This window comes from Streptomyces sp. NPDC044044 (assembly GCF_056434405.1).
Map to the genome: position 1 here is coordinate 390196 of NZ_JBWKFG010000003.1, position 56675 is coordinate 446870.

At 68.9% G+C, this 56675-nt stretch carries 54 protein-coding genes (2 of these 54 only partly in view); 30 read left to right on the forward strand and 24 right to left on the reverse strand.

Features of this window, described 5'->3' with window-relative positions:
- The 9 genes from AC07AG_RS12705 to AC07AG_RS12745 form a co-directional block, all read left to right on the forward strand.
- A protein-coding gene (locus AC07AG_RS12705; protein ID WP_478754525.1) for a CpaE/TadZ family protein crosses the window boundary here: on the forward strand, window positions 1-72 show its 3' portion. The gene continues 1545 nt to the left of window position 1, outside the view; the window shows 72 of its 1617 coding nt (coding positions 1546-1617); its start codon lies beyond the left edge, outside the window; it ends in the stop codon at window positions 70-72.
- Window positions 69-554 (forward strand): TadE family protein, encoded by a 486-nt coding sequence (locus AC07AG_RS12710; protein ID WP_478754527.1) that lies wholly within the window; start codon window positions 69-71, stop codon window positions 552-554. Before AC07AG_RS12705 ends, AC07AG_RS12710 begins: the two co-directional genes overlap by 4 nt.
- Window positions 555-564: 10 nt before the next feature.
- Window positions 565-1923 (forward strand): CpaF family protein, encoded by a 1359-nt coding sequence (locus AC07AG_RS12715; RefSeq protein ID WP_478754528.1) that lies wholly within the window; start codon window positions 565-567, stop codon window positions 1921-1923.
- Window positions 1924-2029: 106 nt separating this feature from the next.
- Window positions 2030-2974 (forward strand): type II secretion system F family protein, encoded by a 945-nt coding sequence (locus tag AC07AG_RS12720; protein WP_478754529.1) that lies wholly within the window; start codon window positions 2030-2032, stop codon window positions 2972-2974.
- A 28-nt stretch (window positions 2975-3002) separates the two neighbouring features.
- The gene (locus tag AC07AG_RS12725) at window positions 3003-3893 is read left to right on the forward strand and encodes a DUF5936 domain-containing protein (protein WP_478754531.1); all 891 of its coding nucleotides are present in this window, start codon (window positions 3003-3005) and stop codon (window positions 3891-3893) included.
- 497 nt (window positions 3894-4390) lie between these two features.
- The gene (locus tag AC07AG_RS12730; protein ID WP_478755523.1) at window positions 4391-4579 is read left to right on the forward strand and encodes a hypothetical protein; all 189 of its coding nucleotides are present in this window, start codon (window positions 4391-4393) and stop codon (window positions 4577-4579) included.
- Window positions 4576-5184, forward strand: coding sequence for a pilus assembly protein TadG-related protein (locus AC07AG_RS12735; RefSeq protein ID WP_478755525.1), 609 nt, complete (start codon window positions 4576-4578; stop codon window positions 5182-5184). Before AC07AG_RS12730 ends, AC07AG_RS12735 begins: the two co-directional genes overlap by 4 nt.
- A gap of 32 nt (window positions 5185-5216) precedes the next feature.
- Window positions 5217-5825: a hypothetical protein gene (locus AC07AG_RS12740; protein WP_478754532.1), complete on the forward strand. Its 609-nt coding sequence runs from the start codon at window positions 5217-5219 to the stop codon at window positions 5823-5825.
- A gap of 3 nt (window positions 5826-5828) precedes the next feature.
- Complete coding sequence (locus tag AC07AG_RS12745) at window positions 5829-6494, forward strand: OmpA family protein (RefSeq protein WP_478754534.1); 666 nt, start codon at window positions 5829-5831, stop codon at window positions 6492-6494.
- 934 nt (window positions 6495-7428) lie between these two features.
- Here the strand turns inward: AC07AG_RS12745 and AC07AG_RS12750 are convergent.
- The 3 genes from AC07AG_RS12750 to AC07AG_RS12760 form a co-directional block, all read right to left on the reverse strand.
- Window positions 7429-7848: a hypothetical protein gene (locus AC07AG_RS12750; RefSeq protein ID WP_478754536.1), complete on the reverse strand. Its 420-nt coding sequence runs from the start codon at window positions 7846-7848 to the stop codon at window positions 7429-7431.
- A gap of 53 nt (window positions 7849-7901) precedes the next feature.
- Window positions 7902-8099 carry a hypothetical protein gene (locus AC07AG_RS12755; RefSeq protein WP_478754537.1) on the reverse strand — a complete coding sequence of 66 codons (198 nt, stop codon included), beginning with the start codon at window positions 8097-8099 and terminating at the stop codon, window positions 7902-7904.
- A gap of 204 nt (window positions 8100-8303) precedes the next feature.
- A complete protein-coding gene (locus AC07AG_RS12760; RefSeq protein ID WP_478754539.1) occupies window positions 8304-8840 on the reverse strand; it encodes a GNAT family N-acetyltransferase in 537 nt (178 codons plus the stop codon).
- 102 nt (window positions 8841-8942) lie between these two features.
- Here AC07AG_RS12760 and AC07AG_RS12765 point away from each other — a divergent pair, with 102 nt between their 5' ends.
- On the forward strand, window positions 8943-9704 hold the full coding sequence (locus tag AC07AG_RS12765; protein WP_478754541.1) for a class I SAM-dependent methyltransferase: 762 nt from the start codon (window positions 8943-8945) through the stop codon (window positions 9702-9704).
- 164 nt (window positions 9705-9868) lie between these two features.
- On the opposite strand, the gene AC07AG_RS12770 is transcribed toward AC07AG_RS12765, so the two are convergent.
- Complete coding sequence (locus AC07AG_RS12770; protein WP_478754542.1) at window positions 9869-11044, reverse strand: winged helix DNA-binding domain-containing protein; 1176 nt, start codon at window positions 11042-11044, stop codon at window positions 9869-9871.
- A 61-nt stretch (window positions 11045-11105) separates the two neighbouring features.
- Here AC07AG_RS12770 and AC07AG_RS12775 point away from each other — a divergent pair, with 61 nt between their 5' ends.
- The gene (locus tag AC07AG_RS12775; protein WP_478754544.1) at window positions 11106-11519 is read left to right on the forward strand and encodes a winged helix-turn-helix transcriptional regulator; all 414 of its coding nucleotides are present in this window, start codon (window positions 11106-11108) and stop codon (window positions 11517-11519) included.
- Between the two features lie 242 nt (window positions 11520-11761).
- Here AC07AG_RS12775 and AC07AG_RS12780 read toward each other — a convergent pair whose 3' ends face one another.
- Window positions 11762-12121, reverse strand: a complete 360-nt coding sequence (locus tag AC07AG_RS12780; RefSeq protein WP_478754546.1) for a DUF192 domain-containing protein — start codon at window positions 12119-12121, stop codon at window positions 11762-11764.
- 345 nt (window positions 12122-12466) lie between these two features.
- Between AC07AG_RS12780 and AC07AG_RS12785 the strand changes: the two genes are divergently transcribed.
- Window positions 12467-12985: a hypothetical protein gene (locus AC07AG_RS12785; RefSeq protein WP_478754548.1), complete on the forward strand. Its 519-nt coding sequence runs from the start codon at window positions 12467-12469 to the stop codon at window positions 12983-12985.
- 15 nt (window positions 12986-13000) lie between these two features.
- Here the strand turns inward: AC07AG_RS12785 and mgrA are convergent, their stop codons facing one another.
- Window positions 13001-14038, reverse strand: coding sequence for an L-glyceraldehyde 3-phosphate reductase (gene mgrA / locus AC07AG_RS12790; RefSeq protein ID WP_478754549.1), 1038 nt, complete (start codon window positions 14036-14038; stop codon window positions 13001-13003).
- Between the two features lie 129 nt (window positions 14039-14167).
- On the opposite strand from mgrA, the gene AC07AG_RS12795 reads away from it, so the two are divergent.
- From AC07AG_RS12795 to AC07AG_RS12815, 5 genes are all read left to right on the forward strand, one after another.
- A complete protein-coding gene (locus AC07AG_RS12795) occupies window positions 14168-14929 on the forward strand; it encodes an isoprenyl transferase (RefSeq protein WP_361055785.1) in 762 nt (253 codons plus the stop codon).
- A gap of 319 nt (window positions 14930-15248) precedes the next feature.
- Window positions 15249-16571 carry a PhoH family protein gene (locus tag AC07AG_RS12800; RefSeq protein ID WP_478754552.1) on the forward strand — a complete coding sequence of 441 codons (1323 nt, stop codon included), beginning with the start codon at window positions 15249-15251 and terminating at the stop codon, window positions 16569-16571.
- A 410-nt stretch (window positions 16572-16981) separates the two neighbouring features.
- Window positions 16982-17704, forward strand: a complete 723-nt coding sequence (locus AC07AG_RS12805) for an aggregation-promoting factor C-terminal-like domain-containing protein (protein ID WP_478754554.1) — start codon at window positions 16982-16984, stop codon at window positions 17702-17704.
- Between the two features lie 126 nt (window positions 17705-17830).
- Window positions 17831-19207: an AI-2E family transporter gene (locus tag AC07AG_RS12810; RefSeq protein WP_478754556.1), complete on the forward strand. Its 1377-nt coding sequence runs from the start codon at window positions 17831-17833 to the stop codon at window positions 19205-19207.
- Between the two features lie 54 nt (window positions 19208-19261).
- Window positions 19262-22654 (forward strand): outer membrane protein assembly factor BamB family protein, encoded by a 3393-nt coding sequence (locus AC07AG_RS12815; RefSeq protein WP_478754558.1) that lies wholly within the window; start codon window positions 19262-19264, stop codon window positions 22652-22654.
- Window positions 22655-22715: 61 nt separating this feature from the next.
- On the opposite strand, the gene AC07AG_RS12820 is transcribed toward AC07AG_RS12815, so the two are convergent.
- The gene (locus tag AC07AG_RS12820; RefSeq protein WP_478754560.1) at window positions 22716-23246 is read right to left on the reverse strand and encodes an alkyl hydroperoxide reductase; all 531 of its coding nucleotides are present in this window, start codon (window positions 23244-23246) and stop codon (window positions 22716-22718) included.
- A 15-nt stretch (window positions 23247-23261) separates the two neighbouring features.
- On the reverse strand, window positions 23262-23816 hold the full coding sequence (locus tag AC07AG_RS12825) for a peroxiredoxin (RefSeq protein WP_344523337.1): 555 nt from the start codon (window positions 23814-23816) through the stop codon (window positions 23262-23264).
- Window positions 23817-23976: 160 nt separating this feature from the next.
- Between AC07AG_RS12825 and AC07AG_RS12830 the strand changes: the two genes are divergently transcribed.
- On the forward strand, window positions 23977-24933 hold the full coding sequence (locus tag AC07AG_RS12830; protein WP_478754562.1) for a LysR substrate-binding domain-containing protein: 957 nt from the start codon (window positions 23977-23979) through the stop codon (window positions 24931-24933).
- Between the two features lie 36 nt (window positions 24934-24969).
- Here AC07AG_RS12830 and AC07AG_RS12835 read toward each other — a convergent pair whose 3' ends face one another.
- Genes AC07AG_RS12835 through AC07AG_RS12845 form a run of 3 tightly spaced genes read right to left on the reverse strand, consistent with a single transcriptional unit; the run spans window position 24970 to window position 28633 of the window.
- The gene (locus AC07AG_RS12835; RefSeq protein WP_478754563.1) at window positions 24970-27426 is read right to left on the reverse strand and encodes an FtsX-like permease family protein; all 2457 of its coding nucleotides are present in this window, start codon (window positions 27424-27426) and stop codon (window positions 24970-24972) included.
- Window positions 27423-28109, reverse strand: a complete 687-nt coding sequence (locus AC07AG_RS12840) for an ABC transporter ATP-binding protein (protein ID WP_478754565.1) — start codon at window positions 28107-28109, stop codon at window positions 27423-27425. Before AC07AG_RS12840 ends, AC07AG_RS12835 begins: the two co-directional genes overlap by 4 nt.
- Window positions 28106-28633 (reverse strand): PadR family transcriptional regulator, encoded by a 528-nt coding sequence (locus AC07AG_RS12845; RefSeq protein WP_160506940.1) that lies wholly within the window; start codon window positions 28631-28633, stop codon window positions 28106-28108. The genes AC07AG_RS12840 and AC07AG_RS12845 overlap by 4 nt, the downstream gene beginning before the upstream one ends.
- A 270-nt stretch (window positions 28634-28903) precedes the next feature.
- Here AC07AG_RS12845 and AC07AG_RS12850 point away from each other — a divergent pair, with 270 nt between their 5' ends.
- Entirely contained in the window at window positions 28904-31168 is a 2265-nt protein-coding gene (locus AC07AG_RS12850) for a transglycosylase domain-containing protein (protein ID WP_478754568.1), read from the forward strand.
- A gap of 124 nt (window positions 31169-31292) precedes the next feature.
- Here the strand turns inward: AC07AG_RS12850 and AC07AG_RS12855 are convergent, their stop codons facing one another.
- From AC07AG_RS12855 to AC07AG_RS12870, 4 genes are all read right to left on the reverse strand, one after another.
- On the reverse strand, window positions 31293-33368 hold the full coding sequence (locus tag AC07AG_RS12855) for a SpoIIE family protein phosphatase (protein ID WP_478754570.1): 2076 nt from the start codon (window positions 33366-33368) through the stop codon (window positions 31293-31295).
- A gap of 55 nt (window positions 33369-33423) precedes the next feature.
- Window positions 33424-34116 (reverse strand): class I SAM-dependent methyltransferase, encoded by a 693-nt coding sequence (locus tag AC07AG_RS12860; RefSeq protein ID WP_478754572.1) that lies wholly within the window; start codon window positions 34114-34116, stop codon window positions 33424-33426.
- A 127-nt stretch (window positions 34117-34243) separates the two neighbouring features.
- Window positions 34244-34930, reverse strand: coding sequence for a cytidylyl-2-hydroxypropylphosphonate hydrolase (gene fomD, locus AC07AG_RS12865; protein ID WP_478754574.1), 687 nt, complete (start codon window positions 34928-34930; stop codon window positions 34244-34246).
- A 67-nt stretch (window positions 34931-34997) separates the two neighbouring features.
- Entirely contained in the window at window positions 34998-36410 is a 1413-nt protein-coding gene (locus AC07AG_RS12870; protein WP_478754576.1) for a class II fumarate hydratase, read from the reverse strand.
- 122 nt (window positions 36411-36532) lie between these two features.
- On the opposite strand from AC07AG_RS12870, the gene AC07AG_RS12875 reads away from it, so the two are divergent.
- Window positions 36533-38074, forward strand: coding sequence for a ricin-type beta-trefoil lectin domain protein (locus tag AC07AG_RS12875; protein WP_478754578.1), 1542 nt, complete (start codon window positions 36533-36535; stop codon window positions 38072-38074).
- A gap of 73 nt (window positions 38075-38147) precedes the next feature.
- Here AC07AG_RS12875 and AC07AG_RS12880 read toward each other — a convergent pair whose 3' ends face one another.
- Window positions 38148-39815, reverse strand: coding sequence for a fumarate hydratase (locus AC07AG_RS12880; RefSeq protein WP_478754579.1), 1668 nt, complete (start codon window positions 39813-39815; stop codon window positions 38148-38150).
- 159 nt (window positions 39816-39974) lie between these two features.
- On the opposite strand from AC07AG_RS12880, the gene AC07AG_RS12885 reads away from it, so the two are divergent.
- Entirely contained in the window at window positions 39975-40655 is a 681-nt protein-coding gene (locus tag AC07AG_RS12885; protein ID WP_478754581.1) for a DUF1707 SHOCT-like domain-containing protein, read from the forward strand.
- Window positions 40656-40792: 137 nt separating this feature from the next.
- Window positions 40793-41212 carry a WhiB family transcriptional regulator gene (locus tag AC07AG_RS12890; protein WP_478754583.1) on the forward strand — a complete coding sequence of 140 codons (420 nt, stop codon included), beginning with the start codon at window positions 40793-40795 and terminating at the stop codon, window positions 41210-41212.
- A gap of 97 nt (window positions 41213-41309) precedes the next feature.
- On the opposite strand, the gene glpX is transcribed toward AC07AG_RS12890, so the two are convergent.
- Window positions 41310-42341: a class II fructose-bisphosphatase gene (gene glpX / locus AC07AG_RS12895; protein ID WP_249588033.1), complete on the reverse strand. Its 1032-nt coding sequence runs from the start codon at window positions 42339-42341 to the stop codon at window positions 41310-41312.
- Between the two features lie 162 nt (window positions 42342-42503).
- On the opposite strand from glpX, the gene AC07AG_RS12900 reads away from it, so the two are divergent.
- Window positions 42504-43022, forward strand: coding sequence for a DUF4245 domain-containing protein (locus AC07AG_RS12900; RefSeq protein WP_478754585.1), 519 nt, complete (start codon window positions 42504-42506; stop codon window positions 43020-43022).
- An 82-nt stretch (window positions 43023-43104) separates the two neighbouring features.
- On the opposite strand, the gene AC07AG_RS12905 is transcribed toward AC07AG_RS12900, so the two are convergent.
- The 4 genes from AC07AG_RS12905 to AC07AG_RS12920 form a co-directional block, all read right to left on the reverse strand.
- Entirely contained in the window at window positions 43105-43695 is a 591-nt protein-coding gene (locus AC07AG_RS12905) for a malonic semialdehyde reductase (RefSeq protein WP_249588031.1), read from the reverse strand.
- Between the two features lie 173 nt (window positions 43696-43868).
- Window positions 43869-44132, reverse strand: a complete 264-nt coding sequence (locus tag AC07AG_RS12910) for an exodeoxyribonuclease VII small subunit (RefSeq protein WP_478754588.1) — start codon at window positions 44130-44132, stop codon at window positions 43869-43871.
- 58 nt (window positions 44133-44190) lie between these two features.
- On the reverse strand, window positions 44191-45405 hold the full coding sequence (gene xseA, locus AC07AG_RS12915; protein WP_478754590.1) for an exodeoxyribonuclease VII large subunit: 1215 nt from the start codon (window positions 45403-45405) through the stop codon (window positions 44191-44193).
- Between the two features lie 137 nt (window positions 45406-45542).
- Complete coding sequence (locus tag AC07AG_RS12920) at window positions 45543-46934, reverse strand: APC family permease (RefSeq protein WP_478754592.1); 1392 nt, start codon at window positions 46932-46934, stop codon at window positions 45543-45545.
- Between the two features lie 76 nt (window positions 46935-47010).
- Here AC07AG_RS12920 and AC07AG_RS12925 point away from each other — a divergent pair, with 76 nt between their 5' ends.
- Both AC07AG_RS12925 and ppgK read left to right on the forward strand, forming a co-directional pair.
- The gene (locus AC07AG_RS12925) at window positions 47011-48003 is read left to right on the forward strand and encodes a 4-hydroxy-3-methylbut-2-enyl diphosphate reductase (RefSeq protein ID WP_478754594.1); all 993 of its coding nucleotides are present in this window, start codon (window positions 47011-47013) and stop codon (window positions 48001-48003) included.
- Window positions 48004-48038: 35 nt separating this feature from the next.
- Complete coding sequence (ppgK, locus tag AC07AG_RS12930) at window positions 48039-48785, forward strand: polyphosphate--glucose phosphotransferase (protein WP_361055721.1); 747 nt, start codon at window positions 48039-48041, stop codon at window positions 48783-48785.
- A gap of 59 nt (window positions 48786-48844) precedes the next feature.
- On the opposite strand, the gene AC07AG_RS12935 is transcribed toward ppgK, so the two are convergent.
- Window positions 48845-49471, reverse strand: a complete 627-nt coding sequence (locus AC07AG_RS12935) for a DUF6542 domain-containing protein (RefSeq protein WP_478754597.1) — start codon at window positions 49469-49471, stop codon at window positions 48845-48847.
- Between the two features lie 197 nt (window positions 49472-49668).
- On the opposite strand from AC07AG_RS12935, the gene ychF reads away from it, so the two are divergent.
- The 3 genes from ychF to AC07AG_RS12950 all read left to right on the forward strand — a co-directional run bounded on the left by ychF (window position 49669) and on the right by AC07AG_RS12950 (window position 53099).
- Complete coding sequence (gene ychF, locus AC07AG_RS12940; RefSeq protein ID WP_478754599.1) at window positions 49669-50757, forward strand: redox-regulated ATPase YchF; 1089 nt, start codon at window positions 49669-49671, stop codon at window positions 50755-50757.
- 349 nt (window positions 50758-51106) lie between these two features.
- Window positions 51107-51592, forward strand: a complete 486-nt coding sequence (locus AC07AG_RS12945) for an AbiJ-related protein (protein ID WP_478754601.1) — start codon at window positions 51107-51109, stop codon at window positions 51590-51592.
- A 145-nt stretch (window positions 51593-51737) separates the two neighbouring features.
- Complete coding sequence (locus AC07AG_RS12950) at window positions 51738-53099, forward strand: Shedu immune nuclease family protein (RefSeq protein WP_478754603.1); 1362 nt, start codon at window positions 51738-51740, stop codon at window positions 53097-53099.
- 36 nt (window positions 53100-53135) lie between these two features.
- On the opposite strand, the gene AC07AG_RS12955 is transcribed toward AC07AG_RS12950, so the two are convergent.
- Window positions 53136-53927 carry a hypothetical protein gene (locus AC07AG_RS12955; protein WP_478754605.1) on the reverse strand — a complete coding sequence of 264 codons (792 nt, stop codon included), beginning with the start codon at window positions 53925-53927 and terminating at the stop codon, window positions 53136-53138.
- Between the two features lie 634 nt (window positions 53928-54561).
- The gene (locus tag AC07AG_RS12960; protein WP_478754607.1) at window positions 54562-55494 is read right to left on the reverse strand and encodes an HNH endonuclease family protein; all 933 of its coding nucleotides are present in this window, start codon (window positions 55492-55494) and stop codon (window positions 54562-54564) included.
- Window positions 55495-55544: 50 nt separating this feature from the next.
- On the opposite strand from AC07AG_RS12960, the gene AC07AG_RS12965 reads away from it, so the two are divergent.
- Both AC07AG_RS12965 and AC07AG_RS12970 read left to right on the forward strand, forming a co-directional pair.
- Window positions 55545-56153: a chorismate transformation FkbO/Hyg5 family protein gene (locus AC07AG_RS12965; protein ID WP_478754609.1), complete on the forward strand. Its 609-nt coding sequence runs from the start codon at window positions 55545-55547 to the stop codon at window positions 56151-56153.
- Window positions 56150-56675, forward strand: partial view of an LLM class flavin-dependent oxidoreductase gene (locus AC07AG_RS12970; protein WP_478754611.1) — the 5' portion only. Its footprint extends 446 nt past the window's final position; only the first 526 of its 972 coding nucleotides appear in the window; its start codon is at window positions 56150-56152; its stop codon lies beyond the right edge, outside the window. The genes AC07AG_RS12965 and AC07AG_RS12970 overlap by 4 nt, the downstream gene beginning before the upstream one ends.

Genomic DNA, 56675 nt, shown 5'->3' on the forward strand with positions numbered 1-56675 from the left:
TTCCCCGGGATCGACGCGGGGTGGAGCGTGAGCGGGGAGGCGGGGGCGGCGAAGGAGGGGGAGGACCCGTGAGCGGGCTGACGATTCAGCCCGTCCGGCGTCCGAGGACGAACGCGGCGAAGCCGGTGATCGACGGTGCGCATCGGTTCCGGCGGAAGGACCCCCGCCGGCACGATCGCTGGAAGGACCGTTGGAACGACCGCTGGGACGACCGCGGCGTATCCATGCTCGAATTCGCCGGCTTCCTCCCCATCCTGCTCCTCATAGGCCTGGCCGCGATCCAGCTCGGCCTGGTCGGATACGCCGTCAACCAGGCCGGATCAGGCGCCCGCGCGGCAGCACGGGTCGCCTCCCAGGGCGAGGGCGGCGAGGCCGCGGGCCTGGCGGCGATGGACGGCAGCCTCGACGCGCAGGTCGCCCTCAGCGGGGGCGGCGACACGACGACCGCGGAGGTCACCGTCCAGGTCCCCACCCTCCTGCCCTTCGTGGACGCCGGCTGGTCCGTCACGAAGTCGGCCACGATGCCCAACGACGAAGACGAAGACGGGAGCTGAGAGAGAACAGATGAGCCTCCGCGACCGCATGGCGACCCCGCACGACCACGGCAAGGGCAGCGACCCCAGCCGCGACGACAGCCTCGTGGCCGTCTACCGCGCCAAGCTCCTGGAAGAGATCGACCTCGCCGAGATGTCGTCCCTGACCACGGCGGACCGCAGAGTCCGCCTGGAACGCGTCATGGGTCACATCATCAGCCGCGAGGGCCCCGTCCTGTCGACCTCGGAGCGCTCCCAGCTCATCCGCCGCGTCGTGGACGAGGCCCTGGGACTCGGCGTACTCGAACCGCTCCTCGCCGACGCCTCCATCACGGAGATCATGGTGAACGGCCCGGACTCGATCTTCGTGGAGCGAGCCGGAAGAGTGGAGCAGCTGCCCCTCCGATTCGCGTCGAACGACCAGCTCATGCAGACCATCGAACGCATCGTCTCCACGGTCAACCGCCGCGTGGACGAGTCGAACCCGATGGTGGACGCGCGCCTGCCCACCGGCGAGCGAGTGAACGTGATCATCCCGCCGCTGGCCCTCACCGGCGCGACCCTCACCATCCGCCGCTTCCCCCGTGCGTACACGCTGCACGAGCTCATCGGCCTCGGCTCGCTCGACGAGCACATGCTGCTCCTGCTCTCCGCCTTCGTGCGCGCCCGCTTCAACATCATCGTCTCGGGCGGCACGGGCTCAGGGAAGACGACCCTCCTCAACGCCCTCTCCGGCCTCCTCCCCTCCCACGAACGCATCATCACCATCGAGGACTCGGCCGAACTGCAACTGCAGCAGGACCACGTGATCCGCCTCGAATCGCGCCCACCGAACGTCGAGGGCAAGGGCCAGATCACCATCCGCGACCTGGTCCGCAACAGCCTGCGCATGCGCCCCGACCGCATCATCGTCGGCGAGGTCCGGGGCGGCGAGACGCTCGACATGCTCCAGGCGATGTCGACGGGCCACGACGGCTCGCTCGCCACGGTCCACGCGAACACGGCGGAGGACGCCCTGATGCGCCTGCAGACCCTCGGCTCGATGTCGGAGGTCCAGATCCCCTTCGAGGCCCTGAAGGACCAGATCAACTCGGCGGTGGACGTGGTCGTCCAGCTCGCCCGGCACGCGGACGGCTCCCGCAAGATCGCCGAGATCGTCCTGCTCGTCTCGCACGGCCGTGAGCAGTTCCGTATCGCTCCGGTGACCCGCTTCGTGGCGAACCGGCCGGGCAGCGGCGGCCTGGACCGCCGCGTGCACGGCTACTTCGAGCACCTGCCGCTGCCGCGCTCGGTCGCCGAGCGCCTCTACGTGGCGGGCGAGCCGGTGCCGCCGGGCTTCGGCGTGGCGCAGGCCATAGACGCACTGAACACAAGAGAGGCGATCGGATGAGCACGAGGGCGCGTACAGGGCCGGGCATCAGGCCGGGTACGAGGCCGGGCATGGGGCCGGGTACGAGGCCGGGCATCAGGCCGGGTACGAGAGAGGCCACGGCCTGATGGAGAACCAAGCCGCCCTCCTGGCCCTCGGCGCCACGATCCTGACCGGCACACTCGCCGTCGCGGGCGTCCATGCCTACGCGTCAGGCCGCGCACAGCGCCAGGCGCTGGTGGACCGCCTGTCGATCGGCCCCGGCACGGGCGACGCGGGCCACCGAGGCCGCCGCTTCTCGGCCGTCGACCGCCGCCTGCGCCGCACCCGCCTTGGCCGCTCCATCCACCTGCGCCTCTCGGCGACGGGACTCGACCTGACGGCGGGCGAGTTCTTCGTCTACGTCGTGGCGGTCGTCGCCGCGCTCTGGCTGATGGCGGCGGCGACGCTGGCGCCGTTCTTCGGCCCGATCGCGGGCATCGTGGCGGTCTGGAGCGCGGTCGTCTTCCTCAACTGGCAACGCCAGAAGCGCATCGAGGCCTTCATCAACCAACTCCCGGACGTGGCCCGCATCCTGGCGAACGCGACAGCGGCGGGACTGGCACTACGTACGTCCCTGGCGATGGCGGCAGAAGAACTGGAAGCCCCGGCGGGCGAGGAACTGTCCATGGTGGCGGACCAGTTGACGCTGGGACGCTCGATCGACGACACCTTGGGCGAACTGGCGGAGCGCCTCCCCTCCCGCGAACTGATAGTCCTCGTCACGACGTTGGTGCTCTCCAACAAGGCGGGCGGCTCGGTGGTGAACTCCCTCCGGAACCTCACCCAGACCCTGGAGGACCGCAAGGAGACCCGCAGAGAGGTCCGCACGATGCTCTCGGAGGTCCATGCGACGGCGTTCACGGTCCCGCTCCTGGGCCTTGGCTCCCTGCTCCTCATCAATTCCTCCAATGAGGGGGCGCTGGCGAGGGTGACGGGTTCACCGATGGGCCAGATGCTGATCCTGATCGCGCTGGGCCTGTACGCGGTGGGCTTCTTCGTGATCCGGCGCCTGGGCAAGATCGAAGTCTAGAAATCAACCTGAAAGGAGGGGAGTTACCGTGCTGGCACTGGCTCTGGCCGTGGTGATGGGACTGGCCGTGGCGGGCGTCTGTCAAGGAGTGCGCATGTACCGCGCGGAGGCGAAGCTCCCCTCGGACCTGGCGATCGCCCTGGAGGTCGGCGCCACCCGCGTCTCGACGGCGGGCTCGGCGGTGGACCGCGTCGGCATGCGGTTCGCGCCGCTGGTCCTGCGCCTGATGGGCCCGAAACGGGTGGACGCCAAGCGCCGCAGGATCGACATGGCGGGAAACCCGGGAGGCCTGACGATCGACCGCTATGCGGCGCGCAGGGCGGTCTACGGCATCTTCGGCCTCGTGATGGGCCTGGTCTTCCTCTCGAACGGCTCCTCGCTCTTCGGCCTGCTCACGTTCGCCTTCGGCGTGATGGCGGCGGACGCGCTGATCTGGCAGGCGATACGGGAGCGCCGCGAGGTCATCGACCGCACGCTGCCGGACTTCCTGGACGTACTCGCGGTGGTGGTGTCGGCGGGCCTCGGCTTCCGCCAGGCACTGGACCGGGTCGCGGAACGCTACGAGGGCCCGTGGGCGGACGAACTACGCATCACACTCCGCCAGATGGACATGGGGGTCAGCCGCCGCCAGGCGTTCGACGAACTGCGCCGCAGGAACGCGTCGGAGCAGGTGTCACAGTTCGTCTCGGCGCTCCAGCAGGGCGAGGAGCTGGGCTCGCCGATCGCGGACACGCTCATCCAGCTGGCGACGGACATGCGCCGCACGGACGCGCAGAACTCCCGCCGCAGGGCGGCCAAGACGATCCCCAAGGCAACGATGGTGACGCTGGTCTTCATGCTTCCGGCCACGATGATTCTGATCGCGGCGGGAATGTTCCTCGGCTCGGGTTCGGACTTCGGCTCGATCCTGGGGAAGTGAGGGTGGCGATGAACGGTGCGGTGGGCCTCGCGGCCGGAGCAGGTATCAAGCCAGTCAGCGAAAACTCTTCGCGGCTGCAACTGAATGTGGGACAGTCACCCCGAGGGCGGGAAGACGGATGGACCCCGGGGGTGGCCCCTGCCGGGGCCGATCAGCGCCGGTCACCCCAACCGGCCTTTGCAAAAGACGAGTTCACGGTATTCGCGGGAGGGGAAGTCGTGGAACGCATTGAGTCGCCACCGACCCGGTCACGCACCACTGCCGCACGCCTCCGGGGTGCGTGATGACCTCGCCGCCGGGGAAGGGAACTCGCCAACTTGCGCGTAACAAACGGCATTGGTTGCGGAGAGTGGCTGTTGGGTCACATGATCTCGCGTACGTTGCCTATGACGACAGCGGCGTCGGAATTGGTTGCGCCAGCGGTGCGTGTGCGTGTGCGTGTATCGGGTGGGAGAGAAGGGGCCGTCGTGCTGAAAGATCGCGTACTCAGAGTCTGGGTGGACTGGACCGTGACCGTGACTTCCCGGGTTCGGGGGAGGGAGCGGGATGCGGGGGCTGGGTTTGTGGAGTATGCGGGGCTCATGATTCTTATTGCGGGGATCTTCGTGCTCATCGACGGCTTGGGGCTCGACGGCCAGATCTCCGGGGCGATTCAGGACGCGGTGTCGGACGTAATCGGCGGCTGAGGCGCGGTCGACGCTTCGATGACACAGGGCAGACTCTCCCCATCTACATTTGGATGACGGGGATTCTGCTCTTTGTTGCGTTCGCGTTCTTCGCGTTCGCTCAAGCCGCATCCGCGCGGAACGGCGCCCAGTCTGCTGCTGATGCCGCGGCGCTGGCGGCTGCCCAAGACGCCAGAGAGGAACTCGTTGACGGGCTGGGGGCGTCCATCGGCGAGGGGGACGACTGGCTCGACTGGCTGGACGGCGACAAGTTCAACGGCGACGGCGCCGAAGGCGCGGCGGATGCGCTGGCTGCGGAGAACGACTCGGCTGTGAGCCAGTTCGGGGCGGCTGAAGTAAATGGCTACCCGGGATTCTCGGTGAAGATCGAGACCAACTACACCGTCGGAGACTCCATCATTCCGGGCACGGAGAGCCAGCACGCCACGGCCGAGGCCACCGCCATCATCAAGCCGCGCTGCGATGTCGCTCCTTCGGCTGACCCGGAGAAGGTCGTGGAATTCGACTGCGACGGCGGCGACTCTTTCGAGATCGACCCGGACGACTTCGAACTGGATGATCTTCCGGACGCATCCGTTCTCTTCTCTGTCCACCTGGCTGACTGATGAGTGGCCGACGAAAGAAGGAAGCTGTACCGATGAACATTCGGCGCACCATTAAGACCCGCAGGGCAATGGCCGCTGTGGCGATCACTACTGGGCTGGTCCTCACGGTCGCTGGCTGCGGTGGTGGGGGCGGCGACAGCGATGACAAGTCAGAGAAGGGCGCTTCTTCACCCGCTACGACCAAGGGTGGTGGGGGTGACGATGAGAAGAGTGAGGAGCCCCAAGCCCCAGCGACAGACAAGGTGTTGGCAGAGGTTAAGGGTGAGGAGAACATTACGCTGACGGTCTCTTCGGCCGTTCGTGACGAGGGGGGCTTCGTTACGGTTTCGGGCAAGGTGACGAACAGCGGGGGCAAGTTCTGGGCTGCTGCCAACTGGCGTGGCGAAGAGCGTGAGCTGAACAAGAACGGTTCATCGGTAGCAGGAGCCAACCTGATCGACAACGCGGGAAAGAAGAAGTACCTCGTCCTCCGCGACACCGAGGGGCGGTGCTTGTGCACCAAGTTCACAGGTGGTGTGAAGCCCGGCCAAACCGCTGACTGGTACGCCCAGTTCCCGGCGCCGCCGGAAGGTAGCGCCAAGGTTGACTTCCAGGTAGGCGCCATGCCTCCCGCCTCCATCGAGATCAGCGAGAGTGAGTGACCCATGGGCCACCCACGCTCCCGCACCCTCGCCACAGCCACGGCCACCCTCACGGCCCTGGTCCTCCTGACCGGCACCCCCGCCTTCGCCGACGACGAGGACCCCAGCGCACCCCCCGGCAGCACAACCTCCACCGCCCCCCAGGAGGTGGACTCCAACAGCCCCGGTCTGAAGCTGGCCGACGGGGCGACCCTGGCCCCCGCGAAGGTCCTGGACATCAAGTCCGTCGTCGAGGACCTCGGTGGTGAGGAGCGCCGCGAGGACACGAACACGGACGTGAAGTTCGCGCTGCAGGCGGAGGTGCTGTTCGCCAAGAACAGCCCCAAGCTGAACCCCGAGGCGAACGCACGTATCAAGGCGATCGCCGAGGAGGCGAAGGCCCAGCAGGCGACGAACGTCAGGGTGTTCGGCTTCACGGACAACCTCGGCTCGTACAGCCACGGCAAGAAGCTGTCCCGCGAACGCGCGGAGGCGGTGCACGACAAGATGGCTAGCTATCTGGGCCCCGAGGTCACGTACTCCGTACGCGGCTACAGCGAGGACTACCCGATCGCGGACAACGGCTCCGAGGAGGGCCGCAAGAAGAACCGCCGAGTCGAGGTGTCCTTCCCCCGGGGAGCCGGGGCGGACACGGGGACATCCCCCTCCGGCTCCGGGAACCAGGACTGACCTGCGGCCCTGGACGCCGGCCCCACCGGTCTTCGCTGTGCCTGTGGCCTTGCTGTGTGCCGGGGCCATCCGGTGTCCCGAGGTTGGCGGTTCCGGTCCGGGAGTCAAGGGCGCTCCGCTGCGCTACGCGTCGGCTGCGCCGATTTCGCTGCGCTCCACCCTTGACACCCGGCCCTCCACCGCGCGAGGGAAGACGACCGGACGGCCCGAGGGGCGGGACTCTCGACCACTCCCGTGGGGCCGTCGGGCTCTCACGGCCGGGTGCGGACCGGATCTTCCGGCGTGCCCCTCACGCGGACAGGGGCCGGGCGCCCGGTGCGCAGCCGCTCCGGGAGGGCTGCCGGTTTCGTCAAGCGGCTGTCCTCCGCCGCCACGTCCGACCGTGTGGCTCCCGGGCGTTGGTTGGGCAGGGGGTCCGGCACCTAATTTCGAGAAGGCGCGTTCCGCGAAGCGCGCGCCCCCCTGGTGTCAGAACACAACTTCGCGAAAGTAGGTGCCGGTGGGTGTGGCTCTTCCTCGTCCTCTCACACCTTCTGCGTGACGGCCGCCCCGGAAGATCCGGTCGGCAGGCGCTTGACGAGACCGGCACCCACCACCGAAGCGGCTGCGGACCGGGCGTCTGCCCTTCTGCCCGTGGGGGCCACCCGCAATGAGCCGGGCCGCACCCGGCCACGAGACCCCCCTGACCCGACGGGAGTGGTCCAGAGTCCCACCCCGTGGCCGCCCGGTCATATCCCTTCGCGCGGTGGAGGGACGGGAGTCAAGGGTGAAGCGAAGCGGAATCGGCGCAGCCGACGCGTAGCGCAGCGAAGCGCCCTTGACACCCGGCCCGGAACCGCCAACCTCAGGACAACCGGGCGGCCCCGGTGCCAACCGAAGCCACCGGCCCCTCGAAGCGAGCGGCGGCCACCGGTGACAAGTGCCAAGCGGCAAGCTACTTGCCGCACTCCGTCAAGTAGCGGTCGAAGGCATGCTCCTTGGCCTTCCGCGCGACCGCATCCGTATACGCGTCCGCACGCAGGACACCGGCCGCGAGTTGAGTGTCGTCCTCAAGGTTCTTCGTGTCCGCGCACGCCACCACCACGATCCAATCGGCGTGCGTCCCCTTGTCCTTCGCGGTGCCGTACGTCGCCCCGGCGCCGGTGACCGGCTTGGACAGGTCGTACGACACCATCGACGAGGCCGACGGCAGGCCCCCTTCCACTTGGGCCACGGTCTGACCGATGAACGAGGAGATCGGTACGGGGCCGGGCTCGTCCGGGTCGGAGTCGGAGTCGGAGTAGTCGGAGTGGGTACCGCACCCGCTCAGCAGCATCGCGCCGCCGGCGAAGGCCGTGAAGGCCGCGAAGGTCACGGCAACGGCCCTCGCCGTAGCACGGCGGGGCCTGGCTCGGTCAGGGAAGGCACTCACTTGACCTTGCAACTCACCTTCGCCGGAGCCGGGTTGAAGGCGTCGGACTGCCCCTTCTTCACCGGCGAACTGCACGTCACGGCGACGGACTGGGTCTTGGCCCGGCTGATGTTCAGGCTGCCCACGACGGCCCCGCGGCTGAGCCCGACCCCCGCGTCGATGGTGCGCGTCGCCGACGCCGTCCTGTTGATCATGCAGGTCATGCCCTCACGTCGGGCTTCGCGCGGGGCGAGACATCGGCGTTTGCGGCTCCGGCGATGCGAGTCGTCGAGCTGAGGTGCATGCGTTCCCCCATGAACAATCTTGGTCGCCGAAGATCGTACTCGACGGTGCGGGGGTGCGAGGGCTCTGACCTGCGCGTTCTTGTCCGTCAGCCGAGAGTGGCCGGCTCCCAGCGGTCACATGCCGCCGTCCCGCCACCCCGCATCGCCCCGCAGCACCGCGTACCGCACCCCGTCCCGCCACTGCCCGTCCCGGAACAGCACGCTGCGGGAGACGCCTTCGCGCGTGAAACCGACCTTCTCCAGGGCCCGCTGCTCGGCGATGTTCTCGGACTCGGTGTCCGCCTCGATCCGCATCACGGGGGTGTGGGCGAAGAGGTACCGCACCAGCAGCCGCTGGGCTCGTGTGCCGACTCCGCGGCCACGGGCGTCCGGCAGAAGCTGAATTCCGATGTTCCAGAAGTACGAGGTGCGGAAGACCTCCACCTTCCGCCATCCCACGAAGCCGAGTGGATCATCGCCGGAGGCCACCATCAGCTGGCCCTTGTCGGCGCCGAGCATCCCGTCATCGGCGAAACGCCGCCTGAAGGTGTGGGGATCCTTCCACCCCTGCCACTGGAAATCCCCGCACACGTCCGGGTCGGTGAGGAACCGTTCGAGCAGGGGCAGATCATCTTCACGTACGGGCCGCAGCCTCGCAGGATCGTCGCTCATCGCCATCACGGTACGGCCCACCGGCCAGTCACCTCCGGAGTAATCGGAGTGACCGGAGTAATCGGAGTGAGCCGAGAGGCCGTGTGATGCGAAGATCGCTCCATGAGCAGCTTCACCTTCGACGAACTTGTGGCCGAAGCCGAGTCCGCCCCCACCGAAGGCTGGGACTTCTCCTGGTTCGAGGGGCGGGCCACGGAGGAGCGGCCCTCCTGGCGGTACGCCTACGCCATGGGGGAGCGCCTCGGGCGCTCCACCGCCTCCCTCGACATCCAGACCGGCGGCGGCGAAGTCCTCGCCTCCGCGCCCTCGCTGCCGCCGCTCGCCGTCGCCACGGAGGGGTGGCCGCCGAACGTCGCCAAGGCCACCGCCCTGCTGCATCCGCGCGGCGCGGTCGTCGTGGCCTCGCCCGAGGACGCGCCGCTGCCGTTCGCCGCGGAGGCGTTCGACCTGGTCACCAGCCGGCATCCGGTGAAGGCCCACTTCGACGAGATCGCGCGCGTGCTGCGCCCCGGCGGGACGTACTTCGCCCAGCACGTCGGCCCCGCCAGCGTCTTCGAGGTCGTCGAGTACTTCCTCGGGCCGCAGCCCGATGAAGTACGCGACGGACGCCACCCCGACGGCGAGCGCGCCGAGGCGGAGGCGGCGGGCCTGGAGATCGTCGACCTGCGGGCCGAGCGGCTTCGGATCGAGTTCCGCGACATCGGGGCCGTCGTCCACTTCCTGCGGAAGGTCGTGTGGATGGTGCCGGACTTCTCGGTGGAGAAGTACCGGCCGCGGCTGCTTGAGCTGCACGAGCAGATCGAGGCCAAGGGCCCGTTCGTGGCCCACAGCACACGGCATCTCTTCGACGCCCGCAAGCGCTGACTGACGCCACCGCCACCGCCACCGCCACCGCCACCGCCACTGCCACCGCCACGGGGAGGGGGAGCGCGGGCGACGACAGCGACCGGCCGGCGTCCGTCGGCAGGTCGTGTTGTCGGCGGGCGCTGGCGCCGCTGATTGCACAGGGCGGGGCGTGGACGGCTGACCTACGCGTGCGCCCCCACCGTCACCGGTCCCACCACCAGCTCCGCCCGCCCCTCAAGCACTTCCCCCACCCGCTCCGCCTGCCCCGCCAGCTCCCGCTGCTGCCCCGCGCTCAGCGAGCCGAGCGGCTCCACCGTCACGGTGATCCGCCGCCCTGAGCGCCGCTGGTGCCAGACCCCCGCCACGAGCCCGTCGACCAGCAGCACGGGGAAGTTGCCCGCCTGGCCCCCGGCCAGCGCACGCGCGTAGGCCCGGCCGGGGAAGAGCCGCTCGCGCGGGTGCGAGGCAATCACGTACGCGTCGAAGTACGGCAGGAGCCGGACGCCCCGCACGGGCTCCGCCGGGAACTCCGTGTCGCCCGCGACCACCCACGACGACGGCACCCCCTCCATCTCCACCGCCTCGATCTCCCCGGCGGAGGCCAGCGAGGCGAACACCTCGCCCGCCCAACCGGCGGGCGCAGCAGCCCACTTGGCGAACTCGGGGGACGTCGCAGGTCCGTACGCGTAGAGGAAGCGCCGCACCAGGCGCCCCGTCGCCACCTCGGCGGAGAGCGGCGGCTCCTCGGACCCGGCGGCCGACGGACGCGTGTACGTCACCTTGCGGCCCCGGTTCGGCGCGAAGCACAGCACCCCGCGGTGGCCCGCCACGTGCATGACCGAGCGCCAGCGCGGCCACATGCCCTGGAAGGCGGGCATCACCAGATCGCCCGCCCAGGGCCCGGTACGCGCCACCACCTCGTCGCTGAGCTCGTCGATGGTCAGACAGGCCCCGTCGAGCGCCTCGCCGATCGCGCGCACGATCTCGTCCGTCTGGGACGGCGTCAGCCGGTCGCCCGCCTTGAAGGGGCTCGGTCCGCCCGGGACCGCGGACAACGCGCCCGTCCACATGGGGAGTTCGGAGACGGGGAGGCAGTGGATCGTGCCGCGCGGCCCGTATGTCTTGACCAGGCTCGGCTCCTCGCCCCACAGCGCGTGGCGTACGTCGAGGCGGGTCGCCCCGTCCATCCGCAGCCCCACCGACAGCTCGGCGGCGGACATCACCTGGGCGTGTGCCGCCAGCATCGCGTCGACGACCTCGCCGGGGCCGGCCTCGCCAGGCTTCGCCGGATTCAGCAGGAACTGCCGCTCCATGCGCCGGGCGTTGGCGGCACTCCACGAAATAGCGGCGACGGTCATCGGCGTTCCCCTTCAGTACTGTCGATCCAGTAAGTGGCTCTGCGGACCTGAGGAGTGGACCATGCCGAAGAGCGGCACGGAGGGTAATTCGGAGAGCGGCGGCAGGAGCGGCAAGGAGACCAAGACGCTGTACGCGTGTGGGCTCGACGCGGCCGTGGACGTCGTCGGCGGCAAGTGGAAGCCGATGATCCTCTGGGCGTTGTACGCGAGCGCGACGCTCCGCTTCGGCGAGCTCCGGCGTCATATCGCCGGAATCAGCGAGAAGGTGCTCATCCAGCAGCTCCGCGAGCTGGAGTCCGACGGCATCGTGCACCGCGAGGTGTACCGGGAGGTCCCGCCGAAGGTCGAGTACTCGCTGACCCCCCTCGGCCAGTCCCTGAACGAGGCGCTGATCCCGCTGGGCGTGTGGGGCGACGAGCACATGCAGCAGCTGGTGGCCAACCGCGAATGCAAGAAGGACGGCAAAGCCGCCTGACGGGAAGCGAGCCGCCGGACGGGAACGAGCAGCGGGACGGGAAAACGCGGTGGAGGGTTGCTCCGCGCGCCGATCGTTAACCAAGTGATCCCGAAACAGGTCGCGTTGATTCCGCATCGTTATCGGCACTGACTCGATTCAGCCGCGCACATCACGTAAGTTCAGACCAAGGCGAATTCGCGTGAGCAAAGCCACGTGTGCGGTGCCGCGCGGCGGAGGGGGCTGCGCGGCTCCGCGCGCCCTCATTCCCCGCCGGGACCGGCGAAGGAGTCCGCGGACCGCACCTCGACCCGCGCACCCCGGCGCACGCCCCACAGGGCCATCGCTCCGGCCTCCGCCTCCAGGACGTGCCGGGCCCGCGGCCGGGGCCGCCCGATCCGCAGGGGACGCATCGTCCGCACGGACAGCACCCGCAGCTCCCGGTCCAGGTACGCCACGTCGATCGCGAACCGCATCCCCACCGTGTGCACACTGCTCGCCGGGGTCAGCAGCAGCGCCCCGGCGACCCCGTCCCGGCCGAGCAGCCCGCGCCGCCGCGCGCCGGCGGAGTCCGCGATCTCCAGGGGGAGGGTCCGGCCGGACGGGAGCAGAAGCGTCGCCATGCGAGCCGAAGCTAGCGGCCCCTCCGTCCGCCGCGTCAAGGGGGCGCCCCGGCCCCCGTCCCTCCAATGGGCTACCGCCGTGCGAGGCCTGATTCTGTCGCCGGGGCCGAAATCCGGTGCGGGAACAGGGGCCCGGAGTCGTCGGCCGGTTTCGGAGAGTAGTTGTGGCACGCCGATGCGCGCAGCATCACTTACGAAGGGTTATGGTGGAAACCCCCCCTCGGGCCGGTCCGTCTCCCCCCCACGGACCGGCCCGATTTTTTGTGCCAGGACGCCGGACCTCGCGCCGCCCGTGCCGCGTACCGCCCCGACGCTGAGGCGGGACCTCCGGATATGGTCAGGGACATGTCGAACCAGTTCCCTCCGCCGCCCCATGACCCGCAGGCCAACCCGCAGCCGGGCCTCCCCAGTTACACCGGTCCGGCCCAGGACCCCGGGTACGCGAACGCCTATGGGTACGGCCACGGCCCGGTCGTCCCGCACACGATGCCCGGCGTGGTCCGCGCCGCGCAGATCGTCGTCTGGGTCCTCGCCGGGCTGGTGCTGCTCGGCACGATCGCGATCGCGGCCTCGGGGGACGCCGAGACGGCCGGTGCGGCCGTCGGGGCGAGCCTGCTCCTCCTGGTGACCGCCGGTTTCGCCTTCACGTTCAAGAGCGCGGGCAACGGCATACGCGTGACCTGCATCGTCCTGATGAGCGTGCAGATCGCCCTCGGACTCGGCAGCCTCGCCGGCGGCAACCCGGGCGGGCTCCTGGGCCTGCTCGGCTCGGTCGCCACGGTCGTTCTGCTCGCGCAGGGTGCGGCGGGCGCCTGGTTCAAGCGCCCGCGTATCCCTGCCCCGGGGCAGGGATACGCGGCCTGAGGAACCCCGCCGGAACTAACCCCGCCCGGCCCAGATGTTGGTGCCGGGCGTGGAGACCGCGTACGTGTCGATCTCGGCGAGCTCCTCGTCCGTGAGCTTCGGCCCCGCCAGCGCCGCCACGTTCTCCTCCAGCTGCTTCACGCTGGAGGCGCCGATGAGCGCGGAGGTCATCCGCTCGTCGCGCAGGACCCAGTTGAGCGCCAGTTGCGCGAGCGACTGGTCGCGGCGGGCCGCGATGTCATTCAGGCCATTGAGGCGGCGCACGACCTCGTCGCTCAGGAGGTCGGGGTCGAGCGACTTGCCCTGCGTCGCGCGCGAGCCCTCCGGGATGCCCTTCAGGTACTTGTTCGTGAGCAGGCCCTGCGCCAGCGGCACGAAGGAGATGCAGCCCATTCCCGCGCCCTCGAGGGTGTCGAGCAGGCCGTCGTCCTCGGTCCAGCGGTTGATCATCGAGTACGAGGGCTGGTGGATGAGGGCGGGCACGCCCATCTCCCGCAGCAGGCGCGCCGCTTCGGCGGTCTGCTCGCTGTTGTAGGAGGAGACGCCCACGTACAGCGCCTTGCCCTGCTGCACGGCGGACGCGAGCGCGCCCATTGTCTCCTCGAGCGGGGTCTGCGGGTCGAAGCGGTGCGAGTAGAAGATGTCGACGTAGTCCACGCCCATGCGCTTGAGCGACGCGTCCAGGGACGACATCAGGTATTTGCGCGAACCCCACTCGCCGTACGGGCCGGGGTGCATGAGGTAGCCCGCCTTGGTCGAAATGACCAATTCATCGCGGTACGGGGCGAAGTCCTGCGCGAACAGCTTGCCGAAGTTGAGCTCGGCCGAACCGGCCGGCGGGCCGTAGTTGTTCGCCAGGTCGAAGTGAGTGACGCCCAGGTCGAAGGCGCGACGCAGGATCGCGCGCTGGCTCTCCAGGGACTTGTCGTCACCGAAGTTGTGCCACAGGCCGAGGGAGACGGCGGGCAGCTTCAGGCCGCTGCGGCCCGTGCGCCGGTACTCCATGGTGCTGTAACGGTCCGTTGCCGCTCGGTACAGAGACGTGTCGTTCATGGGTACGAAGCTACTTCAGGCCCGGATCTTGTGGTGTCGGCCCCGCATCACCCAGGGGCAGAGGACCGCCCCCACAGCGGTAGGCTTTCGCCTTCGGGGACTGCCATCTGCATGGAGGGGCTGACAGAAGTGAACCTGCGCGACCTGGTGTACGGACTTTACGCACGCCGGGTGGAAGGCCGCCTCGACCACGACCAGGTGCCCAAGCACATCGGGGTCATCCTCGACGGCAACAGGCGCTGGGCAAAGGCGTCCGGCGGGACCACCGAACAGGGCCACCAGGCGGGTGCGTACAAGATCGAGGAGTTCCTCGGCTGGTGCGCCGAGACGGACGTCGAGGTCGTCACCCTCTGGATGCTGTCGACGGACAACTTCGACCGCCCGGAGCAGGAGCTCATCCCGCTCCTCGGCATCATCGAGGACACGGTCCGCAGCCTCGCCGCCGACGGCCGCTGGCGCGTGCACCACGTGGGCACGATGGACCTCCTTCCCGCCCGCACCCAGGCCGTCCTCAAGGAGGCCGAGCAGTCCACCCACGGGAACAAGGGAATACTGGTCAATGTGGCCGTCGGATACGGCGGCCGGCAGGAGATCGCCGACGCGGTCCGCTCGCTGATCCTGGACCACGCGGAGAAGGGCACGAGCCTGGAGGACGTCGCCGAGACCGTCGACGTCGACCTGATCTCCAAGCACCTCTACACACGCGGCCAGCCGGACCCGGACCTGGTGATCCGAACGAGTGGTGAGCAGCGTCTGTCCGGCTTCATGCTCTGGCAGTCGGCCCACTCCGAGTACTACTTCTGTGAAGTCTTCTGGCCGGCCTTCCGCAAGGTCGACTTCCTGCGTGCGCTGCGTGATTACGCGGCCCGGCACCGGCGTTACGGGGGCTGACGCCCGCGAGGTGCTCATGTCGGTGAGGTGTGAGTAACCCAGAGTTCACGGATGCGCCGTCATATGCCCTGGCATGGCTGCGCATGTTCGAGGGAATAAGCCTTCCAGGTCGACATCCGATTCACGGATGTCGTATCTCAGCGGGCGGCATGGGGCCGTCCGCCCGGGAGGCCCTTTGCACCAGGACGACCGTGCGGTGAGTACGGGCGAAGTGGAGGGCCGGAGCTCGGCCCGCGCACTGCGGCACGAGACCGGTCCGGACTTCTCCCGGCATCCTTCCCGTCGCTCCCCGACCTCATCCGAGGGGGTACGTCCTTCCGTGGTGACCAGCACAAAGCGCCGCATGCCCGACAGGCGCACCTATGTTCTCGACACCAGCGTTCTGCTCGCAGACCCGAACTCCATGTACCGCTTCGACGAGCACGAAGTCGTGCTGCCCGTCGTCGTGGTCACGGAGCTCGAGGCGAAGCGGCACCATCCCGAGCTCGGCTACTTCGCCCGGCAGGCCCTGCGCCTCCTGGACGACTGCCGGGTCCGGCACGGTCGCCTGGACGCGCCGATCCCGATCGGCGATCTGGGCGGCACGCTGCGCGTCGAGCTCAACCACTCCGATCCCGGCGTGCTTCCGGCCGGCTACCGGTTGGGGGACAACGACTCACGGATTCTCGCCGTAGCGCGCAACCTCCAGGCAGAGGGGTACGACGTCACCGTCGTCTCCAAGGATCTGCCTCTGAGGATCAAGGCGTCCTCGGTCGGCCTCCTCGCGGAGGAGTACCGCGCCGAGCTCGCCATCACGGACTCCGGCTGGACCGGAATGTCCGAACTGACCCTCTCCGGGGAACAGGTGGACCTCCTCTTCGAGGAAGACACGCTGTACGTCCCCGAGGCGGCCGACCTGCCCGTCCACACGGGTCTCACCATCCAGTCCGAGAAGGGCAAGGCTCTGGGCCGCGTCACGGCCGAGGGCAACGTCCGTCTCGTACGCGGCGATCGTGAGGCCTTCGGCATCAAGGGGAGGAGTGCGGAGCAGCGCATCGCGCTGGATCTGCTGCTCGATCCGGACATCGGCATCATGTCGATGGGCGGCCGGGCGGGCACCGGCAAGTCGGCCCTCGCGCTCTGCGCGGGACTTGAGGCCGTCCTGGAGCGACGGCAGCACCAGAAGGTGATGGTCTTCCGGCCGCTGTACGCGGTGGGCGGGCAGGAGCTCGGCTATCTGCCCGGCACCGAGGCCGAGAAGATGGGCCCCTGGGCGCAGGCGGTCTTCGACACGCTCGGCTCGGTGGCGGGCAAGGCGGTCATCGAGGAGGTGACGGCGCGCGGCATGCTCGAAGTGCTCCCGCTCACCCATATCCGCGGGCGCTCGTTGCACGACGCGTTCGTGATCGTCGACGAGGCCCAATCCCTGGAACGAAACGTTCTTCTGACCGTTCTGTCCAGGATCGGGGCGAACTCCCGTGTCGTCCTCACTCATGACGTCGCCCAGCGCGACAACCTCCGAGTGGGGCGGTACGACGGGGTAGTTGCCGTGGTGGAGAAGCTGAAGGGCCATCCGCTGTTCGCCCATGTCACGCTCACCCGCTCCGAGCGTTCGCCGATCGCGGCGCTCGTGACCGAAATGCTGGAGGACGGATCGATCTGAACCAGTTGACCCTGGTTACGCAGTAGTTGGCGCCGCCCGGCGAAGCGAAGGAGCCTAGCCGGGCGGCGTCATGGCGTTCGCCCTTTTCCGAAAAACTCCTGGGGCAAACGAGGTGTGAGCTTTCACACGGCACGGAGAATTGCCTTGCGGCATCCGGCTGGGGCAGAGTCTGGGTCCTGTCAGGCCCCGCATGCGACACACCTGTACCCCCAGCGGTACCGCAACTCAGAAAAAACAGAACTTCATAGTGGCCGTCGCATGCCGCCCGAAGCACCACGTGGCGCTCCCCTCACGGGAGTTGCCCACCGGGCCCGTGCCTCCCGTGACCGAGAACCAAGCGGAGGCCAGCGTCCAGGGGCACGATTGCGTCCGCGAGGTCACCTATGCGGGCGATGCTGGAAGGAAACCGTGTGAGCCGGATTTCGGTCCGGGGATTCGCCGTGGCATCCGCCACCGCGGTCACCACTGTTGGCGCTGTCGTCGGTGTCGCCTCGGGCAGCACCCCGGGCGCCTCGAATGACAACGACTTCGAGGCGGCGGCAAGCGACGCGACTCTCCTCGCAGACATTCCCGCGGGCCAGCAGGCCCAGGTGCAGACCGCGTCCCTGACGCAGCAGGCCGACGCACAGGCCATGGCTGCCGACACGGCCGCGAAGAAGACTGCGGCGGAAGCAGCGCGCAAGCAGGCCGCCGAGGCCGCCATCGCGAAGCAGAAGGCCGCGGAGAAGCAGGAGGCCGCAGAGAAGGCGGCAGCCAAGAAGGAGCGCGAGGAGAAGGCCGAGGTCAAGGCCAGCCGTTCCTCCGCGCGCGACGCCTCCGACTTCGCCCCGCAGTCCTCGTACTCCGTCTCGCAGGTCCAGGCGATGGCACGGCAGATGGTCCCCGGCGACCAGTTCCAGTGCTTCAGCAACATCGTCAACCACGAGTCCACCTGGAACTACAAGGCCACCAACGCCTCTTCCGGCGCGTACGGCCTCGTCCAGGCGCTGCCCGGCTCCAAGATGTCCTCGGCCGGTTCCGACTGGCAGACGAACCCCGCCACGCAGATCAAGTGGGGTCTCGGCTACATGAACGACCGCTACGGAAGCCCGTGTGGTGCCTGGGACTTCTGGCAGGCGAACAACTGGTACTGAGCTGCGGTTCGCTCAACCTTTTCAAGGCCCCTCACCGTCCTTCGGTGGGGGGTCTTCGCCGTGTACGGTCAGTCCGACAACTTCCAGGGGGGAGTGGTGGGGCAAGACGGGGGAAGAGGACGGATCATGTCGCGAGTACCAGGGTGGATCGGCAGGCTCGGTGCCGGACTGTCTCAGATGGGCGAGCGGATGGGGCGCGACGACCCCGATTCCGGTCCTGACGACGACAGCGTGAGGGCGGCGCGGCGGTCGAGCGCCGACGAGGCCGCCGCCGCCGAGGGCGACGCCGCGGCCGAGGCGGCCTCGGCACCGGATTCGGAGACCGTGGTGCCCGCGCCTCCCACGTACGCCCCGGACATAATGGCCAGGCCCGACCCCGTCGCGGCGGTGCCGTGGGGGATGCGGGTCGCGGCCGAGGCCGGCTGGCGTCTCCTCGTGCTCGCGGGCACGCTCTGGGTGTTGATGAAGGTCATCAGCGCCGTGCAGCTCGTCGTCTTCGCCTTCGTCGCGGCGCTGCTCGTCACCGCGATGCTCCAGCCGACGGTGGTCAGGCTCAAGCGACTCGGTCTTCCGAGGGGGCTCGCGACCGTCGTCACGGCAGTCCTCGGCTTCGTCGTCATCGGCCTGGTCGGCTGGTTCGTTGTCTGGCAGGTCATGGACAACGTGGACACGCTGTCCAGCCAGGTCCAGGACGGCATCGACGATCTGCGCAACTGGCTGCTCACCAGCCCGTTCCATGTGACCGAGGATCAGATCAACGACATCGCCAAGAGCCTGCGCGAGGCGGTCGGCGCGAACACGGAGGAGCTGACGTCCGCGGGGCTCGAAGGGGTCACCGTGATCGTGGAGGCCATGACGGGCATCCTGCTCGCGATGTTCTCGACGCTGTTCCTCCTCTACGACGGCAAGCGCATCTGGGAGTGGGTCCTGAAGCTGGTCCCCGCGCCCGCGCGGCCCGGCATCGCGGGCGCGGGTCCGCGGGCCTGGCGCACGCTGACGGCCTATGTGCGCGGCACGGTGATAGTGGCTCTGATCGACGCGATCTTCATCGGGCTCGGGATCTACTTCCTCGGGGTGCCGATGGCGGTGCCGCTGGCCGTCTTCATCTTCCTGTTCGCGTTCATCCCGTTGGTGGGCGCCGTCATCTCGGGCGCGCTCGCCGTGGTCGTGGGTCTGGTGACCCAGGGCGTCTTCACCGGCGTGATGACCCTGGTCGTGGTCCTCGCCGTGCAGCAGATCGAGGGGCACATCCTGCAGCCGTTCATCCTCGGGCGCGCGGTGCGGGTGCATCCCCTGGCCGTGGTGCTGTCCGTGGCCGCGGGCGGGCTCGTCGCCGGGATCGGCGGGGCCGTCGTCGCGGTGCCGCTGGTCGCCGTCACCAACACCGTGGTGGGCTACTTGCGGGCGTACTCACGTGAGGCCGCCCTGAAGCAGTCGCCTCAGCCGCGGGGCGCCACCGCCCTGGACGTCGCGCCGGTGGAGCGCGGATCGCCCGCCGAGTGAAAGATCTCCGGATCTTGGTCTGACGGCCACCTCCGGTGGCTAGAGTCCGCGCGCATGAGCCACAGACACAGATACAGACGGATACGCACCGCGGGCGGGCTCGTGCTCGGGCTGCTGGTCCTGCTCCTTGGCCTCGGGGTCCAGCCCGCCGCCGCGCACGTGTCGCGCGAGCAGGCCGAACTCGTCGTCGCCCCCGGTGACGGCGGCACGAGCGGGCGGCTGATCGTGCACCACGACGTGGTGTCCGCGGGGGAGGCCGGCGCCTGGGCGTCCCGGCTGCTCTCGGCCGACTGCCCGGCCCGCGGCTCCGGCGTCGCCGGGGACAGCGGCGGAGTGCCGGACGGCGTCGTCGTGGAGCTGACGTGGAGCTGCCGTCTCGACTCCGTCGACGTGAGCGCCCTGCTGGAGAAGGGCGGCCTGAGCCAGGTCGTCGTCGAGTTCGACGGCACCGCGGTGGACGCCACGGGGGCCACCCCGGTCGTGGACGCCCGCGGCGCGCACGCGCTGCCCTCCTTCCCCTGGGCCACCGTGCTCCCGGTGACGGCGGCCGGAGCCCTCCTCGCGCTCGCCGCCTGGCAACTCCCGCTCCTCGTACGCCTTGTGCGCACCCGGCGGCTCAAGCTCGCCCTCGCGGGGACCGTCGCGCTGTCCTGCTTCGCGCCCCAGGCCGCTTACGCCGACGGCACGCGGGCCGCGGACACCGTCACCGTGACCGGCACCGTCTTCCGGGACGCCAACGCCAACGGTGAGCGGGACAAGGGCGAGCGGCCCGTGCCCGGCGTCGATGTCACCGACGGGGCGGTGTGGACGGCCTCGGGGCCCGACGGTTCGTACCGCCTGGACATCGATCCCGCCCGGCGCGAGACGGACCTCGTCAGCATCGTCTCGCCGGACGGCTACACGCCCGCGCTGCGCGAGGACTACATACCGAAGTACTTCCGTGAGGTCGCCGAGAGCGGCTCCACGGGCGCCGACTTCGCGCTCGTCCCCGACAAGAACGCGGCGAACCCCACCGAGAAGTGGGTCATGAACTCCGACACCGAGGTCGGCAACCGTAACGACGAGGAAGCGCGCAAGGCCCTGCCGCAGTGGACCGGTCAGGTCAGGGCGATGTCCGAGGTCGACGGGGCGACGATGCAGATCGCCACCGGCGACCTCACCGTCACCGACTACGCGGAGGAGCCGCGCCGCCAGGGCGGCTACGACCTCTTCAGTAAGGGGCTCAAGGAGGGGAGGCTCGGTCATCCCTTCTACCCGGTGATGGGCAACCACGACTTCGGCGGCACGGCGTCCTCCAAGGGCTACGCGGGCAGCCTGGAGTACTACCGCCGCAACCTCGGCCCCGAGTGGTACAGCTTCGACCGCGACGGCCGCCACATCGTCGTCCTTGAGGACAACTACGACGCGAGCGGCCTGAAGCCGCAGCTGGAGTGGCTGCGCCGGGATCTCGCGCACAACGCGGTCGGCAAGCAGGTGTTCGTCTTCGCGCACCGCTCGCTGTTCACCCAGTGGGGTCCGGGCGCGGGCATGCAGCCGACCATCGACGAACTCGCCAAGTACGACGTGCGGATGGTCGCGGCAGGGCACAACCAGCAGTCGGAGTTCCGGCGCGGCGCCTTCAAGCGCTCCGTCGAGATCAACAACCAGGGCACGTACGGGATCGACGGCGGCCACCCGGACTACAAGGTCCTCGACTTCAGCGGCATCACCGACGATCCGCGCACGGGCCGTGACGAGGACACCGGTCATGTCACCGGAATCCACCGGCAGTTCGACGTCGACGACGACGCCGCCCTTGTCAGCCCCGCGCGGGGCAGCGTGCACGCGGCGAAGGACGGCGTGCCCGTCGAGGTGTACGCGGAGGACGACGGGCGCACACCGGGGCGGGCCGAGGTGACCGTGCGGGACAGGCGCGGGCATGTCGTGCGGCGCGAGTCGCTCCGGTTCGGCGACGGTGCGTCGAGGCCCGGCATCGAGAACTGCTACACGCCACCCGGCGGGAAGCCCGAGCCCTGTCCCGACGCCCGCGGTTCCTGGACGCGGGCGAGCGACCGGCTGCGCGGCCTGCGGCCCGGCGCGTACACGGCGGAGAGCGTCGCGTACGACACCCGGGGCAAGGCCTGGCCCGCGCTGAAGAGCCCGTTCACCGTGGTGCGGAAGACCGAAGCGGTGGGCGCGGGGCAGGACTGGGTCCGGCAGGGCGGCGACGAGGCCGGGCGCTCCGCGAGCGGGGACGATCCCGGTCCGGTGCTCGACCTGAAGTGGGCGCGCCACACCGGGGAGCAGTTCAACCTCAACGGCTCGGTCGTCGCCGACGGCAAGGTCATCGTCTCGTCGCGGGCCTTCGACTCGCCGTACAGCATGATGCTCGCCTACGACGTGGCCACCGGCCGTGAGATCTGGCGTACGTATCTGGACGGCGACGCGGAGTCGGCGCCCACGCTGCACGGCGGCCGGGTCCATCTGACGACGGGTGTCGGCCGGGTCTACGCCATCGACCCGAAGGACGGGCACATCGTCTGGGAAGCCGTCGACCGCGAGGAGCGGCACGGGGACACCGTGCGCCGCCACGGTCGGGCAGGCGGACCGGTCAGCGTCTTCGGGCTCACCGGCGAGTCGGCGAAGGGCCGTTCCGTCGCCGTCTACCAGGACTGGGACACGGTGCGCTGCCGGGACGCGAAGACCGGCGAGAAGCTGCCGGGCGGATTCGCGGCGGCGGGCTCATGGGGGCAGTTCCACAGCACCGCGGTGCGCGAGCCCGGCTCCAACACGGCCTATCTGCACTCCGGTTCGAGCAACACCGTCATCGCGATGGACCTGGTGAGCTGCGAGCAGCTGTGGGTGAAGGACACCAAGGGCGACATCGACAGCCACTCGTCGCCGGTGCTCACCGATCCGGCCTCGGGCGGTCCGGCGTCGGGCGAGCCGCAGCTGGTGACCTTCACGTCATCGGGGGTCCGCGGGTTCGATCCGGGGACGGGCGCGCAGACGTGGGAGTCGAAGGCGGGCGGTGCGGGCGTCTGCGAGCCGGGTCCCGCGCCGCTGACGAGTCCTGCCGTGCGGGGCGGCGTCGCGTACGTGGCGGGGCGCGACGGTGTCGTACGCGCCTACGACACGGGCGCGGCCGATCCGTCGAAGCCGCTCTGGCAGACCAAGGCCGGTTATCTGCCGGGGGAGAGTCCGCTGGACGACGAGTGGCGGGTGGCCATGGGCTGCACGGCGGGCGAGGGGTCGCCGACCATGCATCCGCTGGTCACCAAGTCCCATGTGTACGTGGGGACATGGGACGGCAGGCTGCTCGTCCTCGACCGCTCGACCGGCAGGCGGACGCACGCCTACGACCTGGGCGCGGGTGTCACGTCGGCGTTGTCCGTCAGCGGCGACCGGATCTTCGCGCTCACGGACGACGGGACGATCCACGCGCTGGCCGCGCGCCGTACGGGCTGAGGACGCACAACGGCCCCGCCCGGCAACTGCCGGGCGGGGCCGTTGTGTTGAGGCGGGGCGGTTACGCCAGGACGTCCTCGGAGTCCAGCGTGACGCCGACGGCCTGGATCACGGCGGCGATCTTGACGGCTTCCTGGATCGTCTCGCGATCCACGCCGGCCTTGCGCAGCACCTGCTCGTGGGAGTCGAGGCACTGGCCGCAGCCGTTGATCGCGGAGACCGCGAGCGACCACAGCTCGAAGTCGACCTTCTCCACACCCGGGTTGCCGATGACGTTCATCCGCAGGCCGGCGCGCAGCGTCCCGTACTCGGGGTCCGAGAGCAGGTGGCGCGTGCGGTAGAAGACGTTGTTCATCGCCATGACGGCCGCGGCCGACTTGGCGGCGGTGTACGCCTCGGGGGAGAGGTTCGCCTTCGCCTCGGGCTCCAGCTCGCGCAGCACCTTCGGGGAGCGGGATGCGATCGCGCAGGCGAGCACCGTGCCCCACAGCTGCTGCTGCGGCAGGTCCGAGTTGCCGATGACCGAGCCGAGGTTCAGCTTCAGGTCCTTGGCGTAGTCCGGTACGGCGGACTTCAGTTCGTCGAGTGCCATGTCAGAAGGCTCCGTTCACTCGCCCGAGAGGAGCGCGACCGGGTCCAGGGTCTCGTCGCCCTGGGTCCAGTTGCAGGGGCACAGCTCGTCCGTCTGGAGAGCGTCGAGGACCCGGAGGACCTCCTTGGGGTTACGGCCGACGGAACCGGCGGTCACCATCGTGAACTGGATCTCGTTGTTCTGGTCGACGATGAAGACGGCGCGCTGGGCGAAGCCGTCCTCGCCCTCGATGCCGAGGTCACGCATGAGCTCGTGCTTCGAGTCGGCCAGCATCGGGAAGGGCAGGTCGGTGAGGTCCGGGTGGTCCTTGCGCCAGGCGTGGTGCACGAACTCGGAGTCGCCGGAGAAGCCGAGCACCTGGGCGTCACGGTCGGCGAACTCGTCGTTCAGCTTGCCGAAAGCGGCGATCTCGGTCGGGCACACGAAGGTGAAGTCCTTGGGCCACGCGAAGACGATCTTCCACTTGCCCTCGTAGGTCTTGTGGTCGATCTGCTGGAACTCAGAGCCCTTCTCCAGCGAGACACAGGCAGTCAGATCGAACTGGGGGAACTTGTCACCGACAGTGAGCACGCGCTCTCCTTGCTGCAAAGAAACTCCCTTTTGGGGAGTTTCCTGGGGGGTTGGACTGGTGTTGATCGTGGCACAGGGTGCATTGATTATGGAAATAGCTAGAGTGGGTCATGTTGATCGGACCTAGCTATCAGTGTCAGTGGACAAGGAGGGGCATTCCGTGGCCACAAGTGCCAAGCCCGCAGCCAAGCGCGGCGCCCGTCAGCCGAGCCTCGCCCAGCTGCGCGCCTTCGCGGCCGTCGCCGAGCATCTGCACTTCCGGGATGCCGCCGCCGCGATCGGGATGAGCCAGCCCGCGCTCTCCGGCGCGGTCTCCGCCCTGGAGGAGACACTGGGTGTCACCCTGCTCGAGCGTACGACGCGCAAGGTGCTGCTCTCGTCGGCGGGCGCGCGCCTCGCGGTGCGGGCCAGGGCCGTCCTCGATGAGGTCGGGGCGCTGATGGAGGAGGCCGACGCGGTGCGCGCCCCCTTCACCGGGGCGCTGCGGCTCGGCGTGATCCCGACCGTGGCGCCGTATCTGCTGCCCACGCTCATCGGCCTCGTCCACGAGAAGTACCCGGATCTCGATCTCCAGGTGCACGAGGAGCAGACGTCCTCGCTGATCGAGGGGCTCGGCGCCGGGCGGCTCGATCTGCTCCTGCTCGCCGTGCCGCTCGGCGTGCCCGGCGTCACCGAACTGCCCCTGTTCGACGAGGACTTCGTGCTCGTCACGCCGCTCGACCACTGGCTCGGCGGACGCGAGGGCATCCCGCGCGACGCCCTGCGCGAGCTGAACCTGCTGCTGCTCGACGAGGGGCACTGCCTGCGCGACCAGGCCCTCGACATCTGCCGGGAGGCCGGGCGCGCGGACGCCCCGGTGACCACGACGGCCGCCGGACTCTCCACCCTCGTACAGCTGGTGGCCGGCGGCCTCGGCGTGACGCTGCTCCCGCGCACCGCCGTCCGCGTCGAGACCAGCCGCAGCAACCAGCTGCTCACCGGGTACTTCGCGGACCCGGCGCCGACCCGGCGCATCGCCCTCGCGATGCGTACGGGAGCCGCGCGGGCCGCGGAGCACGAGGAACTCGCCGCCGCCCTGAGGGGGGCCGTGAAGCCGTTGCCGGTGCGGGTGTTGTGACCCCGCACCGGCAACGTTGCGCTCCCGCGCGGGGAGTTACTCCGTGCGCAGTCCGTCCGGGCGCATCATGCGCCACAGCGGCGGCAGGCTGAGCAGCGTCACGACCGCGACGAGGGCGGCGCCCGCGGCCGTCAAGGGGGCGAAGAGCCACCAGTCGGTGACCGACTTCTGGATCATGCGGACCATGACCCAGCCGAGGCCGAGGCCGCCCGCGACGGCGAGCACCAGGCCGATCGCGACCGGAATGGCGGTCTGCCACAGGATCGACCACGCCATCGACGCGCGGCGCGTGCCGAAGGCGGTGAGCGCCGCCAGGAGGCGCTTGCGCTCCCGCAGTTGCTCGATCATCGAGACCAGCATGGACGCCGCGATCAGGGCCATCGTCGCCATCGCGCCGATCTGCAGGCCGCTCTGGATGGTGGCGTACTGCTTGTCGCGCTCGACCGCGCGCAGCGTCTGCACGTCGAGGAACGGGTCGACGTGGGCCGCGGTGTTGCGGATGTACTCCTCGGCGTCCTTGGTGTCCGGGTCCACCTGGATCATCGCGGTGGTCGAGGCGTCGGCCATCTTGGAGGCGTCGATCGCGCCGGGCGTCGCGTAGATGCCGTCGTGCAGGTCGCCGCCCGGGTCGGGGCGGGCCTTGACCTCGCGCGAGTCGGCGGGCAGCGTCCACGGGACGTGCTGGTGGCCGGACTCGTCCCAGCTGATGGCGTTCAGGTCGATCGGCTTGCCCGGACGGGCCGACTCGTCGACCCAGTTGTTCATTTCCTTGTCGCCGGTGTGCACGACGAAGGTGTCGCCGTCCCGGCACTCGCCGATCCGGGCCAGCTCGCGCAGGTTCGCGCAGGTGCCGACCGTCAGCTCCGTGGTGGGCCTGAGGTCGTCGGGGTTCTTCAGCTTGCCCGGCTTCACGACGTACGTGGAGACCGTGCCGATGACGTTCTTGACGCCCTTGGTCGTGCGGAACTTGTCGATCATCCGCTCGGCGAGGTCGCCGTCGCCCACGTCGGCCCTGACCACCAGCTTGGCGCGGCCGGGGTCGTTGTCGGTGGTCTGGTTGAAGTCGTCGTGCATCGCGACGAACAGCATCTGCAGGGCGACCGCGCCCGCCACCGCGACGGTGATGCCGCTGACCGTGCGCGCCGCCGTTCCGCTGCTCAACTGGAGCCTGCGGATGGCCAGTTGCCAGGGCAGCGGGCCGCCGCCGCGCAGCTTGGCCACGCTCGCCTCGACGAGCCAGGGCAGCAGCGCGGCCAGGCCCACCAGGGTGAGCGTGGCGCCCGTGCCGATGGCGAAGACCGGCGGGGCCACGTTGCCCCCGACGTAACCATTGATCACGTCGCCCCCGACCTGGCCCGAGGCGAGCAGGATGCCGAGGCCGAGCAGCGGCATCACGATGCGCCACCAGACGCGGCGCTTGCGGGGTTTGGTGCTGCGCACGACGCCCAGCGGCTCGATGGAGACGGCCCGCAGCGAGATCAGGGTGACCAGGACGGCGGTGACGGGTACGGCGAGCAGGATCAGCGCGGCCAGGCCGGGCACCGGCACCACGTCGGAGGGGAAGGCGCTGATCTTCCACCCGTCGAGGGTGCCGATCACCTCGCGCACGCCCAGGAAGAACAGACCGCCCGCGGCCAGGCCGAGCAGCGCGCCGCACAGGGCCTCGCCCGCCGCGATCCGCCGCACGCTGTGCGCGTCGGCGCCGACCAGGCGCAGCGCGGCCAGCCGCCGGTCGCGCCGGTCGCCGCCGAAGCGGACCGCCGTGCCGATGAAGATGACCACCGGGGTCAGCAGGACCACGCAGATCAGGACCACCAGGACGATCAGCATCGGGTCCATGGGTTCCGCGGGCTCTTTGTGCCCGAACGCCTCGACGCGGTGGCCGCCCTTCGCCGGGGTGAGGGCGTCGGAACCGGCGTAGTAGTAGAGCTCCTTGGGGTTGGTCAGGCCCGCGTCGCCGATGGTGGCCGTGACGCGGTACTCGCCGAGGCGCTCCTTCAGGAGGGCGCCGTCGGAGCTGTCCAGGAGCTCGCGCAGGGCGGGCGACACGGCCATCTCGCCGTCGGCCGGGATCTTCTTCAGGCCGGGCGGCAGGGCCGGGTCGCTGCCTTCGGCGCGCAGCACGCGGCCGCTCACCGTGGCGTCGCGGAAGTCGGTGGGGGTGTCGCGCTGGAGGACGGTGGAGTCGGAGCGCTTGACCTTCTTGGCCGAGAACTGGTCGTCGGCCGCGCGGGCCACCTGGCGGTCCTCGCGGTGCTGGAGCAGGTTGGGCACGGACGCCGCGCCGAGCAGCAGCGCCACGCCGAGGCCGACGCCGACCGCCGTGAGGAGGGTGCGGGTCCATCCCTCGCGGCCGCCGCCGACGGCGAAACGTATGCCCATCGCGAGGTCGCGGGCGAAGGCGCGGGGTCCCCCCTTGGACACGGTCGCGGCGTCGAAGGTGGGCGGCGGCGTGTGCCGCGTATCGGCCTTGGCGCGCGTGTCGAGACTCATATCGCCCGCTCCATGTCCCGTGACCTGCCGTCGCGTACGACGATCTCGCGGTCGGAGTAGGCGGCGACCCGCGTCTCGTGGGTGACGAGGACCACGGCGGCGTTCGTCGAGCGTGCGGCGTCGGTGAGCAGCTCCATCACGCGCTCGCCGTTGAGCGAGTCGAGCGCGCCGGTGGGCTCGTCGGCGAAGACCACACGCGGGCTCGTGGCGAGCGCGCGGGCCACCGCGACCCGCTGGCCCTGACCGCCGGAGACCTCGCCGGGCCGCTTGGCGGCGACGTCCTCGACCTCCAGGCGCTCCATCCAGGTGCGGGCGGTCGCCTCGGCCTCCTTGCGCCGTGCGCCGTTCAGCCGCAGCGGGAGCGCGACGTTCTCGACGCAGGTCAGCTCGGGCACCAGCTGGCCGAACTGGAAGACGAAGCCGAACTCGCTGCGGCGCAGGGCGCTCAGCGTGGCGTCCGGCAGGCCCGTGAGCTCGCGGCCGTTGTACGTGATGGAGCCCGAGTCGGGTTTGACGATCCCCGCGAGGCAGTGCAGGAGCGTCGACTTGCCGGAGCCGGAGGGGCCCATCACGGCGACGACCTCGCCGGGGTGGATGGAGAACCCGGCGTCGTCGAGCGCGGTCGTCGGACCGTACGTCTTGTGCAGCCCGGATGCGGTGAGGAGGGAGCCGGCGGGGGTCATGCGGAGCGCACCTCCTGGGCGAGCTTGCCGAGGCGGGCGGCGGCCAGTTCGAGCCAGCGCAGATCGGCTTCGAGATGGAAGAGCGCGTGGTCGCAGATCAGCTGGTCGGCGAGGTCGCCCTTGCGCTTGCGGTCGGTGAGGATGCGCATCAGGCGCAGGTGCTCGGCGCGCTGGGCGTCGAGCATCTCCGAGGCGTCGCGCTCGGTCAGGAGCGCGAGGACGACCTTGGTGTAGAGGGTCGACTGGAGGTAGGGCTCGGGCTTCTCCGGGGTGGCGAGCCAGCGCTCCACATCGGTGATGCCGGCTTCGGTGATCGCGTACCGCTTGCGCTCGGGGCCGCCGCCCGCCTCTATGCCGTCGACCTCGACGAGGCCGTTCTTCAGGAGGCGGGACATGGTCGAGTAGACCTGGCCGTAGTGCAGTGGCTTGTCGTGACCGAACTTCTCGTCGAAGGTGCGCTTGAGGTCGTAGCCGTGGCGCGGGCCCGACTCAAGAAGGCCGAGGAGGGTGTGACCGATGGACATGCGCAGCACTCTACACCGTGTGTATACGTGGCATGTATACCGCTGGTTCGCCCCCGGCTCCTGGCTCACAGGTTCGAAAGGCGGGCAACCTTCTGGGCCCCAGGATCGTCGGTCTACTGGGGGCAATCACCGGTTCCTGTGGTGCGGGTGCTGATTGTCACGTCCGGAAAAGACCGGATCGGCAGTCCTTTGTCCCTAGGTGCGGTGTTAGCTTCTTGAGCTGACTTGCCAGTCATAAGCGAACGACACGGATGCGGAGCACTCAGACTCATGGGCCGAGCGGAAGAGCGACAAGCGCGGCAGCGCGGCGCGCGCCGGGCATCGCGCGGGCGCCCCGCCGGCGGCGGCAAACCCAAGCGCACGGGCATACGCCGCTTCTTCACGCTGAAGAAGATCCTGGGTACGTTCTTCGGGCTCTGCCTGCTTGGCATGCTCGCCTTCGTCGTCCTCTACATGGTGGTTGACGTGCCCGAGGGCAACGCGGCGGCCAAGCTCCAGAGCAACGTCTACAAGTACAAGAACGGCCAGGTCATCGCCAGGACCGGCGAGCTGAACCGTGAGGTCGTCGACCTGGAGAAGGTGCCCAAGAAGGTGCAGCGCACCTTCGTGGCCGCCGAGAACAAATCCTTCTACAAGGACAAGGGCGTCGACTTCAAGGGCACGACCCGCGGCCTGATCAACACCGTGACCGGCAAGGGCAAGCAGGGCGGCTCGACGATCACCCAGCAGTACGTCAAGAACTACTACTTGACGCAGGATCAGACGGTGACCCGCAAGTTCAAGGAACTGGTCATCTCGCTGAAGGTGGACCAGAAGAAGAGCAAGGACGACATCCTCGCCGGGTACATCAACACCAGCTACTACGGCCGCGGCGCCTACGGCATCCAGGCCGCGGCCCAGGCGTACTACAACGTCGACGCCGAGGACCTGAACGTCACGCAGGGCGCCTACCTCGCCGCGCTCCTCCAGGCCCCGAGCCAGTACGACTGGACCTCCGCCACGGACGCGAGCAAGAAGCTGGTCAAGGCGCGCTGGAACTACGTCCTCGACAACATGGTCGAGGAGGGCTGGCTGCCCGCGAGCGAGCGCGAGGGCCTCACGTTCGACGCTCCCAAGGCGCCCAAGGCCGCGCCCGGCCTGGAGGGCCAGGCCGGCTACCTCGTGAAGGAGGCCAAGGCCGAGGTCATGAAGGCCGGCCACCTCAGCGAGGAGCAGTTCGACGCGGGCGGCTACACGATCACGCTCAACATCGACCAGAAGAAGCAGAAGCAGCTCGAGAAGGCCGTCGACAAGAAGCTGAACGACCAGCTCGACCCCGACAAGCGCAAGGCCGACGCCCGGGTGCAGGCGGGCGCCGCGTCCGTCGACCCGAAGACCGGCAAGGTCCTCGCGATGTACGGCGGCCAGGACTACGTCAAGCACTACACGAACAACGCCACCCGGCGTGACTACCAGCCGGCCTCCACCTTCAAGCCGCTGATCCTCGCCGCGGCCCTGGAGAAGAGCGCCACGACGCAGTCCGGCCAGCCGATCACGGCGAACACGGTCTACGACGGCACCAGCGAGCGCCCGGTCAAGGGCAGCGACGTCGCCTTCGCGCCGCCGAACGAGGACGACAAGAGCTACGGCCAGGTCACCGTCCAGAAGGCGATGAACAAGTCCATCAACTCCGTCTTCGCGCAGATGGGCGTGGACGTCGGCATGGACGACGTACTGGAGACCGCGGGCAAGCTCGGCATGGACGTCGAGGACCTGCCCGCCGTGCCCGCGCAGACCCTGGGCACCATGGGCGCGAGCCCGCTGGAGATGGCGGGCGTCTACGCGACGCTCGACAACCACGGCAAGAAGGTCACCCCGGCGGTCGTGGCGTCCGTGGAGCACAAGGACCGCACGATCGAGCTGCCGGACCCGATCGGCGAGAAGGTCGTCGAGCGCGGCACCGCGGACTCGATCACCTCGGTCCTGACCGGCGTGGTCGACGACGGCACGGGCAGCGCGGTGCGCAGCCCCGTGCAGGACGTGGCGGGCAAGACCGGTACGTCCGACGACAACAAGTCGGCCTGGTTCACCGGCTACACGCCGAAGCTGGTCACCTCCGTCGGCCTGTTCGGCGAGGGCGCCGCGGGCACGGCCGAGCAGAGCAAGCAGGTCTCCATGAAGGGCGCGGGCGGTCTGCCGCGCGTCGACGGCGGCAGCTTCCCGGCGCAGATCTGGGCGGCGTACACCTTCGACGCGATGGGCTCGCCCAGCAAGTTCGACCTGGACACGTCCATGGGCGCGGCCATCGCGCCGCCCCCGGACCCGACGACGCAGGCCCCGCAGGAGCCGACGGACGAGCCGTCAAAGACCAAGGACCCGACGACGAAGCCGCCGACGGACGACCCGACCACGGACAAGCCGACGGAGACGCCGTCGACCGAGACGCCGACGGACGATCCGACCACGGACCCGCCGACCGAGGAGCCGGGCGAGCCGGACCCGACGGAATCCATCGAGATCCCGGAGAACCCGAACGGGCGGCCAGCCAGGGACTGAGGCCCGGGGTCCCCCGCCCCCTCCGGGGGGGGGGGGGGGGGGGGGCCCCCCCCCCCCCCCCCCCGGAGGGGGCGGGGGACCCCGGGCCTCAGTCCCCACCGGCCATCCGTAAAAGAACGCCCGCTTAGTTGCTGCTCGATTCCGGGTTCGCGCCATGATTCAGCTCGAACCAGACCACTTTCCCGGTACTCAACCGCGTTGCGCCCCACCGCCGGGCAAGCCGATTGACCAGATACAACCCCCGGCCGCCCTCATCCGTGGCCCGCGCCTGCCGCAACCTCGGCAGCTGCGGCACGTCGTCGCCGACCTCGCAGCGCAGGACGTCCGTACGCAGCAGGCGCAGCGTCACAGGGCGCGACGCGTACCGCACGGCGTTCGTGACGACCTCGCTGACCAGGAGCTCCAGGGAGTCGGTCAGCTCCTGCAGGCCCCAGCGCTCCAGGGCGCTGCGGGCCAGACGCCTGGCGCGGGCGGGCGTGGCGTCCTCCGGGTCCAGGTACCAGTACGCGACGTCGCTCGGCGCGATCCCGTCGAAGCGGGCGGCGAGCAGCGCGATGTCGTCGTCCCGGTCGCCGGGGCCGAGCATGTCGAGGACGTCGTCGCAGAGGGCCTCCAGGGGCGGCGGATGGTCCGGGCCCGTCAACTGGGCGGTGGCGGCGAGCCGTTCGCGCAGCTGCTCTATGCCGGTCCACACGTCACGCAGGCGGGACTCGACCAGGCCGTCCGTGTAGAGGAGCAGCGTGGCGCCCGCGGGCGCGTCGAGCTCCACGGCCTCGAAGTCGACGCCGCCCACGCCGATGGGCGCGCCCGGCGGGACCCGCAGGACCTCCGCACGGCCGCCCAAGTGCAGCAGGACGGGCGGCGGATGACCGGCGTTGGCGATGGTGATGCGGTGCGCGACCGGGTCGTACACCGCGTAGAGGCAGGTCGCCATGCGGTCCGAGCCGAGCCGCTGGGCCTGTTCGTCCAGGTGGTGCAGGACCTCCTGGGGCGGCAGGTCGAGCCCGGCCAGGGTCTGGGCCGTCGTCCGCAGCTGGCCCATGATCGCGGCCGAGGTCATGGAGTGCCCCATGACGTCGCCCACGACCAGCGCGACCCGGCTGCCGGGCAGCGGGATCGCGTCGTACCAGTCGCCGCCCACCCGGGCCGTCTCGGCGGCCGGGAGATAGCGGGACGCCAGGCGGACACCGGTCGGGCGGGGCAGGGTCTCGGGCAGCATCGTGCGCTGGAGCTCGTCGGCGATGTACGCCTCGCGGCCGTAGAGCACGGCCTTGTCGATGCCGAGCGCACTGTGCGTGGCCAGCTGGGCGGCGACCAGGAGGTCGTCGCCCTCGAACGCGGGCCGGTCGGGGCGGCGCAGGAACACCGCGGCGCCGATCACCCGGCGTCTGCCCCGCAGCGGGGCGAGGACCGTGCGCTGCCCGGACGGCACGGTGCGGCCTTCGCCGAGCAGCTCGGGCAGCGCGGCGCGGGCCGCGGGGGTGTCGGCGAAGACCGGGCGTACGCCGCGCAGGACCTCGGCGAGGGCGCCGCCGGGGCGCACCTCGCACAGCTCCGCGGTCGTCACGAGATCGGCCTGCACCTGGAGGGCGGGCAGGGTGCCGCCGTCGGTGTCGGGTTCCTCGGCCCCTTCCTCGATCGAGCGCAGCCGGTCGGTGCGGCGCAGGCGCAGCACGAGGGCTCCGCTCGGCCGCTCCTCGCCGACCGGCAGCGGGTCGCGCAGATAGACCAGTATCGCGTCGGAGAACGTCGGCACCGTGGCCCGGCACAGGCCCATCACGATCTCGTCGAGGTCGATGCCGCGGGCGATGCGCCGGGTCGCGGCGCCCACGAAGCGCAGCCGGTCGCCGTCGCGCCGCATCGCCGCGGGGCCGGAGCCCGGCGGTCGTGGCTGTCCCGTACGCCGCTCCTCACCGCCCGGGGCGCCATCGAGGGCGCCGTCGGGGCTGTCCTGCCCGGCCGGCCGCGGCCGGTGCGGGTCGGGCTGCTGCGCCGAGGGACCGGGCGACTGGGAGTGCTCGTCGCTGGGGCTCGCGGTGGAGTCGCCCGTCCGGGCCTGGGCCTGTGCGGGTAAAGCGGTCGCGCCCGGGGTGTCCCGTGCCTTCGGGGCACGCGCCTGTGCCCCGCGGGGATCCGCGGGGGCGGCGGGCCGGGCAGCTCTGGGCTGTCGGCCCTCGTCGGGGATGGAGTGCTCCGTCACGCGTTTCGAATCCGTCCGTCCGGGGCTGCGCCTTGGTGTCCGGTGGCTACTTTGGTCAGCCGCGTCGGCAGTGCAGGAAGAGCTGGTGCTCGGGTGGTACGTCGGTACTCGCCGGGGCGTAGGAGTACGTGTCCTCCTCGACGATGTCGAAGCCCGCGTCACGTACGACCTGCCGCAGTTCGTCTCGCAGGTATCCGGATACCCGGATTGTGTGCCCCAGGAACGGAATTCCCGCGTCGTCCAGGTCGGCCTCGACCATGGAGAGCGCGAGCAGGCCACCGGGGCGCAGCAGTCCGTGCAGCAGCCGCAGAGCGTACGGGATCTCGGCGCGCGGCAGCATGAGAAGCGCGAAGAATGCCGCGATCCCGTCGAACCGACCGACCCCGTCGGGCCCTTCGGCCCGCAGTCCCGCCACGTCGAGCTGCCGGAACTCGGCGTTCGGCGATGGCACGTTCTTCCTGGCCAGGTCGAGCATGCCGGAGGAGAGGTCGATGCCGAGGACGAAGTGCCCGGCGTCGGTGAGCTGACGGGCGGTGGGCAGCCCCGTGCCGCACCCGACGTCGAGAATCCTCGACCCGGGCGGCAGCGCGTCGGCGAGCCTGCGCCCGGCGGCCTGCTGGCCGTCCTTGTGCGGGAAGGCGTCGTCGTAGTGCTGTCCGATGGCGTCGAAGGCCTCGGCCTGCCCCGTCCGGTCGGGCAGCACGCCGGATGGCCCGCCGTACCTGTCGAACTCGCTCGCCTCGCTCACGTTCTGCCGCCCTTCGATGACATCCTGTCAGGCAACGCGCAAGCTCAGGGAGTTGCTGCTGAGTTGCTGCTGTGCGCCCTTGCGGAGGACGATCCTACGTTTGAACCATGGGGGCGCATCAAGGGTCTCATGACGTCACATGAGCGGGCGTGCGATCCCAGTCGTCCGGAAGGGGCGGAATCGCCCAGTCCGGATCGGGGCGCCAGTGCTGCCAGTTGTCCGAAAAGGGCAGCCCCCAGGAACGGATCACATCGATGGCGGCGCGCCCGGCGGCCCGTACTTCCTGCGCTTTTCCCGCGCCCATAAGGCCGGCGCGCTGGGCCTGGGCGAATTCGTCCTCGTCGTGCCACTGCCAAGTCCGGTCCGGGCGCACGGAGATGTCCAGAAAGTGATCCTCGGAATCGATGCCTCCGGCCCAACGGGCCCGCGGCTCCTCAAGATTCACGTACCAGTTCTTGAACCGCCATCCCGGATCCCAGAACAACCACACCGACCACGGCTCGGCGGGCCTGGCCAACTTCAGTACGCCGGTGCCGAACCAGCGGTCCCTGCGCAGTGCGCGGGGCTTCGTGTAGCGGGTGGCCAGGGGCTCATGGTGCACGGGAGTCCCGTCGGCGAGCACGGGCTTCACGCATTCGGTGCCGGGGGCCATCCACACGGCGAGCAGTTCTTCGCTGTCCTGCACGACCGTGACGGGCCTGCAGATGTGAATCCGATTCCCGGCGTTCTCCTTGTACCGCCACAGCACATGGGAGCCGGGGGCCCAGCGTGCTGCTTCGCTGCTCGTCGTTGGCGGCGTGGTGAGGTCTGTCATGCAGAGATATTAGTGGGCGCCCGGACGGAGGTATCAGAACCCGTCCGGGCGTAAAGGAATCCGCGCCCTACGGCCGCGTCATCCGCAGCACGTCCAGCGCATCGTCCAGCTGCGTCAGCGTGAGTTCGCCCCGCTCGACGTACCCGCCTTCGAGTACGACCTCGCGGATGGTCTTCCGTTCGGCGAGCGACTTCTTGGCGACCTTCGCCGCCTCTTCGTACCCGATGTACTTGTTCAGCGGAGTGACGACGGAAGGCGATGACTCGGCGTACTCGCGGGCCCGCTCGGCATTCGCGGTGATCCCGTCCACCGTCCTGTCGGCGAGCAGCCGCGACACATTGGCGAGCAGCCGCACGGACTCCAGGACGTTCTTGCCGATGACCGGCAGCATCACATTCAGCTCGAAGTTGCCCGCGGCCCCCGCGGCGGCGACCGTCGCGTCATTGCCGGTGACCTGCGCGGCGACCATCAGGACCGCCTCCGGAATGACCGGATTCACCTTTCCCGGCATGATCGAGGAACCGGGCTGCAGGTCGGGCAGGTTGATCTCGGCGAGCCCGGTCCGCGGTCCGGACGCCATCCAGCGCAGATCGTTGGCGATCTTCGTGAGGCCGACACCGATCGTCCGCAGCTGACCGCTGGTCTCCACGATCCCGTCCCGGGCGCCCTGGGCCTCGAAGTGGTCACGGGCCTCGGTCAGCGGAAGGCCCGTGGCCCGCGCCACCTCGTCGATCACGGCCGCCGAGAAGCCGGGCGGAGTGTTGATGCCGGTGCCGACCGCCGTTCCGCCGAGGGGCAGTTCGGCAAGGCGGGGCAGCGAGGACCGCAGCCGCTCCACGCCGTAGCGCACCTGCGCCGCGTACCCGCCGAACTCCTGGCCGAGGGTCACGGGCGTCGCGTCCATCAGGTGCGTACGCCCGGACTTCACCACGTCGGCGAACTCCTCCGACTTCCGCTCAAGGGCGGTCGCCAGATGCTCGAGGGCGGGGATCAGGTCCTGTGTCACGGCGCCCGTGGCCGCGATGTGGATCGAGGAGGGGAAGACGTCGTTCGAGGACTGGGACGCGTTCACGTGGTCGTTCGGGTGGACGTCCTTGCCCAGCCGCTCCGTCGCCAGCGTCGCGAGCACTTCGTTCGTGTTCATGTTGGACGACGTGCCCGACCCGGTCTGGAAGACGTCCACGGGGAAGTGCTCGTCCCAGCGGCCTTCGGCCACCTCGCCCGCCGCGTCCACGATCGCCGTCGCGACGTCCTTGTCGAGCACCCCGAGGTCCGCGTTCACCTTCGCAGCCGCCGCCTTGATCCGGGCGAGCGCGGCGATGTGCGCGCGCTCAAGACGCTGCCCGGACACGGGGAAGTTCTCCACCGCGCGCTGCGTCTGCGCACGCCACTTGGCGTGCGCGGGGACCCGCACCTCGCCCATGGAGTCGTGCTCGATCCGGTACTCACCGCTGTCGCTCGCGCTGGCGTCGCTGGTCATGCCACGAACCTACCTCTCCGTCAAACCTCACTGAAAAGTTGAGCACTTGTCTTGTTCTAGGTATTCCCAAGGCTCTTACTCACCAGTAAAAACCGTGGGTAACACCAAACCGGGGAGGCGCAATGAAGCGCATCAGACGCGGCCACCAGGGCCGGCTGCGATGTACGTTCGCGGCGGCCGTCGCCATGGCGGCGATGCTCGGCACGGCAGCCGCCGTGCCGGCCCAGGCCGCAGAGGACGGGAACAGGGCGCCGGCGTCCACGCCGCTGCCGGCCGACCTGGAGAAGATCCGGGCGGACGAGGCCACCAAGCTCTACGGCGACCCGGCGGAACGCCCACTGGCCGACCGGAAGACCGGTCTGATCTCGCTCGGCGACAGCGAGATCTCCGGGGAGGGCGTCGGAACGTACGAACCGGGCACGAACGGCCCCGACAACTGGTGCCACCGCTCCCCGGACGCCGCGATCCACCGCACCGGCATCCCCGCGGACGTCACGTACAACGTGGCCTGCTCGGGAGCGCAGACGGTCAACATCAAGATCGGCGGCCAGAAGCAGTACGCCGACGAGCTGGTGCAGAGCGACAATCTCGCCATCAAGGCGCGCAACACCAGGATCAAGACGATCCTGCTGGTCATCGGCGCCAACGACGACCTCCAGTTCTCCCCGGTGATGACGGACTGCGTGACGCGCTTCCTGCTCAGCCAGGGCGCGTGCGCGGGCAAGTACAACGACGGCTGGCAGGCGCGCGTGGACGCCCTCGTGCCCAAGGTCGAGCAGTCCATCCGCGACCTGAAGACCGTCATGAAGGACGCGGGATACGCGGGCGACGACTACAAGTTGGTCGCCATGGGCTACCCGAGCCCGATCGGCCCCGACTTCCGGGACAACCCCAAGTTCCCGGGCAAGCTGGCCTGCGGCGGTCTCGGCTACGACTCCGACACCGAGTGGGGCCGCAACTACGCGGTGCCCACCTTCGAGACCGGCATGCGCAAGGCGGCCAAGGCGGCGGGCGCGACCTACCTCGACAACTCCCGCCTCTTCCAGGGCCATGAGGTCTGCATGGAGGACACCTGGGCGCGCGGTCTCTACGTGGACCTCACCAACCCGTTCCCGCCGGACTCCAACTCGGTCCGCCAGTCCTTCCACCCCAACGCCCGCGGCCACGCGGCCTTCGCATCCTGCCTGACGCAGCTCTACAACTCGGGCTGGAGCGAGGGCGGTTGCGCGGACCCGGCGAGCACCGGCAGCCCCAAGCTCTACCAGGGCGGATGGGACGACGCGTACAAGCCCCTCAAGAACGAGGGCACGGGTACGTGCGTGGACGTCGACGCGTCGAAGAGCCGCAACGGCACCAAGGTGCAGGGCTGGGACTGCACCGGCAACCGCAACCAGACCTGGTGGTACGACGGCGGCGCCGGCGGTCGGCAGAGCCTGCACACCGGTCTGACCCAGGACCGCTGCCTGGACGTCCCGGGCACCGCCAAGGAAGGCACCGCCGTCACGCTGTGGAACTGCCACGGCGGCGCCAACCAGAAGTTCGTCCGTGAGGCGGGGACCCTGCGCCCGGCCGGCGACACCGGGCTCTGCCTGGCACTCGCGTCGCCGAAGGATCCGTTGAAGCTCCAGAAGTGCAACGGCTCGGCGGGCCAGCGCTTCGCGTAGGACCACAGGACGCGCGAAAGGCCGCCCTCCGCGCAGTGTGCGGAGGGCGGCCTTTCATGCGACCACGAAGGCGTTACGCCAGGCCGGGTCCGCGGACCGGGATGGACGTGAACGTCGGCTCCGGGGCGGGGGCCTGGAAGAAGTCGTTGCCCTTGTCGTCGACCACGACGAAGGCCGGGAAGTCCTCGACCTCGATCTTCCACACGGCTTCCATGCCGAGCTCCTCGTACTCGACGACCTCGACCTTCTTGATGCAGTCCTGGGCCAGGCGCGCGGCCGGGCCGCCGATCGAGCCCAGGTAGAAGCCGCCGTGCGCGTCGCACGCGTCGGTGACCTGTTTGGAGCGGTTGCCCTTGGCGAGCATCACCTTGGAGCCGCCCGCCGCCTGGAACTGCTCCACGTAGGAGTCCATCCGGCCCGCGGTCGTCGGGCCGAAGGAGCCGGAGGCGTAGCCCTCGGGGGTCTTGGCGGGGCCCGCGTAGTAGACCGGGTGGTCCTTCAGGTACTGCGGCATCTCCTCGCCCGCGTCGAGGCGTTCCTTGATCTTGGCGTGCGCGATGTCGCGGGCCACGACCAGCGGTCCGGTGAGCGAGAGGCGGGTCTTCACCGGGTGCTTGGTGAGCTCGGCGAGGATGTCGTCCATCGGCTGGTTGAGGTCGATCTCGACGACGTCGGCGGACGCGCCCAGGTGGGAGTCCTCGGTCTCCGGCAGGAAGCGCGCCGGGTCCGTCTCCAGCTGCTCAAGGAAGACGCCATCGGCGGTGATCTTCGCGGTGGCCTGGCGGTCGGCCGAGCAGGAGACGGCGATCGCGACGGGCAGCGAGGCGCCGTGGCGCGGCAGGCGCACCACGCGCACGTCGTGGCAGAAGTACTTGCCGCCGAACTGCGCGCCGATGCCGATCTTCTGCGTCAGCTCGAAGACCTTCTCCTCCAGCTCCTTGTCCCGGAAGCCGTGCCCGGTGGGGGAGCCCTCGGCGGGCAGCTCGTCGAGGTAGTGCGCGGAGGCGTACTTCGCGGTCTTCAGGGCGAACTCGGCGCTGGTGCCGCCGACGACGATCGCCAGGTGGTACGGCGGGCAGGCGGCCGTGCCCAGGGAGCGGATCTTCTCCTCCAGGAACTTCATCATGGAGGCCTCGTTCAGGACGGCCTTCGTCTCCTGGTAGAGGAACGACTTGTTGGCCGAGCCGCCGCCCTTGGCCATGAAGAGGAACTTGTAGGCGCCGCCGTCGGTCGCGTACAGCTCGATCTGGGCCGGGAGGTTGGAACCGGTGTTCTTCTCCTCCCACATGTTCAGCGGGGCCATCTGGGAGTAGCGCAGGTTCAGCTTCGTGTACGCGTCGTAGATGCCGTGCGAGAGCGCCTTCTCGTCCTCACCTTCGGTGAGGACGTTCTGTCCGCGCTTGCCCATGACGATGGCCGTGCCGGTGTCCTGGCACATGGGGAGCACGCCCGCCGCCGCGATGTTCGCGTTCTTCAGGAGGTCGAGCGCCACGAACTTGTCGTTGCCCGATGCCTCCGGGTCGTCGACGATGCGCCGCAGCTGGGCCAGGTGCGCGGGCCGCAGGTAGTGCTGGATGTCGTGGATCGCCTCGGCGGCGAGAATGCGCAGCGCCTCCGGATCGACCTTGAGGAACGTCCGCCCGTCGGCCTCGAAAGTGGAGACACCCTCGGAGGTCACCAGCCGGTACGGCGTGGTGTCCTCTCCCAGCGGGAGCAGATCGGAGTACTCAAACTCTGGCATTACGGCCATTCCTCACTCGGCAGACAGCGCGCGCGGCCTCCATTGGCGACGCGCCAACCAGCGTAGAACGCCACAGGACGGCCGGGCCTGTGAGGTAAGGCTCAGTAGGGCGGGCCCAGGGGTAGTCGCGATCTATCGCGTTTGGGTACGCTGAGCGGTGTGGACCTAGAGAAGCGCCCCCAGCAGACCCACCCGGAACCGCGGCCCGCCGGCCTGCGCGCGTCGGACGCCGACCGGGACCGCATCGCGGACATCCTGCGCGAGGCGCTCGCCGAGGGCCGGCTGACCGCCGAGGAGCACGGCGAGCGGATCGACGGGGTCTACCGCGCCAAGACCATGGGTGAACTGGAGCCGCTGGTCAGCGACTTGCCCGCGGCAGGCGGCGCGGCGTACGCGACGGTGACGCCCGAGCCCGCCCCCTCCAGGCCGTCGGACGGCGTGGTGCCCCCGGTCGCCGACGAGAACCTGGTCGCGGTCTTCAGCAGCTCCGTCCGCAAGGGCCGCTGGCGCGTGGGCCGGCGCACGCACGTGTACGCGATCTTCGGCAACGTGGAGATCGACCTCAGCGAGGCGATCTTCGAGCAGCGGCAGGTCGTCATCAAGGCGGTCTCCGTCTTCGGCAACGTGGAGGTCCGCGTCCCGGAGAACATCTCGCTGCGGGGCAACGGCACGGGCGTGCTCGGCAACTTCGAGGTGGAGACGCTCGATTCGGCGGAGCGGGACGCCCCGGTCGTCTTCGTCGACGGCTTCGCGATCCTCGGCAACATCGAGGCGAAGCCCAAGCGGGGCAAGCTCGTCCGCGACCTGCACAAGCAGCTGCGCAAACATCTCGGCCACTGACCGGTCGCAAGGGGGCTGATCCGGCCACTGACGGCGCGAACTTCCGTACATCGGAACTCAGTGCATAGGCGCATGCACAGCGGGTAGAGCTTGCTGCATCGTCTCTCGCTCGCGAAGCCGTCGTCAGGAGTAGACCCGTGCTGCAGCCGTCGCATCAGTCCCTGCAGGTCGCCGCCGTTCCGGCCGATGGGGCCTCCCCTGCACGAGCACATTCGAGTGCTTGGGGAAGGGTGCCAGTGCGCGATCGGAACCAAGATGCTCCATGGCACACCGAGGCGGTGTGCCGCCGAGACGAGGCCGGGCTGTTCTTCGCCCCGTCCAAGGAGCCGACCGCCTCACGCCTGTCACGGGAGGAGGCCGCGAAGCGCGTCTGCGGCGGCTGTCCGGTGATGGTCGAGTGCAGGGAGCACGCCCTGCTCCAGCCCGAGCCGTACGGCGTCTGGGGCGGCCTCACGGCCGCGGAGCGCCGCGTGGTGCTCGCCAGGCGGCGCCGGCGCGAGGTGGAGCTCAAGAAGGCCGCGCACACGACCGCCGGTCCGATCGCCGCCGCCGGATAACCCCTTTTGTCGTACGCCGAAGGGGGCGTCCCCCGCACGGGGCGCCCCCTCCGGTGTGCGCAACTCGCGCTCTGCCGAGCCTACTTGGTGCTCGGACCTACTTCGCGCGGTCGAAGTCGATGGCGCTGTAGGCACGCAGCTTCGCGAGCCGGTGGTCCGAGTCGATCTTGCGGATCGTGCCCGACTTGGAGCGCATGACCAGGGACGAGGTCGAGGCCGTCTCCGCGGCGTAGCGCACGCCCTGGAGCAGTTCGCCGTCCGTGATGCCGGTCGCGACGAAGAAGACGTTGTCCCCGCGGACCAGGTCGGTCGTCGAGAGCGTGCGGTCCAGGTCGTGTCCCGCGTCCAGCGCGCGCTGGCGCTCCGCGTCGTCCTTCGGCCACAGCTTGCCCTGGATCACGCCGCCCAGGCACTTGATCGCGCAGGCCGAGATGATGCCTTCCGGGGTGCCGCCGATGCCCATGAGCATGTCGACGCCGGTGCCTTCACGCACGGCCATGATCGATCCCGCGACGTCGCCGTCCGAGATGAACTTGATGCGCGCGCCGGTCTCGCGGATCTCCTTGACGATGCCCTCGTGGCGGGGGCGGTCGAGGATCATGACCGTGACGTCCTCGGGCGAACGGCCCTTGGCCTTGGCGACGCGGCGGATGTTGACCGACGCGGGGGCGTTGATGTCCACGTAGTCCGCGGCCTCGGGGCCCGTGACCAGCTTGTCCATGTAGAAGACCGCGGACGGGTCGAACATGGCGCCGCGGTCGGCGGCGGCGAGCACGGCGATGGCGTTCGGCATCCCCTTCGCGCACAGGGTCGTGCCGTCGATCGGGTCGACGGCGATGTCGACCTCCGCGCCGGTGCTGTCGCCGATGCGCTCCCCGTTGAAGAGCATCGGGGCCTCGTCCTTCTCGCCCTCACCGATGACGACGATGCCGTTCATCGAGACGGTGGAGACGAGGGTCCGCATGGCCCTGACGGCGGCGCCGTCGGCGCCGATCTTGTCGCCGCGGCCGACCCAGCGGCCCGCGGCCATGGCGGCGGCCTCGGTGACCCGGACGAGCTCCAGGGCGAGGTTGCGGTCGGGAGCCTCGGGAGAGACTTCGAGCTCGGAAGGGAGATGATGCTCGGTCATCGGAGCGCACCTTTCTGCTGATACGACGACGGCCGGATGAGGGTGTGCCTCGACTCTATCCGTAGGCCGACAAAATGAGCAGAGGGCCCCACGCATGAGCGGATCGGGCGCTAGGGGACCACCGGGGGAAGAGCCGCGTCCGTGGCCTGAGAACATGGGGGCGTGGCAGGAAGACAAGGCAAGCAGACCGTACGGAACATGCTGTGGTCGATGGCGGTGATCGCCCTCGTCGCCGGCGCGATGTACATCTTCATCCCGCACGACGACTCCAAGAGCCCCGTCAAGCGCGTCGACTACCGCGTGGAGCTGCTGTCCGCGCGCCGAGCGGCGGCGTACCCGGTGGCCGCCCCCGAGGGTCTGGCCAAGGCGTGGAAGCCGACGTCGGTGCGGTTCGACGGCACCAAGGGCGACAGCTGGCACCTGGGTTTCCTCGACCCGTCCGGTGAGTACGTCGTGGTCAAGCAGTCCACGGCGAAGCCGGTCAAGTTCATCGAAGAGGCCACCCAGAGGGCCGTGCGGACGAAGGCCACCGAGAAGATCGACGGCCAGACGTGGCACCGCTACAAGGGGCAGACGTACGACGCCCTCGTGCGCGAGGACAAGGGCGCGACGACGGTGGTCGCGGGCACGGCGTCGTTCGGGCAGCTGACGGAGATGGCGCAGGCGCTGAAGACGTCCTGACGCGCGCTGATACGACGAGAAAGAGGGCCCTGGCGGGTAAGCGCCGGGGCCCTCTTCGTGGGCGGTTGTTGCCGCCTCGGTCTCAGACGGTCTCGATGACCTGGTCGAGCTCAAGGCGCGGGGAGCGCGGGAACCAGGCGTTCTCGGCCGGCTTGCCGATGTTGACGACCATCAGCGGGGTGTGGTCGCCGTCCAGGAACTCCTTCTGGACGCCGGCGGCGTCGAAGCCGGTCATCGGTCCCGCGGCCAGGCCCGCGGCGCGCACGCCGATGATGAAGTAGGCGGCCTGCAGGGCGGCGTTGAGGTGAGCGGCGCCTTCGCGGGCAGGGCGCTCCGAGAAGAACACGTCCTTGGCCTGCGGGAAGTGCGGGAACAGCGCCGGCAGCTCCTCGTGGAACTCGTTGTCCGCGGAGAGGATCGCGACGAGCGGGGCGGACGCCGTCTTCGGCTGGTTGCCCTCCGCCATGTGCTGGACCAGGCGCTCGCGGGCCTCGGGGGAGCGGACCAGCGTGATGCGCAGCGACGACAGGTTGAAGGCGGTCGGGCCGAACTTGACCAGGTCGTAGATCGCCTGCACCTGCTCGTCGGTGACCGGCTCATCGGTGAAGGAGTTCGCGGTGCGGGCCTCGCGGAAGAGCAGGTCCTGTGCGGCGGGGTCAAGGACGAGAGACATGGATCAACCTTCTCGGTGCGTGCGTGCGTATGTGTGCGTGGTGCGTGCATGGATCAGCTTGCGGTACCGACCGTACGGCGTTGCGGTTTAAGTTTCAACCAAATCGGCCGCTTGGTGATCCGCTTCACAAGGCGCCAGGTCGGGGAAGGCCAGGAGGGCCGGGGGATGCCGCCTCAGGCGTCGTCGCCGTCCCCGCCCTCGTCGCCGTCCCCGTCCGGACCCGCCAGGGCCGCGTCCAGGCGGGCGCGGGCGCCGTCCAGCCAGCGGCGGCACACCTTGGCCAGCTCCTCGCCGCGCTCCCACAGGGCGAGCGACTCCTCGAGCGTGGTGCCGCCCGTCTCCAGGCGGCGTACGACATCGATGAGCTCGTCCCGCGCCTGCTCGTAGCCGAGTGCGTCCGCCGGGCTCGTGGTGGCCTCGTCCGTCTTGCTGGTCATGTGCCCCACCCTAAATGTCGGTTCGTGCGGTTCGTGCGGTTCGTGCGGTTCGTGCGGTTCAGGAGGTTCGTACGGCCCGGACGCTGAACTCGCCCTCGGCGACCCGCGCCCGCAGCTCCTCGTCGTCGGCCACTTCGTCGGTGGCCCGCACCACCGCGCCGTCCGCCTTCTGCAGCACCGCGTACCCCCGCTGGAGCGTCGCGGCGGGGGAGAGGCCCACCACGCGCGCGTGGGTGTGCGTCAGCTCCGACTCGGCGCGGTCCAGGAGGTGCCCGAGCGTGCGGCGGCTGCGGTCGACGAGCGCGGAGACCTGCTCCTCGCGCTCCTCGATCATGCGGTGCGGATTCTCCATGGAGGGGCGGGCCAGCGCGTGCGCCAGGCCGCGGTCCTCGCGGTCGAGGAAGGCGTCCATGCAGCGCCGGGCCCGGTCCCGCAGCCAGCGCACGCGCTCGTACTCCTCGCCGACGTCCGGCACGACCTTCTTGGCGGCGTCGGTCGGGGTGGAGGCGCGCAGGTCGGCCACGTAATCGAGGAGGGGGTTGTCCGGTTCGTGCCCGATGGCGGAGACCACGGGTGTACGGCAGGAGGCGACGGCCCGCACGAGCTGCTCGTCCGAGAACGGCAGCAGATCCTCCACGCTGCCGCCGCCCCGCGCCACGATGATCACGTCCACGGCGTCGAGCGCGTCCAGGTCCTTCACGGCCTGCACGACCTGCGGCACGGCGTGCACGCCTTGGACGGGGACGTTGCGCACCTCGAATTGGACGGCGGGCCAGCGGTGCCTGGCGTTCTCCAGGACGTCCCGCTCGGCGGCGGACGCGCGCCCGGTGACGAGCCCGATGAGCTGCGGCAGGAAGGGCAGCGCCTTCTTCCGGTCGGCGGCGAAGAGCCCCTCCCCGGCGAGGCTCTTCTTCAACTGCTCGATCCGCGCGAGCAGTTCGCCCACGCCGACGGGCTTTATCTCGACGGCCCGCAGGGACAGCTGCCCCCGGGGCGCATACCACTCGGGCTTGGCGTGGACGACGACGCGGGCGCCCTCGGAGACGACGTCCGCGACGGCGTCGAACACCTGGCGGTAGCAGGTGACGCTGACGGAGATGTCGTGCGAGGGGTCGCGCAACGTCATGAATACGACACCGGCGCCGGGCCTGCGGGACAGCTGGGTGATCTGCCCCTCGACCCACACGGCACCGAGCCGGTCGATCCACCCACCGATGAGCCGCGACACCTCGCCGACGGGCAGCGGGGCATCCGCGGACGTGTTCAAAGCCATGCGCCGAGCGTATCGGCACGGTCTGACAGGGCGAGGTTCCCGCTTCAGGACCGGGGGAGGTTCTCGCTTCAGAACGGGGGAGTCACCCACCCAGTTTCGGGTGGGCGCGCGGGAGACATCCGCCGCGAAGCGACGGCCTAGGACTCCCCACGACGAGCCCGCTGGCCGAAGAGCACAACAAGCCCCACGGCCAACCAGATCGCACCCACCACCTGCGCGGACCCCGCAGCCTCAACGATCACGGCGACAGTGATCGCAGCTCCCAGCAAGGGGACGAGCAGATGCCGCCACCAGCTGACCGCCCCGCCCCGCTTCTGCACCACGAACCACCCCACCACGCTCGCGTGGAGCAACACGAACGCGGTCAACGCACCGACATTCACCACCGAGACCAGGTGATCCATCCCGTCGTCCCGCCGAGCCGCCCACACCGCGGCGACCAGCGTGATCACGGCCGCGCACAGAAGGGCGAGGCGAGGCGTCCCGGAATCGGTCTTCGACAGAGCGCCCGGCAGCCGCCGGTCCCGAGCCATGGCGAACAGGAGCCGCCCCGCCGCCGCCTGCCCCGCAAGCGCAGCGAACGCCGCACCGATCGCCTTGCTGGCGGCCACCAGGTCATGGAGCCAGTCCCCGACCGCCGAGTCGACGGCATCGTAGAAAGCGGACCCCTGCTTGCCCGGCTCGGCGGCCAGCTGCGCCGACGACACCGGCTCCAGGAGCGCCACCAGATACGTCTGGGCGATGAACAGCACACCGGCGAGCGCCAGACAGAACAGCACCGCCCGCGCCACCTTCGCCGAGCCCCCCGTCACCTCCTCCGCGAACGAGGCGATCGCGTCGAAGCCCAGATACGAGAGCACCGCCACCGACACCGCGCCCACGACGGCCCCCAGCGCGAACGCCCCCTGCGTGCCGTCCCCGCTCAGCGGCGAGAGCCAGTCACGCTGCGCCCCGTCCTGCACCAGGACGACGATCGCCGAGACCATGAAGACCAGAAGAACCACGATCTCCATCGCGAGCACCAGGAACCCGACCCGCGCCGCCGCCCGCACCCCCCACAGGTTCAGCGCGGTCGTCACCAGGACCGCGATCGCCGTCCACACCCACCGGGACACGGAGGGCACCAGGGCCTCCATCGCGATACCGGAGAAGAGATAGGCGACGGCCGGGATGAGGAGATAGTCGAGCATCGCCATCCACCCGGCGATGAACCCGGGACCGTTGCCGAGCCCCACGCGCGCGTAGGCGAAGACGGAGCCCGCCTGGGGGACCACCCGCACCATCTGGGCGTAGCTGAACGCGGTGAACGCCATCGCGATCGTGGCGATGATGTAGACGAGCGCCACGGCGCCGTGGGACTTGGCGTCGAGCGTTCCGAAGACCCCGACCGGGGCCATGGGGGCGATGAACAGCAAGCCGTAGACGACAAGATCACGGAAGCCGAGTGTTCGCCGCAGCCCGTCGCCTTCGGCAGCGGTGCCGGTAGGGGCACCGGCCGTCGTGTCTGAGTTGCCGGAGTAACCGGACATCGAGCCTCCGTAAGTGAACGCAGGCCTCCAGTCTCCCCAAGAAGCCGATCTTTGACGCGCTGGGCTCGGCCTTACGATGGGGGGTATGACTGCTTCGACTCCTGCCCGCCGAGTCCTGCTCGCCGCCCCCCGCGGCTATTGCGCGGGTGTGGACCGTGCCGTGATCGCCGTCGAGAAGGCCCTTGAGCAGTACGGGGCCCCGATCTATGTCCGCCACGAGATCGTCCACAACAAGTACGTGGTGCAGACCCTGGAGAAGAAGGGCGCCATCTTCGTCGACCAGACGGCGGAGGTCCCCGAGGGCTCCATCGTCATGTTCTCCGCGCACGGAGTGGCACCCACGGTCCACGCGGAAGCCGCCGAGCGGAAACTCGCCACCATCGACGCGACGTGCCCCCTGGTCACGAAGGTCCACAAGGAAGCCGTCCGGTTCGCCAAGGAAGACTTCGACATCCTCCTGATCGGCCACGAGGGCCACGAGGAAGTCATCGGTACGTCCGGTGAGGCGCCCGACCACATCACGCTGGTCGACGGCCCCGAGGACGTCGCGAACGTCGAGGTCCGCGACCCGGACAGGGTCGTCTGGCTCTCCCAGACCACGCTTTCGGTCGACGAGACCATGGAGACGGTCGACGCCCTCAAGACCAAGTTCCCGGGCCTGATCTCCCCTCCGAGCGACGACATCTGCTACGCCACGCAGAACCGCCAGATCGCGGTGAAGAAGCTGGCGGAGGACGCCGAGCTCGTCATCGTCGTCGGCTCCAAGAACTCCTCGAACTCGATCCGCATGGTCGAGGTCGCCCTCGACGCGGGCGCACCCGCCTCGCACCTGGTCGACGGCGCCGACGAGATCGACGTGGCCTGGCTGGAGGGCGTGACCACGGTCGGCCTCACCTCGGGCGCCTCCGTGCCGGACGTCCTGGTGGAAGGCGTCATCGAGTGGCTGGCCGAGCGGGGCTACGGCGACGTGGAGACGGTGAAGACGGCCGACGAGTCGATCACCTTCTCGCTGCCGAAGGAGCTCCGCCGCGACCTGCGCGCGGAGGCCGCGGAGCTGTCACAGAAGTAACGCGCACGCCAGGCGCTGGCCGTATCGTCGGTCTCATGCAGATCTTCGGTGTGGACATCGGCGGATCAGGGATCAAGGGCGCTCCCGTTGACCTGGACCGCGGAGACCTGGCACAAGAGCGGCACAAGGTGCTCACCCCGCATCCGGCCACGCCCGACGGCGTGGCCGACAAGGTGCGCGAGGTCGTGGAGCACTTCGGCTGGACGGGCCCGGTCGGCGCCACGTTCCCCGGTGTGATCACCGACGGCACGGCGCGCACGGCGGCCAACGTGGACAAGAGCTGGATCGGCACGGACATCCAGAGCCTGGTCGCGGACCGGCTCGGCGGCGGCGCCCCCGTCACCGTCCTGAACGACGCGGACGCGGCGGGCGTGGCCGAGATGCACTTCGGCGCGGGCCGCGACCGCAAGGGCACGGTCATCCTGCTCACCCTGGGCACCGGCATCGGCAGCGCCCTCTTCACCGGCGGCCGCCTCGTCCCGAACACGGAGCTGGGCCATCTGGAGCTGCACGGACACGACGCGGAGAAGCGCGCGTCGTCCAAGGCCAAGGAGGACGAGGACCTCACCTGGGAGCACTGGGCGCACCGCGTCCAGAAGTATCTCGCGCACGTGGAGATGCTGTTCTCGCCCGAGCTCTTCATCATCGGCGGCGGAGTGAGCCGCAAGTCCCACAAGTTCCTGCCGCTGATCAAGGGCATCAAGGCCGAGCTGGTCCCCGCGGAGCTGCAGAACAACGCGGGGATCGTGGGCGCGGCGATGGCGGCGGCGGGCAAGGCGTAGCCCTCCGTAGGCTCCCGTGGGCCTCCGTGGGCCCCCGCTGGAGCATGCGAGGCGACGCCTTACGCGGTGGGAACGCGCCGCTGCTTGGTCCCCCGCGGCCCGGCGGCGGCGACGGCGGCCTGCCGGGCCCGCCGCCGCTGCCCCATGAGCTTGATCCGGCGCCCGGTCACGATCAGCCCGGCGACGAGCGTCCCGCCGTACAGCCAGCCCGCATGCAGCGCGAGCGACGTGACGAGCCCCATGAAGTGACCGCCGAAGCCTCCGTTGCCCCCGGAGATCGGCACGAGGCCGACGGCGAAGGCGATCGGCACGGCCACCGGCGCGGTCACCAGGTCGGCGGGCCGCACCCAGAACGCGGTCAGCGCGCACACGGGGACGAAGAGCACGCCGTACGCGACGACCGAACTGCCGAAGAGCAGCCACAGCAGGCAGGCCAGCAGGAACATCGTCGCGGAACAGAAGAGCCCGCTGCCGAGCCCGGTGAGCCGGGGGTTCGGCATGCCGCGCAGCCTGCGGTAGAGCGGCAGCGCGCGCAGGTTGCGGATGAAGGGCGGGACGGGGCGGCGGGGACGGGACGCGGCGCGGTAGACCGCCGCCGAATCGGCGGGCCTGCCCTGCGGGGGCAGAGGCGCGGTGCGTCGCGGCCGGGCCGGAGGCTGAGGGGGACGCGTCCTGTGTTGCTCCACCGGACCAACCTAGGTCGAGCCATACCGATAATCCTGCCTGGGACACGCCCTTTGGCCGACCTTGGCCATGCGTTCGATACGAGAGCGGTACGCCGACGAGGGCGGGGCCCGCACGCCGTAGACTGGGGGATCGCCCTACGGTCGCTCCGGCCCTCCGGGCCGTCCACCCACAGCCTCCACGTACGGGAAGTCGCAACGTGTCGCTCACGATCGGAATCGTCGGTCTGCCCAATGTCGGCAAGTCGACCCTGTTCAACGCCCTGACCAAGAACGACGTCCTTGCGGCCAACTACCCGTTCGCGACGATCGAGCCGAACGTCGGCGTGGTGGGCGTCCCCGACCCCCGCCTCACGAAACTGGCCGAGATCTTCTCCTCGCAGAAGATCCTCCCGGCGACGGTCGACTTCGTCGACATCGCGGGCATCGTGCGCGGCGCGAGCGAGGGCGAGGGCCTGGGCAACAAGTTCCTCGCGAACATCCGCGAGTCGGACGCGATCTGCCAGGTCATCCGCGCCTTCAAGGACGAGAACGTCGTGCACGTGGACGGCAAGGTCTCGCCCAAGGACGACATCGAGACGATCAACACGGAGCTGATCCTCGCGGACCTCCAGACGATCGAGAAGGTCCTCCCGCGCCTCCAGAAGGAGTCGCGCATCAAGAAGGACATCGCCCCGAAGGTGAAGGCGGTCGAGGAGGCCCAGGCGATCCTGGAGAAGGGCGACACCCTCTTCTCGGCGGGCATCGTGCAGGGCTCCGGCAAGGAGGAGCTCCTCCACGACCTCCACCTCCTCACGACCAAGCCCTTCCTCTACGTCTTCAACGTGGACGAGGACGAGCTGACGGACGACGACTTCAAGGCCGCGCAGAGCGCCCTGGTCGCCCCCGCGGAGGCGATCTTCCTCAACGCCAAGCTGGAGTCGGAGCTCGTGGAGCTGGAGGAGGACGAGGCCCTCGAACTCCTCCAGTCGGTGGGCCAGGAAGAGCCCGGCCTGGCCACCCTCGCCCACGTCGGCTTCCGCACGCTGGGCCTCCAGACGTACCTGACGGCAGGCCCCAAGGAGTCCCGAGCCTGGACGATCCCCCAGGGCGCGACGGCCCCCGAGGCGGCCGGCGTGATCCACACGGACTTCCAGAAGGGCTTCATCAAGGCCGAGGTCATCTCCTTCGCGGACCTGGTCGAGACGGGCTCGGTCGCCGACGCGCGCGCTGCGGGCAAGGCGCGTATGGAGGGCAAGGAGTATGTGATGCAGGACGGGGACGTGGTGGAGTTCCGCTTCAACATCTAATTAAATATTCAACTAAATTTCGTCCTGTATAGCCGCAGGTCAAGAGGGGCCCATCAATCCAAGACGGGCCCCTTTTGTGGGTCCAACGACAGCCGGACGGTGCTTTGGCGCTGGATGCTGTCCCGGAGGGTTGGATCGGACCACCTGTCGGCACCTGTGGTCACCCTCAGGATGCTGTCCCGTGCTGACAATGCGTTTTGCATGGAACGCCCCGAAGCGCGTCGAGGTCCCGAGGGTGGCGGATGTGGGAACTGACTGCCGCACTGCAAAACCTCTCGCCCTGGAGCCGACGGACGCAAGAGTCGTCAATAACCTGCAGGGCTAGCCGAGGGGCGTCCATTCTGGCTGCATGACTCAGCCCGATCACTCCTCTGCGCAGCGTGGCACGCTGAGGATCACGGCGGTGACGCGACGCGTCATCTTTGACTACCTGCGCGGTGACGGGGGTCCCTGGTGGGGACAGCTTGAGGAGACGTACTTCCTGGAGGGTCTCTATGACCTTGATGGGCTGCCGTCAACGGATCGCAGGTTCGCTACTGCACGAGCCGACATCACCCAGCACCGGATCACCAATCCAATGGACTGGCCTGACGACTGGATCTTCGAGGATCCGCGATTCCAACTCCTGGAAGGCCCGGACCAGATACTCCTCAACTTTCTGGCACGACTTGTGCATCCAGAAGTACAGTCCGACGTAGATCAGTCGACACAACGTGTTGAGGACCTGAACCGGCTCCCCGACAGATGCCACCGGACCGCTGGTATCGCTGCCAGTCGAAGACGACGACGCTGGGAAGCTCGACCTCATCCTCGGGCAGACCTACAGCCTCCTTGACCGGGACGGTGAGGAAGAGGCGCGAGACCTGCTTCGTGCTGCCGTACTATTGCTGCGCCGTGACGGCGGCTTCTATCACCCCATGCCCGGTGACGGATGGACGACCAGTACTTATGAGGCAGTCCTAGCGGTGGATCGTGCGCTCTTGTCAGAGTTCACGAAACCAGTCATAGATACGATCTGGGCTCGGCTCGAACCACTCCTCACGTGGCTCCAGCGAGAGGATGTGCAGTCCCTCGTGGTCGAAGGCGAGGTTAGGGCGCTGCCAGCCATCCCGGCAGACTGGAGGAACGAGGCAGCCCAGCCTGTCGCGCGGGCCGGCAGAGGCTTTGGTATCAGCTTTCCGACCTCAGAGTTCGACGTCACACGGCAGGATCTCTCCGACCTTGAGGTCCGCGGTAACGGATACACCTACTTCTACGACACCCGCACGCGTCGCAGGATCACGGATTTCCTGCTTGATGACCGGCCGCTGGTAGCAACGCTGTGCCAAGTCACCCTCATCAATAGGGACGGCGTCCTCTCACCCAGGATCAAACTGTGGAAGAAGTACAAGACCAAGGCCGCGAGGACTGTGGTCATGGAGGCCATCCCTGGTACTGATTCCACTCAGGTCATCAAAGCACTCGTCGATACCAACGATGTCCACGAGAACTTCTGGAAGGTCATCTGCTTCATCCAGAACTGCGTTGGGTTGAACAACATCCCTGGCGGTAGCCGACGGCTAATTGTCGGCGATGAGGGGGAGTTGGCTCAGCTGCTAGCCGACCAGGACCGCAGGACCCTGCTCGAAGCGCTCAGGAGCGCCGTGGGCGGCACGCTCACAGATGAGGACATCAGGCGGATCACCAACCGAAAGTCACAACTCCAGCGATTCGAACAATTGTTGACCAACACGGAGTTCTTTGAGCGAGAGCTTGGGCGGACGGCGGGGCCGGAGGCGGTCTGGCAGGGCTTCTTTGAAGAGAACCCGTGGATTTTTGGTTACGGCCTCAACCTCGTCGCATGTGAACCTCTCGACGATGGCAAGCTGGAGCGTATTACGACTGGCGCCAACATCTTCACAGGAGCTGGCAAGCGCAGTGACGCCGTCATGCGCTCCAAAGGCTTCATCAGCAGCCTGCTGCTTTGTGAGATCAAGACCCACATGACCCCCCTATTGGCCAACGCCCCGTATCGGCCCCCGGACGTCTATCAAGTCTCCAAGGACGTTGTCGGCGCGGTGGCGCAAGTCCAGAAGACTGCCTACAAGGCCCTTCGGCTGGTCACTGGCGAACTGCACAGGCTCTACCGAGACGATGGCGCCCCGACCGACATTGACATCTCCACCATCCGTCCCCGACAGGTGCTGGTGATCGGAAGCCTCAGCGAGTTCAGGGATCGCGGTGGGGCGAACGCAGAGAAGATCACTTCATTCGAGCAGTACAGGCGATCTATCCAGGACGTCGAAGTGATCACCTTCGACGAGCTCTACGAGCGGGCGTGCTTCATCGTTAAGGACTACTGAAAGCGTGCCTGGGTGTGTTAGTTGAGATCAGCGACCCTACTGGGCGGTTGCATCTTGGGTTGCGTGTGACTGGAAAAATACCTGCGCACGACGGACGAACTCAGATTCCCCGTGAGAGCGCAACAGCGCGCGAGCTCGCGGTGCGATCTGGTAACACCGCTTAGGCGAGGTAGCTGGGCGATCTGGCTGGTCAGGATTCAGAACGACTAGTCCGGCTTCGACAAACTGATGCAGAGTAAACCGCCGGATCGTTTCTCGGCTATTTGGCTTGTAGTCCTTGCCGTATACCTCGCGAACCCACTGCATGATCTCCGCCATTCGCAAAACGGGCGCATCGGATTCCCGCCACTCGGCTTCCGGGTTAAGTTTCAAAAGGGCGAGTAGGACCAGGGCGGAGCGCTCATTGGAGCGTTCGGCATCGAACCCGAACAAGCTGAGGGCTTGGCGCGCCTCCTCGATGCGTCGAGTCTGTGTGCGATCACGCTTGGGAAAGATCGAGCTCTTAGTCGCATGGTCGGCGTACTGGGTTGATGCTTGCCTGCCGATCAGGTTTGCGTGCCCGTCTTGGGCTGCCTGCTCTCTTCTGGCCTGCTGGAGGCGCTGGTCGGCCGCCGTTGCCAGTGCAGACTCTGTCTTCCGCCGAAGTTCCAGCCAGTGACCAGAGTCCCCACCCCATGCCCTTACCGTGAGCTCTAGGGAATCTCGGCCGGGCAGCTGCTTCCCAGCCAGCCACGCGTAGTAGGTAGTCCTGGTTACCCCTACCTGATCGCAGGTGGCTCTTGCGCTGCCAGCGGGACCAGCGGCATCCCGGAGCTTGACGAGCTCCATGGCGAACGCATGAAGGGGGTCACTGGGGTTGAGTGGCTTCGGCCTTCTGCCCATGGTTCACCTCCGATAGTGCTAAATAGTCCTGAGTAGTTCGTAGGTAGTTGTGAATCATAGCTGCAGCCTATGCCTGGAGTGGATGCTCAAGCCGTTCAGCTTCACTCGCCCGTACAGCGGAGGTCCTAGGTGCATCTGTCGTTCAGCGTCAGGGTGTTGCTCGTCTTGGCGGCGGCACTCGCATCGATCAACGTGGGACTGCTCGCTGGCATCCTCGCCCGTGCTGAAGGAGCGCGCATGCCGAGCTGCATCGTGCGCGGAGGAGCCGCGTGTGGTGCCTCGCTAACCCTGTTCGTCCTGCTTCTCGTTAGCTTGGGAGCCTTGGGATGACCAAGGTGGATGCCCGATGCGCTACATGGGCATGGGGCCGGATAGGCAGCGTGGCTTCTTGTGTCGTTCAGGTCAGGTGTTGCCCAGAGCCACTTGCCGCCGCATTCCCTCAGGATGATCTAGGCCACGCCTGGAGAGCAACGGGGCATCTAGAGTGCCTTTCTCGGAGCACAGGCTGGGGTTGCCGCGGACGCTATGGATGCCGGCGATGATCAGCTGTGATTGCGCCGGATCCAGTACGTCGTTCAGGTCAATTCGGTCGCTCGTAACGGGACCGGACCGTGATTGCTGCATCGCCGTCTAGTGCTGTCCTGCTGACGCGGCTTTCGCCGCTGTTCTCGCCATCGTCTACCGCTCTTAGGTAACTCAATGAGAGCTGTGGGGTGACCAGGGTGTCGAAGGGCGTGTCCATACGTCGACGTAGGAAACGGGGGATCTGCTCAGGGGGCGCGGTGAGTTGGTCAGTAAGTTCCGTGCGGACAGGAGGAAACTTTGGCGCGTCATTGCGGTGAACAACCCAGGCCGACAGGGCCTCGGGGAAATGCCGGTCTTCCAAAATGGATGCGAGTGGCGTTTCGGCCAGACCTTCTAGAGTGCGGAGCACCTCTGGGAAGTCTGCCCGGTGCAGTCGTACGGCTGTGCGCGTGGCGGCCTCGACCTTCCCGAGCTGTACCTGGTCATGCCATCGGATGAGGCCGGAGATAGACATCTCGCAGGCGTCCGCGCGGCCCTTCCGTAGGTCGTCGCGGTTCAGCCCAAAGACCTCGATGCTGTGCCTACCCTTGGGCGTGCGGCATTTCAGCTCGCCCGTCCTCGGTAGTAGCTTCAGATGGTCCGCGGGGTCGTCCACGGTTGGGTCGATGAGCAAGCAATCGCCATTTTCGGGATCGCAGGGAAAGAGGTGACGTTTCTCGTTGCTGTTGCAGTGAGAACCGGCCAGCAGGTGATTATCCCAGCAAAAGGTGCGAAGCGGGGTACGAGCCTTCGGCTCGAAGTGGTCGATGTCGGTACCCTGATTGTCCAGGCAGTACATGCAACGAATGCGGCCGGGAGCCATCTGCTCAAGTAGCCCTTTGATCTGTCTTCGGGCAGCTCGCGCAACCTTCCACTGCTCCTCTGCTGCCGTGCTTGTGGCTCCTGCGCCCTGGATCTTCTTTGTGCGAAAGTCGCAGAGCTTGGTCATCGCGTCAGTGGCAGGCAGGCGCTGGACGGGGATCACTCGTCACCTGCGAGGTGCGCCGCCATCTCATAGACCAGGTCTATCAGGACTTCGTCCGGGGGCGCGCCCAGGCCTTCGAGGCCCACAAGGGACACGGCACCGCGCACATGCCCGCCGCCACGGGCATCGGCACCCAAGGCCGCGGCATCGTCTTCCTCCTCCTCGCCTCCCGGCAGGAGGTGCCCCGGCACGTGGAGAACCTGAAGCAGACGCCCGCCTACCACTATCCCCACCAGTACGGGCCCAAGCCGCCCAGCTTCGCCCGCGCCACCCGGCTCGGCGACACCCTCTACGTCTCCGGCACCGCCGCCATCCTCGGGCACGAAACCGTGCACAAGGGGGACGTCGAGCGGCAGACGCGAGTGACCCTGGACAACATCGCCCACCTCATCTCCCGCGAGAACCTCACCGCCCAAGGCGTCGACGCGGGACATGAGTTGAAAGAGCTGCGACGCATCAAGGTGTACGTACGACATGACAGTGACATTCCGGCGGTGCGTGCGACGTGTGAGGAAGCGTTTGGTGCTGGCGTTGAGGTGAAGTACCTGAACGTCGCCGTCTGCCGCGACGACCTCCTCGTGGAGATCGAGGGCATCGTGCCGGGAGCAGGGTGGAACCGGTGAGCGGCCTGAAGGTGGGCATCGTGCTGCCCGGACGCGAGTCCGTGGTGGACGAGGGCCCCTACCCCGAGAACCTGGCCTCGATCGCGGCGCTGGCCGAAGCATGCGGGTTCGACTCGGTGTGGGCCGGTGAATCCCCGCTCGCCCGCTCCCGCATGAACCCGCTGCTCGCCCTCACCGCCGCCGCCACGGCCACCGAGCGCATCCAGCTCGGTACGGGCGTCCTGATGCCCCTGCGGCCACCGGTGCACCTGGCGCACGAACTCGCCTGCCTGGACCGGATGTCCGGCGGCCGCCTCATCGCCGGCATCGGCTCCGGCTTCGCCTCGCCCGCCACGGAACGGGAGTTCGCCAACTACGGCCTGGACTTCGCCACCCGCTTCGGACGCATGCGGGAGACCGTCGAGATCTGCCGCGCCGTCTGGGCGGCGCGCGGCGAACCGGTCTCCTACCAGGGAGAGCACTACCGGCTTCAGGACGCCACCGTGCTGCCGTTGACGCGGGATCCCGGTGGACCTCCGCTGT

Coding starts and splice junctions, on each gene's coding strand:
- AC07AG_RS12715 (WP_478754528.1), top strand. CDS start 565: ATGAGCCTCCGCGACCGCATGGCGACCCCGCACGACCACGGCAAGGGC.
- AC07AG_RS12720 (WP_478754529.1), top strand. CDS start 2,030: ATGGAGAACCAAGCCGCCCTCCTGGCCCTCGGCGCCACGATCCTGACC.
- AC07AG_RS12740 (WP_478754532.1), top strand. CDS start 5,217: ATGAACATTCGGCGCACCATTAAGACCCGCAGGGCAATGGCCGCTGTG.
- AC07AG_RS12745 (WP_478754534.1), top strand. CDS start 5,829: ATGGGCCACCCACGCTCCCGCACCCTCGCCACAGCCACGGCCACCCTC.
- AC07AG_RS12755 (WP_478754537.1), bottom strand. CDS start 8,099: ATGATCAACAGGACGGCGTCGGCGACGCGCACCATCGACGCGGGGGTC.
- AC07AG_RS12760 (WP_478754539.1), bottom strand. CDS start 8,840: ATGAGCGACGATCCTGCGAGGCTGCGGCCCGTACGTGAAGATGATCTG.
- AC07AG_RS12765 (WP_478754541.1), top strand. CDS start 8,943: ATGAGCAGCTTCACCTTCGACGAACTTGTGGCCGAAGCCGAGTCCGCC.
- AC07AG_RS12770 (WP_478754542.1), bottom strand. CDS start 11,044: ATGACCGTCGCCGCTATTTCGTGGAGTGCCGCCAACGCCCGGCGCATG.
- AC07AG_RS12775 (WP_478754544.1), top strand. CDS start 11,106: ATGCCGAAGAGCGGCACGGAGGGTAATTCGGAGAGCGGCGGCAGGAGC.
- AC07AG_RS12780 (WP_478754546.1), bottom strand. CDS start 12,121: ATGGCGACGCTTCTGCTCCCGTCCGGCCGGACCCTCCCCCTGGAGATC.
- AC07AG_RS12785 (WP_478754548.1), top strand. CDS start 12,467: ATGTCGAACCAGTTCCCTCCGCCGCCCCATGACCCGCAGGCCAACCCG.
- mgrA (WP_478754549.1), bottom strand. CDS start 14,038: ATGAACGACACGTCTCTGTACCGAGCGGCAACGGACCGTTACAGCACC.
- AC07AG_RS12810 (WP_478754556.1), top strand. CDS start 17,831: ATGTCGCGAGTACCAGGGTGGATCGGCAGGCTCGGTGCCGGACTGTCT.
- AC07AG_RS12815 (WP_478754558.1), top strand. CDS start 19,262: ATGAGCCACAGACACAGATACAGACGGATACGCACCGCGGGCGGGCTC.
- AC07AG_RS12820 (WP_478754560.1), bottom strand. CDS start 23,246: ATGGCACTCGACGAACTGAAGTCCGCCGTACCGGACTACGCCAAGGAC.
- AC07AG_RS12835 (WP_478754563.1), bottom strand. CDS start 27,426: ATGAGTCTCGACACGCGCGCCAAGGCCGATACGCGGCACACGCCGCCG.
- AC07AG_RS12840 (WP_478754565.1), bottom strand. CDS start 28,109: ATGACCCCCGCCGGCTCCCTCCTCACCGCATCCGGGCTGCACAAGACG.
- AC07AG_RS12845 (WP_160506940.1), bottom strand. CDS start 28,633: ATGTCCATCGGTCACACCCTCCTCGGCCTTCTTGAGTCGGGCCCGCGC.
- AC07AG_RS12850 (WP_478754568.1), top strand. CDS start 28,904: ATGGGCCGAGCGGAAGAGCGACAAGCGCGGCAGCGCGGCGCGCGCCGG.
- fomD (WP_478754574.1), bottom strand. CDS start 34,930: ATGACAGACCTCACCACGCCGCCAACGACGAGCAGCGAAGCAGCACGC.
- AC07AG_RS12870 (WP_478754576.1), bottom strand. CDS start 36,410: ATGACCAGCGACGCCAGCGCGAGCGACAGCGGTGAGTACCGGATCGAG.
- AC07AG_RS12875 (WP_478754578.1), top strand. CDS start 36,533: ATGAAGCGCATCAGACGCGGCCACCAGGGCCGGCTGCGATGTACGTTC.
- AC07AG_RS12880 (WP_478754579.1), bottom strand. CDS start 39,815: ATGCCAGAGTTTGAGTACTCCGATCTGCTCCCGCTGGGAGAGGACACC.
- glpX (WP_249588033.1), bottom strand. CDS start 42,341: ATGACCGAGCATCATCTCCCTTCCGAGCTCGAAGTCTCTCCCGAGGCT.
- AC07AG_RS12905 (WP_249588031.1), bottom strand. CDS start 43,695: ATGTCTCTCGTCCTTGACCCCGCCGCACAGGACCTGCTCTTCCGCGAG.
- AC07AG_RS12910 (WP_478754588.1), bottom strand. CDS start 44,132: ATGACCAGCAAGACGGACGAGGCCACCACGAGCCCGGCGGACGCACTC.
- xseA (WP_478754590.1), bottom strand. CDS start 45,405: ATGGCTTTGAACACGTCCGCGGATGCCCCGCTGCCCGTCGGCGAGGTG.
- AC07AG_RS12920 (WP_478754592.1), bottom strand. CDS start 46,934: ATGTCCGGTTACTCCGGCAACTCAGACACGACGGCCGGTGCCCCTACC.
- AC07AG_RS12925 (WP_478754594.1), top strand. CDS start 47,011: ATGGGGGGTATGACTGCTTCGACTCCTGCCCGCCGAGTCCTGCTCGCC.
- ppgK (WP_361055721.1), top strand. CDS start 48,039: ATGCAGATCTTCGGTGTGGACATCGGCGGATCAGGGATCAAGGGCGCT.
- AC07AG_RS12945 (WP_478754601.1), top strand. CDS start 51,107: ATGACTCAGCCCGATCACTCCTCTGCGCAGCGTGGCACGCTGAGGATC.
- AC07AG_RS12955 (WP_478754605.1), bottom strand. CDS start 53,927: ATGGAGCTCGTCAAGCTCCGGGATGCCGCTGGTCCCGCTGGCAGCGCA.
- AC07AG_RS12960 (WP_478754607.1), bottom strand. CDS start 55,494: ATGACCAAGCTCTGCGACTTTCGCACAAAGAAGATCCAGGGCGCAGGA.